This window comes from Candidatus Bathyarchaeota archaeon, assembly GCA_030739585.1.
Classification (GTDB): domain Archaea; phylum Thermoproteota; class Bathyarchaeia; order TCS64; family TCS64.
In genome coordinates this window covers 57,672-114,798 of sequence record JASLYX010000004.1, presented here as the reverse complement: position 1 = coordinate 114,798, position 57,127 = coordinate 57,672, and the positions used below count along the sequence as shown (strand labels likewise).

The following is a 57,127-nucleotide window of genomic DNA, read 5'->3' as shown; positions in this document are numbered from 1 at the left end:
AGTACCGTGCCGACCCGATGATGGTGCCCCCCGTACCCGGTGCGAGTACGAGGTGAGTGATCTCCCCGTTGGTCTGGTTCCAGAACTCTGGTCCTGTGGTTTCTACGTGGGCCTTGATGTTGTCTCGGCTCCTATACTGGTCTCTAAACTCATACTTCCTGGGGTCCTCCATCCAGAGGTCTGCCACCATCTTAATGGCACCGTCCCTCTCCCCTCCAGGGCAATATCCTCCTGGTGTCACCATGTATTTGGAGACGCTCTCCTTGAGTATCTCTATCGTCTCCTCGTCAGTGACGCTGGGTACCACGATGAAAGTCTTTATTCCAAGATAGGAGCCGATCTTTCCGTAGGCTATCCCCAAGTTCCCCGAAGAAGCCTCTATCCACACCTTTTCCTCCAAGGGGTTTATCTCACCCCGCTCCAGCGGGCCGGTGAGCATGTAAGCTGCGGCCCTGTCCTTAACGGACAGGCTGAAGGGGTTCAGGTGCTCTAGTTTTGCGTATATCCTGTTGCCATTTACGGTGTCGAGGTGTGCTATTGGTGTGTTCCCTATACGTTCCTTAATATGGTTTATTCTGGACGCGTAGGTCTCAATTGTGCCCGGGACGACTAGTGATTCAAGTTGTATGATAAATAGACCCACCAGTTACGCTGACTTATTTCGTGTTTGAGGATAGATTTTGATGTGTGGAGATTTTAAATTGTTGCGAGAACGTTCAACAGGCAAATGAATGGCTATTAGAAGGGAATGGTATCGTTGATCTAAGACAAAGATATTCACCCATCTACTACACCGTGTATTTAGATAGTTTAGTGAAATGCAGAATGCTAATAAACTTTGCGGAAGAAAAAACTTGGACAAAAAAAAGTGTGGTTAATTGACTTTTATGCTTTTTGTGGATTCCCAGAGTCCGTGGATATTGCAGTATGAGATAGCGTTTAGTGAGCCACCTTTCTGGGTTTTGAAGGAGAAACTTACTCCGTGGTTCGTGTAGACTGGTCCCTTATTAGGGCCTTCAGCACTCTCTCCGTGGGCGTTGAACTCAAAGTTACCTACATCGTACGCCGATTTCTCCCCTTCAGGCACAAAATAAACCCTGATCCAGCGGATGTGGTGCTCCGTTGTGTTCGGATGTGCGACCTCTTTGCCTACGGTCACGGTGATATCCAATTTTTCACCTGCGCCGACTTCGTCGGGGCCATCTATAACGGGGACGTGTTTCTCGCCTTTCCAATCAGCAGTCTGAATCTTCTCCGATATTCGCTCAGCCATTTCTATTCTTGAAAAACTTGGGAACGGTGAAATAAAACCAAGTACATTTTCGGCACTCGTAACTGCTGACTGATTTAGTAAATCAAATTTGTGTTGATTTAATCTGTTACATACTTATCTATCTTGTAACGTTCCTCATCGTGCCACGTACTAGATTTATATAGGTGCCAAGGCGAGCCTCGCACCTTTGCCCAAAACACTGGCGTACCTATATATTCCAACCTTCATTCTCGATGTATGTTTCACCTTAGGATATAGAGAGTCGTGATCGAGTGTACTGTATACCTTAAGTTGTCCTAAAAGAGACGCAAAATTGAAAATTCTCTTAAATGTATTGGAGCCGGGCGAGGGATTCGAACCCCCGTAGATCCGCTCTGCAGGCGGACGCCTAAACCGCTCAGCCAACCCGGCGCGGATTGATCTACCCTTTCCCCGTAATTTTAACCTATCGTGTACCTGAACCCATTCGCGTCGACATCCATATGAATTATAAGCAGGAACCATTCCGATTATTCTGGCGTACGTTAAATGGCATCAGCTTTTGTGGTCATCAAGGTCGAGAATAGGGAGGTTGAGAAGGTCTACGCAGACTTAGTTGCCCTAAGTGAGGTCACCGAAGCCCACGTGATCGATGGCATCTACGAGGTATTCCTATTAGTTTCTACAGAGACAATGTCCGCCATCGAGGAACTGGTGCAGAAGCAGATTGAACAAATAGAGGGAGTCATCTCCACTTTGACCCTGATAATCCTAGATCCAGACTCTAAGAGTACCTCTGAGGAAATACCTTTCGCGACCGCCATCTAACCAACTCTAGCCATAATTATCAGCTTTTTTCCCAGACTCTTGAGGTTAAATATTGAGTTCATAGCGCTCTTGGATCTATAATCCTCCTTTCCTAATAGAAACGTGTATTGAGATATCTTTACTATAATCGGGGTCGAAAAAATATCATGGATTTAGCAAATGGCGGGCTCGGTGGGATTCGAACCCACGACCAATGGAGATATCACCCGTCTCCTTCCCTTTTTTGTTTCACTTTGGCATTTGATAAGAAACGAGTTCCCGCAAAGATTAGGGTGCTATGGGGATTTGGAACCTTATTTTTCCCAGCTTACAATATCGGCTACACTCTTTCCATTCTTATACTTAGGTATTTCATCAGATACTCCCAGAGGTGTTAATGAGATTACCGAAGGATTATAGTTCACTTGAAAGACGAGGAGGATGTTCAGGCGTTGCGATGCTTTTGGAGCAGAAGATTGCGGAGAAGACTAGACATATTGGTAACCCTATCAGCCACATTCATCTGGGGTATGAAATTGGGGAGGATTAGAGATTGTCTTCCGTTTTAGAATATAGATATGTTAGGTCGAATGATGTCCCGGGTGGTTTATTTATGGTCACTAAGGATGGTGAAAAGCCGTTCATTCCTTCTATGAGGGAGTGTAGATCGATTCCTCTTCATTATTCTGATAATGTAGTCGATATTGGAGCCTATATGGGACAGTATAGTATTCGCTGTGCCAGGTTTCCTGTATCAAAAGTGATCGCGTATGAGCCCACTCCTTCCTCGTATCAGATATGTACCAAGTTGAAGCTTCCTAATTTCAAGCCAATACACGCAGCTATAGTTGGAAACGATAGAGAAGAAGCTACATTACACGTCTCGTCGGGTATAGGGGTCACGAATAGCACCATTTTATCGTTCAGTAATAAGAAAGCGATTACTGTTCCCGCAGTAAAATATTCTGATGCGATCAAGGATGCTACCATCGTGAAGATTGATGTTGAGGGCGGGGAGTATAATTTTCATATTGAGGATAATTTTCCAGATTCTCTTAGAGCGTTAATTATTGATTTTCACCCTGTTAGCCAATATAGGTGGCTGGAGGAAGCGAAAGAGATCGTCCTTGCGATTGAGAGAGAGGGATTCACGCCTGTTATTTCTCCTGATTGGTCTAATGCGTGGGCGAGGGCGGGAAGTTGGATGAGAGAACGGGATTTGCCCGATGTGACTAACCCGATGCTTGAGGGGATCGTGTGCTGTGGATGTGGAGAGATAATCGATTCGATTGGGAAGTCTCTTTGCATTAACTGTTGGAAGAGATGGTCAAAGCGACACCGACGGGGGTATAATTTAGCACCATGAACACCGCGGGCGCTCTATGTGTGTGTATTAACACCCTTTATCAATGGTGGAAAAGGGTCCGAATGAGTGAAAAGCGGGCTCGGTGGGATTCGAACCCACGACCAACAGCTCCGCAAGCTGACGTCTTATCCTGACTAGACCACGAGCCCCACATATCAACCAGACACCAACTAAATAAATTTAGGTGCCCTAGCCCCCGCCCATCGGAGGCAGAATCGCGACTACATCTCCCTCAGCTAGAGGCGTGCTGAAGCCCTCCCGACTATGGACGCTCACCCCGTTCACCATGAAACTGAGATAATCTCTCTCCCGCCCCTCGTTATCGAAGACATACCTAAGGAAAAGTGGCCCATATTTTACTACTACAAACCCTATGAGATCCCCAAAATTGGAGCCCTCAGGGAGCATTATTTTCTCTCTCCGGGTTCCAGCTGCCTCCCGTAGCATCGCGTAATACCGTACCTCAACCTCCACAGGCGCCACTCAACTAATCCCCAGACCGCGCAGATTTATACGTTGCGAACCCGTGGGGGCATATGAATGGTCGAGATAGCTATCAAGATGCTGGGGGTCGCCAAGGACGCCGCGGGTAGGGTCCGGGAGACTATCACTATCCCCGAATGCGCTGATGTATACGAGGCAATCCGTACTCTCATCGACATCCACGGTCAGCCCCTGAAAGATGTCCTTCTCGATCCTGTTACTGAGACTCCACTAGCAACCCTCATCCTTCTCAATGGCATCGAGATAGGTAATCTCCAGGGCCTTGAAACCCCTCTCTACCACAACGACACCCTAGTCCTCCTCTCTGTCACCCACGGGGGTTAACCCGCACAGGATTTATATCCTGCACATTAGAAAGACCACCGGATGACCCAGCCCTGCACTAGATGCCGTGCAAACCCCAGTATCTACCACCGTCCCTACAGCGGAGAGCGTCTCTGCCGACTATGCTTCACCGTCACTATCAAGGAGAAGGTCCGGCATACAATTGCCCGTCACGACATGCTGGAATACGACTCCAGAATCACCCTCGGCCTCTCCGGTGGCAAGGACAGCATCGCTCTCCTCGAGATACTCCACACTCTCCAGCAGGCTCACCCCCGTTCCACACTAATAGCAATCAGCATTGATGAAGGCGTTGGGGGCTACAGGGACGAGGCCCTCCGGCTCGCCACCCAGGCCACCAAACGACTTGGAGTTGAACACCACCTTACCAGCTTCAAAAAACTGTTTGGCTACTCCATGGACGAGATCTCTGCGATCCAAAAAGAGTTTAACGCATGCACCTACTGCGGGGTCCTCCGCAGACGCGCCCTCAATACCGCTGCCCAGGATATTGACTCAGATCGCCTCGCCACCGCGCATAATCTAGATGACATGGCCCAGACCGCCCTCCTTAATATCCTCCGCGGGGATACTAACCGCCTCTCCCAGATCGACCCCGGGGGCCATAACCTCCCCGGATTTGTTCGCCGCATCAAACCTTTTGCCGAAATCCCAGAGAAAGAGTCCACCCTATACGCCTACCTCACGGGAATCCCGTTCCAGGCCATCCCTTGCCCTTACGCAGACGAGTCTATGCGTAACGATGCTCGGGACATCCTCAACCGTTTAGAATACAAACGTCCCGGAACCAAACATACCATTTATCGCACAGCACTCAAGATCTCCCCTAACTTCCAGACCAGAAAACCCCTTACCAATTGCTCCACCTGTGGTGAACCTAGCTCAGACCACCTTTGCCGGGCATGTCAACTCATTCAAGGACTAACGCTAGATCCCAGAAAACACACTTTTAATTTCCAAGCGCAGGGCTAGCGTTTGCTGAAGAAGAGCTCTACAATACGTTATACTCCAAACTCCCCGGCTCAGTGAATCTCACCTTCGCGGAAACTCCTTTTCTCTATAGACTCGCGTGCTATTGAAAACGCGAAAAAGAGGGACCTTCAAGATTTATTCCATTGAAAAAAATTTCCTATGACTCAAGATCAGTCACTGGTTCTACCTAGGTTTTCTTTGGAAACCAAAACCAGATCATTTCAGCCAAAAAAAATCACGGATAAAACCATTCCAGTTTATGCACCACCTATTAAAACCAACATCCACCCAGTATGCTCCGTAATAGGTATCCTTCATGGAAGAGACCCTAATCAAGAACGCTTTCATCGCCACTATGGACGGAGACGGGACAATCTACAGGGAGGGAAGCATTCTCCTCGAGGCAGACGTGATCACTGATTTAGGACCCACTGTTAATTCCCCCCGTGCCCCCGAGCATATCATCGATGCCCGCCATATGGTCGCTCTCCCCGGATTCGTCAACGCTCACAGCCACCTCCAACAGTATTTCCGTGGAATCTACGAGCTCATAGGCAACTTTTACGAGGTAAACCTCCCTCTAGAGGGCTACCGTCGACCCGAGGACATGGAATGGCTAGGACCCTCCTCCTGTGCCGAGTTCATACACGCCGGATGCACTACCGCTATGGTTGTCTATACCTATCCAAACGGATTCGCCAAAAACGTCAAAGAAGCCGGATTCAGGACCATCCTCGGCGCTGATATCGAGGAGGTCGATCTCGTTAAACTCATGGACGGAACCTACCAGTACCTCCCCGGTAAGGGAGAGGCCGCCTTCAAACGAGCCGTCGACCTCCACAGGAGATGGGAAGGAGAAGCTAGAGGTCGGATCACCACCATCGTCGCACCAAAGGCTGCGGACCTCGCCCTCCCCGAGACCTACCTCAAGTGCAAGGACTTGGCGGAGACTCACGACCTCATGATGACCACACACCTCAACCAGAGCTGGAGGGAAGTCACCCAAGTGAGGAGACTCTACGGCAAGACCCCCATCCAACACCTACAGACCCTCGGTGTTCTAAACGATAGGCTCACAGGTGCACACTGCACTTACTCCACAGGAAACGACATCAAACTCATAACCCAGTCGGGCATGGGCATCCTCCACTGTAGAGCCGTCACCAATCCCCTCCTTCAATGGCTAGACCTCGGTATACCCGTAGGCCTAGGCACCGATGACTATTTTCATGACATGCTACAGCTCCTCAGACAAAACCTTAGAGGCCAAAGAACCAGAGCTCGCCTCGCTGGGGGCTCCGAGGGGATGCTTGCAACTAACACTTTTACATCCCGCCCCAGCCCCCACCGTCTCCTAGAACTTGCAACCCGGGGCGGAGCTGAAACCCTGGGCATTGCCGACAAAGTAGGATCAATAGAACCCGGAAAGAAGGCAGATATCATCCTTTTCGATATGCTTAACCCTTTTCTTACACCCACCATGGATCCCCTAACCAGCGTTGCCCTCTATGCCACCAGCGACGACATCTCCACGGTCATCGTCGACGGTAAAATACTGAAACATGAAAAGAAACTCACCACCATTGACCAGAGAGAAGCATTAACTAAAGCCCAACGTCGAGTCGAAAAGATCATAGAACAATTTTTCACCGATCATCCAAAGCAGAGAAAGAACTGGGAGAAAAAAACACGTAAAAATTGACCGGAATTTTACATCAGGGAGGCGTCCACGAGATATATTTTGACGTCGTAAACTTTTGTTTCATTCGTTCCCCCATCCCGATCCGTACTATCTCAGGCAGAACTTCCCTTCTGAACCGGGGCGTTGGGCTCCCGATCTGGATCCCATTGCATGCAGAATCCATGTAAACGTGGAAGGTCTTCCCCCGATATCGATACGCACTAGTGTCTCCCCGCTTGTACACGGGTTTGGAATGGATCCTGAACGGGAACAGTTTGCACGCCATAGGTTTCATCCCCTGGAGACTACATATCCAACGCCCTACCGTAGGCCTCTGGAAGACACACCGATTTCCCCGCCCATTCCGAAGGAACACCCTCCCCACCCCGAACTCCAGCACCCCTGTTCCATAGGTCTGCGCTACCTTCGCGTACTCCTCGGTTTTCAAGGGCACCTTATATCCATTACAGCAGTTGCCGCAGGCCACACAGGACCAAGAGCGTACCTCGGTCCACGGGATGAGACCAGTATCCCCCATAATATGCAATCCCTTCACCAACGGATGGCTAAATACCTATCGCCAAATGCCACAGACCCAAAAGTCACCAGAGTCCCCTGCTGTGCTGTTTGAATTATTTCCCATTTTTATTTTACTCTTCAGGTTCATACATCAGGATGTAGACGTCCTGACGCTCCAGGAACAACTTTACCGTGAACTAGTGAAATGATAAAACATGATCATCGGCTCTAGAAAGAGAACCCACATGATAACCTCGACTCTATCTATAAACGCCTGCTTCAGTGGCTTAGCCTTAACCGTCTACTATAACATTTATCGTTTGTTGGACTAGGCAGGTATTTGGATACGGATAGCCATCATCCACGCATCCTCACCGTTCATGTAGTAACTGTAATTCCGCTTTATTTTCGTAAATCCGAGCTTTTCATATAGCACCAGTGCTGGCCCGTTCGAGATCCTGACCTCAAGATAGCATTCTGAAGCCTCATATGTCTCTTGGCCTTTTTCCATGGCCACCAGCATAATTCCCTTAGCGATCCCCTGACGCCTGTAGGGCTCCCTCACGGCAATAGAGACCACGTGGCAGAGACGGGCAGGCCTCAGACTCTTAAACTTGGATAGTCCCCTCTCAATACGACACATGATATATCCCTGGATCTGACCATCGGCCTCTGCCACGATAAAAGTTTCAGGGAAACGTCTGTAGAGATCCCTGTAAAAGAACTTGCTGTAATTCTCTGGGAGACACTCTACGTTGATGTCCATTACCCTGTTCAGGTCGTTGGGCCTAAATCCCCGGAGCATGAAGTTGTCACTCTCCAATTCAGACTTTCTTATGGTCGCGACCAAGGAGATTTAAAGACTGTGCCTAAAGAGACGGGATTAAGTAGGTTTTTTAGCTTCCCATCTAGAATATTAGTAAGCCATTACTAACGAATGGGAGATGCTACAAGGGGTTTGACCGCATATCGGATCTCCGAACCTGAGATTGAGAAAGCCATCGAGGGACGCTTCAACGTTCACGACAGCTACTTCTATCTGGGCACCCCCACCTATATTATCACCCCAATAGGCCCCCAGAACTCCATGAAGCCCCAGTTTAAGGCTCTTGTCGAGGGAATCCGTCCCCACGGATACCTACCTTGGCTCTCCAAAGATATGGATCGATTCAAGTTAGAGCTCAAGAGAATCAGTGAAAGGGGCCCTCAAAGCTATAGGAATAGCATTTTTCTATTCCTTGCTACCACCGCCACAGTTTTCCTCGACGGATACTTGAGGAGCAACAACCCCGTGCTAAACCAGATCTTGATGCCTGACACTCCAGTTTACATGAACGCCCTTATGTTTACAGTTGCCATTATCGCAATCTTCGGGCTCCACGAACTAGGCCACAAGATAGCCATGATCCTAATAGGCGTCGATGCATCCATGCCATACTTTATTCCAGCCCCACCGGGCATGGGGGGCACACTCGGTGCAGTCATCACCCAGAAGGGACCCCTCACCAACAGGGACGCCCTTTTCGACCTGGGCTTCAGCGGTCCCCTCATGGGATTTATAGTCACGATCATCGTCGCCATCGTGGGGATCAATCTCTCTTTCGTCGTCACCCTTGAAGAGGTAAATAGATGGAGTGTAATGTTCCCTGGGATCCGCTTTCAATCTCTCCCTTTTCCAATGTTCCTTGAATGGCTTTCCACGTTTCTAAAACCCGTATCCGAGGATATGACTATCATTCTCCACCCGGTAGGCTTCGCGGCGTGGGTCGGATCCCTAGTAACGTTCATTAATCTTATCCCATCTTGGCAGCTGGATGGTGGTCACATTAGCAGAGCCCTCCTCGGGAAGTCCAATCATAAAAAAATGTCTATAGCTGGTGTTTTCATCCTGATTCTATCGGGCTTCCTCGTCATGGCTGTTATGGTAACATTTTTCATGAAGTACACGGGGAACCGGGGGAACTCTCCCCTGGACGATATATCCCCGCTGAGCAACTCGAGGAAGCTACTGGTTTTTTTCTACCTTGGAATGATGATCACCACTCTTGTCGTTCTTGCCCCCCTTTGATGGCATGAATACAGACGAGGCTCCATGGGTCACCACTAGGGTACGTCGATTCCTCCTGCGATCCATGACCCTTTGGAAAGCGGCGTTCGCCGTTCTCTCCATCTTGAAACCAAGAGGATCCGCCAAATAAGTAGGGAGAGCTGAGACAAGAATTATTTCGTTATTTCCCCGAAGAGTGGATTTAATAGCGTACACCGCTCTTGCCCCAAGCTCATATCTTCGCCTCAGCTCAGACAAGGTATCAACCTGAGCCAATGACTCCAGCCCAGCAGCTCCAAGCCCCTGGGTGCACTCAGCCAAGAAGATGATAGTGGCGCCCTTCTTCACCAGTGAAGCGATCCCCTGGAGAGCCCAGACGGCATTGAATAGATTGAAATCATATAGATCTCCACCAGCACTCACAATGATGATATCGGCATCAGCTTCACTGGAAAGTTGAATGAGGTCCCCCGACCTCTCCACAGCCGTCTTCCAGGACTGCTCAATTCCGCCAGCCACAGCTGAGACGATCCTCCCCCAGCCATCGGTGACCAAGTTCAATGCAACGTCTAAATCTGCCATCTTGCAGGCCTCCATCTGATCCAAATGAGCAAGATTTCCCTCGAAAATCCCTAAGGTGACACTACCATGGAATGAGATCTCCCGATGGCGGGTGAGTCCCTCACGGGAGGCAAGTGCCGGCATTACTGTGCTCTGAGCTCCCTTCATCCCTGAAAAGTGATCGGGCCTCAAATCTCCCACTGCTATTCTGAGATCTGCTTCCAAGAAAGGTTGGGCCAATGATACCTGTGTCCTTGATGAGGTGACCCCAACTTTGTTGATGTCAACTGAGTTTATTGAATGCTCATGGATAGCGACATTTCCAAGGGGCTCAGCTCTCTGAAGGGCCCCAAGCAGATCAAGATTGCCATGTTCTCTAAGGCCATTCCCTATGATCAGAGACACGTTTTCCCTTGACATACCGTTCTGTTCTAATGTCCAAACGATAGCTGAAGCCGCAACGGACGCTGCGTGGGGGGCCATTGTACCATCGAGGGCAATAGCAGCACTCTTTTTGCCATTTACGAGATCCTGTATATTTTCTGTTCCGATCAGATTATCCAACGCTGACGTTATAGTTTCGAATGGATTCTCCGGCAGCTTCAATTCGGCTGGCTCGATGGTCCCCATGAGATATCTCAGGGGCACACTAACATGGACCTCAGTTTTGCCATAAGGGAGCCAAATCTCAACCATCTTGTCCAACCTAGACTATTTTCAGTTACATTTAATTCAATTGTCTATGCTAGGGTCAATTTTTGGGAGCTTTTCTTCGCTTCTCTTTACCAAGAGGTTCGTGACCCGTTGGACCCGCTCCTCAACTTCGGTCTTACTCTTCCCGCTGGATGAGACCCAGAGTCTGATCCCGGACTCGCCATAAGGCTTCACCATAGATTTTATGTAGACCCCAGGAACGTCCTGCATCACCTCATCTATGATGGGAGCCAAGGTTGACTCGTCCCTAAGGGGGAGATAGATGACATCCTCAGTGAATACCCCCTCGACCCTCCCCTTCAGCAACGTCAGTAGCTGGTTGTCGAAAATCCACATGAGCTCCCCTGGGACGCCTGGGAGGCTAATTATCTGAGCGCCCTCAATATCTAGGATGACACCGGGGGCACCGCCAACTCTATTATCTAGGGGTTGGGCGCCCTTGGGCAATACCGCCATCTTCCTTCGTGGCTCTGTGATCTCCCCCGTCTCGATCATCCCTCTCTGATGCATGTCTGTGTACTGTCGCGTGACGATCTTGAGGGCCTTATCATTCACCTCTACAGGTAGCTCAAAAGCCATAGCTACTCCAGCGAGAGTCTTATCGTCATGGGTGGGGCCAAGGCCTCCCGTTGTAAATATGAGGTTTGCGCCGGCTGAGAGCATCCGCCTAACGGCTTTAGAGATTACTTTAGTATCGTCTCTTATTGTCATCTTCTCGGAAACTTGGAAGTTAAGGGCCTTGAGTTGGTTAATGAGCCACTGGCTGTTAGTGTCTAGGACGATGCCATCGAGAATCTCATTACCTATCACGAGTATACCTATCTGGGTGTTCAAGGGCGATCGTATACTGAACGAGGAGCCGACGCATAAACTTTAGGTCTTGAATAATTCTGTCACATATTTCAGGCACAGAGGAGCTTCAACTGGCTTGACTCCCCTATCATTGGGAACTCTTAAATCATTAAAAGGAGTGAAGAAACCGTTTCATGAGGCGTTCTCTTTGGTTTGTACTGTTGTAGTAGATGGTTTCTTCGGGGATGGAGGCAAAGGGAAGTTGGTTTCATATTTGACTGTCGCAGATGAGGTCGCAGTTTGCGCACGAGGAGGCGTTGGTCCTAACGCGGGTCATACTGTCGTATCTGATGGAGTCACTTTCAAGCTTAGAATGGTCCCTTGTGGATTTGTGAATAACGAAACGAGACTCCTTATAGGGGCGGGAGTAGTGGTGAATCCTGAAATCGTGATCAAAGAGGTGAAAGAGCTAGGAATTGAGGATCGGTTTGGTATTGATCCCCAGTGCGCCATTATCGAGGCAAAGCACATTGTGGCTGATGGGAAAGGACATTTAAAGGATACCATCGGGACCACGGGCACAGGGACGGGCCCATGTAACGCCGATCGAGCTCTGAGAGTGGCAAAGATAGCAAAGGAGATACCAGAATTACAAGAATATCTTAGTGATGTATCCTTGGAGATCAACGAGGCCCTTGACTGTGGTGCCAATGTCCTACTCGAGGGAACCCAAGGAACCTACATCAGCCTCTACCACGGCACATATCCGTTCGTGACTAGCAACGACGTCTGTGCCTCAGCAATTTGTTCGGATGTCGGAGTTGGACCCACTAAGGTCGACGAGGTGATCCTGGTTTTAAAGGCATATGTCACGAGGGTGGGGGAGGGTTTCCTACCTGGAGAAATAAGCCACGAGGAAGCCAAGAATAGAGGATGGGACGAGTACGGAACTGTGACGGGGAGACAGAGAAGGGCTGCACCCTTCAACTTCGAACTTGCTAGGAGGGCAATAATACTCAACGGGGCTACACAGATCGCCTTGACAAAGCTCGACATCCTTTTCCCTGAGTGTAAGGGATCATCGGACTATGATACGCTGAATGGGGAAGCGATGCATTTCGTCGAGTATGTTGAAAAAGAGCTTTGCCTCCCGGTCACGTTCATTGGTACCGGTCCAGGTGTCTGGGAGATTATAGACAGGCGCAAATAATTAGCGCCTGAACCATCCTTTCTTGTTTGATTGTGCCGCAAACTCATTGGCGAGCTCCTTGATGAGTTCTTCCTGCTTTTGAGTAAGCTTCACAGGTATAGTGACTGTCACGTGGACCAACTGATCCCCTTTCCCAAAACGGCTAGGCATACCTTCCTTCCTCATTCTAAGAATGGTCCCGCTCTGGGTTCCCGGGGGTACTTTGAGCGATTTATCACCAGTCAGGGAGGGAACTTTGATGGATGTCCCGAGGGCAGCGTCGGGAAAGTTGATCTCTGCCTCGAAAATGATGTCCTTTCCTCGCCGGATGAGATGGGGGTGGGGCTTTAGCTGGATCATTACATATAGGTCTCCAGTAGGTCCCCCAAAGGGCCCATCCTCTCCTTGACCCCGCAAAATAAGCTGGGTGCCGCTATCGATCCCCGGTGGGACCTTAACGTTGAGGCGATTCTTCTTAGGCTCTAAGCCATTCCCACCGCAGGTTGTACAGGGGGTCTCCGGGACCTGCCCTCTCCCTTTACATTTTTCACATGGAACCACCCGGATCATCTGTCCAAAGAGAGACTGGGTTCTTCGCTCTATTCTGCCTCGTCCGTTACATCCCTTGCACGTGGAAATATCAGTCCCTGGCTCCGCTCCATTTCCTCCACATAAACCACATGTCTGTAACCTGTCGAGAACTATCTCTACCTCTGTTCCGAACGATGCCTGCTCTAGGGTGACCTCAATCCTAGTCTGAAGGTCGCTGCCCTTACTGGGACCTGCTTGGGCCTGCTGGAAGTTGAATCCGACGCCGCTGAAGATACGACCCAGGACATCGGAGCCAAAACCAGAAAAGATGTCCCTGAAGTTTGCTCCCCTGAAGATGTCCTCAGTCGAGTACCGTCCGCTGATGCCTGCGTGACCAAAGGTGTCGTATTGCTGTCTCTTCTCAGCGTCACTGAGGACGGCATAGGCTTCAGAGAACTCCTTGAACTTCTCTTCTGCTTCGGGATCCTTATTTCTATCGGGGTGATATTTGAAAGCGAGCTTTCTGAATGCCTTCTTTATTTCATTGGCTGAGGCTCCTCGTTTTATCCCAAGAACCTCGTAATAATCCTTCTTACTTGCCAAAAGTATGCACCGAGACGGTTGTCAAAGCCTTTGAATAGTCAAAGCCTAAAAAAGGTTTAGACGAGAAAACGAGGGCAAACAATCATCAAACATCTAGGATCTGCCCAAGCAGGTCAAAGTGAAAAATCCTGTATCCTTGCGAAAAATGAAAAGAAAGAATACTATATAGTGCTGTAGGGATGCCACTTTTTCTGGATCTCAAGGATCTTCTTCATCCCATTCCTCTCGAGGAGCGCAATGATTTCCTTTAGAGGAGTACTATCCGCGATTTTATCCTCCTGATTAGCTAGTCTAAGCAGGAATCTCGCCATGACCATCACGCCCTCCTGCAGATTGCGGGGATCCACCTTGTCCATCATATCCGCGGTGGTATGGCCCCAACCTCGTCCCACGATGAGCCGAGCCGGTGATGGCTCAGATCCCATTGTGATCGTGGGGACACCCTGCATGTAGAAGGGCCAGTGGTCCGATGCCGCTGAGGTCCCAGTGGAAACGGTCATAGGGTAGCCAATCTCATCCGCGAACTCCTCTAGTTTCTTTTTCAGGCTTACGGGTTGGAACAGGGTGAGTGCGGCATGCTGGGTCCCGTCCTTATCTGCTAGACCGCCGAGCTCAAGGTTGAGCATTATGGAGATGTCTTTAATCTCATCAATATGCTTATGGACGTAATTAGTAGCACCAGTAACCCCTATCTCCTCACAGGAGAAGCAGATAAAGCGGATGCTCCTTTTGAATACCCCCGCATACCGTTTCAAGACCCTGGCAAGATCCATGATCACCACGGTTCCAGAGAGGTTGTCCATAGCCCCTTGGGCTATGTCGTGGCCGTCAAAGTGGCCCCCTATAACTATCCATTCGTCTTTTTTAGATGATCCCTCAAGTTCACAGACCACATTTGCCGACTCCGTGTCTGGTATAATACTGCTTTGATTGGTGAGTCTAGCCCTCAGAGGCCTGTCTTTAGCCAGTCTCTTCATGTGAGAGCCGTGCTCAAGGCTGATCCCGATGCCTGGTATCTCCCCTGCCAGCCTGTAAGCGGGTCTCACACTGCCGGTAGGGGGGAGCTGGCCTTGGTTGTGGTTCATGAATATGAATCCCACGGCCCCGCTATCAACGGCGTATCCGTACTTTGTTCTTCGGTGAACCCGTATCCCCGTGGGGCTCGTGGCGCTGGAGCAGAGCACTATTTTTCCCTCAACTTCTGAGGGATCAACGGCCTTGAACTCCTCCGGACTTCCTGTGCCTAGGTCTATGATCTCTGCATCTACTTTCCCTCCGGGGGACATCGCGAGGGAGATCACTGGGAACTCTCTGTCATATGGTTCGGTTATCACGAGACTGGCTGGACCCCTCTTCCATCCATAGTACGCGAAGGTATCCGCATGGGCGTTCCCATATCCGTAATCCCTGAGCTTAGCTACTATGAATTCAATGGCCTTTTTCTCGCTCTCGGTTCCTGCGAACCTACTCCCAAGCTCGTCAGCCATGTAGTAATAAGTTTCTCGCATCTTGCTGCTTTGCCATATATCCCCAATGACTTCGCGTTCTATTTCAACTAGTTTTTCGTCCAACATGAGGAACGGGATCATAATCGATAGGATGAAGGTTTAACGATTATGATAGACTGAAAGAAGAGTAGGATACGCGGCCCTAAGGTACCTCTTTCTTGTTTTCCTCATCAACTACCTTGTATTCGGCATCAACTGTCTTGGGTCCCTGGTTGTCTCCCTGATGAGGTGCCTGCTGAGCCGAGTCGGCCTGATCCTGCTGCTGGGCTTGCTGCTCGGCTGCTTGCTGGTAAACGGAAGCCCCTGCTTCTTGAATCATTTTTCGGAGCTCTTCGGTCCTAGTGTTGATCTCGACGGTAGTCCCGCTCTCCATTGCCTGCTGTAGAGCTTCTTTCGCTGTTTGGATCCCCGACTTGACTTCATCATTGAGCTTGTCTCCGAGCTCAGAAAGGGTTTTCTCCGTGGTGTAGATGAGAGAGTCCGCGGTGTTCTTTGCCTCAACCTCTTCTTTGGTCGCTTTGTCTTGCTCAGCGAACTGATCTGCCTCATCGATCATCCTATCTTTTTCGGTCTGGCTCAGCTTTGTGGATGCTGTGATGGCGATGCTCATTTCCTTCCCTGTGCCCAGATCCTTTGCAGTCACGTCGAGGACTCCGTCAGCGTTAATGTCGAAGGTTACCTCAACTTGGGGGACCCCTCGGGGTGCGGGTGGGATCCCTGTGAGGTCGAACCGGCCCAAGCTGATATTGTCCTTAGCCATGGACCTCTCTCCCTGTAGAACGTGGATAGTAACAGCAGTCTGGAAGTCGGCGGCCGTACTGAAAGTCTGTGTCTGCTTCACTGGGATGGTCGTATTTCTCTCTATGACCCGGGTCATGACGCTCCCCAGAGTCTCGACACCTAGGCTAAGAGGAGTGACGTCCAGGAGGACGATGTCGCTAATCTCGCCAGAAAGGACAGCACCTTGGATTGCAGCCCCCATTGCTACACACTCCATAGGGTCTAGCCCTCTCTCCGGCTTCTTACCCACCACATCCTCAATGAATTGTTGGACCAGTGGCATCTTGGTCTGGCCCCCGAAGACGATGATCTTGTCTATCTGCTGCGATGAAAGCTTAGCATCCCTGATGGTCTGGAGAATGGGCCCTCGTATCTTCTCGACGATGGGCCTCGTGAGCTGCTCCAGCTTGGCCCTGTTGAGGGTTACTTGAAGATTGAGGGGCTGACCGTTTTTCATTGCGATGTAGGGGAGCTCGATGTCCGTGGTCAGGATATTAGAGAGCTCTATCTTAGCTTTTTCCGAGGCCTCCTTAACCCTAGCCATGGCACTCAGGTCGCCGGTAAGATCAATACCGGTCTCAGCCTTGAACTCGCCAATAACATAGTCCATAACCGCCTTATCTAGGTCAGCGCCCCCAGTCTGGGTGTCGCCGCTAGTGGAGAGCACCTCAAAGACCCCACCCCCGAAATCCATAACCGTCGTGTCGTTAGTGCCCCCTCCGAAGCTGAAGACTAGAATCTTTTGCTCTTGATCGATCTTATCGATGCCATAGGCGAGGGCTGCGGCGGTGGGCTCGTTCACAACTCTAGTGACTTTAAGGCCGGCAATCTCACCAGCGTCGATTGTGGCTTGGCGCTGGTTATCATTAAAGTGGGCTGGTACTGTGATCACAGCCTTTGCGATCTTCTCCCCCAGATAGGTCTCTGCGTCCCTCAGAATCTTTTGGAGTATAAACCCGCTAATCTGCTGAGGGGTGTACTCCTTCCCGTGGAGGGTTATTTTCTTTTTGGTACCCATGAGGCGCTTCGCCTCCCTTACTGTGCCCTCGGCATTGGTGACCGCCTGCCTCCTAGCAGGCTCCCCAACTAGGAGTTGCCCCTCCTTTGTCAACGCCACTACTGAAGGGAACATCTTTCCCGCCACGGTAGGGCCCTCTGCACTGGGTATGATGGTGGGCTTGCCACCCATCACCACAGCAGCGGCTGAGTTGGTAGTTCCTAGGTCTATTCCGATTATCTTTTCACGTTTTGTTTCACTCATCTTCCTTCTCCTCTTCAACGTCATTAGAGCCTGAGTTTTTCGCCACTTTCACCATGCTTGCCCTGAGCACTCTACCCTTGAACTTGTAGCCCTTCCGGAACTCCTCAACTACATAGCCGTTCTCGACCTCGTCGGTCTTCACCTCAAGCACCGCTTCGTGGAGATTTGGGTCGAAAGGCCGCCCATAAGCATCAATGGGCGCGAGACCCTCAGTGTCGAGGAGTTTCCATAACTTCCCCCTGACCATTCCGACCCCATTAACTATGTCTACCTTTGAGGTTTCAGCGACGGAGATTGCGAGGTCTAGTTCGTCCAGGATCGTAAGGAGTTCAATAACCATATGCCCTTTAGCCTTCTCCTTAGCCTCGTCGATTCTTTTCTGGGTTCTCTTCTGGAGGTTTTCAAGGTCTGCTCTGGAGTACTGTAACTGGCTCAGGTATCTTTCCGATGTCTTCCTCTCGTCCTCTAGACTGATCTCTAACTTAGATATCCGCTCCTCTAGTATCTTTGTTTTGGATTTCCTCGGAGACATTATAACACTCGGCTCAATTTTTCGCTCTGAGAATCGGGATTGCTATTTATTTCTCTTCCGGATTTTTATACCACGGGGAGCCCTAGAGTAAAACGTCTTTTTGAGGAGGCTAGATACCATGAGCGAAGGAATGAATATTATAGTCTGTATTAAGCAGGTTCCTGAGACGATGGAAGTAGATTTCGATAAGGAACTGGGGAGACTTAAGAGGGAAGGAGTTGCTTCTGTCGTAAATCCATTTGACGAGTACGCTATTGAGGAAGGAATAAGACTTAAGGAGAAATTCGGGGGCACAGTCAGGGTACTTTCCATGGGTCCACCCCAGGCGGAATCTGCATTGAGATCTGCCATAGCCATGGGTGCAGACGAGGCCTACTTGGCCACCGATATGGCTTTTGCCGGGGCAGATACGTGGGCTACGAGCTACACGTTGGGGCTCAGCATTGAGTGTATGGCTCCTTACGACCTTGTTATTTGCGGATTGAAGACCATTGACGGGGATACGGGCCAAGTGGGACCTGAGTTGGCTCACTGCCTCGGAATCCCGCATGTCTGCTATGTAAATGAGATCCTCAAAATAGACGGGGGGAATATCAGGCTAAAGAGGGTCCTCGACGATAGGATTGAGATACTTGGAGCCTCCCTCCCAATAGTCGTCTCGGTCAGTAAATCCATCAATCAACCGAGATTGGCGACCCTCCGGGGTAGACTAAAAGCGAAGAAAGCTGAGATCCAGATACTTACCTCAAATGATCTCGAAGCGGACCCCTTGAAATTAGGTCTCAAAGGGTCCCCGACTCGGGTTACTAAGATATCCACTCCTGCCCGGCTAACTGCTGGGAAGATAGTCGATGGATCTCCAGAGGAGCTGGCGAAGAGCGTCTTCCAGAAACTCGTGGAATATAAGGTGATCTAGATGAGCGAGCAACCCATATCTGTCGACAAAGGAAAATGCATCAACTGCACGCTTTGTGAGAACACTTGCGCCTTCGGGTCCCTCGTAATGGAAGAAGGTTACCCTCGTATTTTGGACGATTGCAGACTCTGCGGCGAGTGCGTAACGGCATGTCCTACCAAAGCGATCACTATCGAAAAGGAAGGGGTATCCGTAAACTTTTCGGATCATAGCGGCATCTTAGTCTTCGCAGAGCAGTGGAAGGGAAAGGTTCACCCGGTAGTATACGAGCTATTCGGAAAAGGAAGAGAATTAGCTAACCAGCTCGAGGAAAAACTCTCCGCGGTCATCATCGGAAACGAACTTGATGAGGCATTATCTGAGCTGAAATTGAGAGGAGCTGACAAGATCTTTGTTTTCGATCATCCAGGACTTGAGGACTTTAGGGACGATCCCTACTCTGCAATCCTCGAAAATCTAGTGAAAGAGGAGAAACCCAGCATCTTCCTCATCGGAGCGACCTCCATAGGCCGTTCCTTGGGCCCTAAAGTAGCGGCGTGCCTCGAAACAGGACTCACTGCGGACTGCACTAGCCTTGACATCGACCCTGAGAGCCGTCTCCTTCTCCAGACCCGTCCAACATACGGGGGCAATATCATGGCCACTATAATCTGCACTAACACAAGACCCCAGATTGCCACAGTCAGGTACAAGGTAATGGAAGAGGCGGAAATAGTCCCTGCGAATGAATGCGAGATAATTAGAAGGAACGTTACAATCAGCGACCTTCCCGATCGTGTTAAGATACTCAAATCCAATCCGGTCAAGGACCAGGTGAGCATTATAGATGCCGAGATAATAGTCTCCGGAGGAAAAGGCCTGGGAGACCAAAGGGGTTTCGAGCTCATCCAAGAGTTGGCTGAAGCCCTAGGAGGAGCGGTTGGCGCCAGCAGGCCTACTGTGGACGAGGGATGGATAGATTATCCCCACCAAGTAGGTCTAAGCGGACGGACTGTCCGTCCAAGGATATACGTGGCATGCGGAATCTCTGGTGCCGTTCAACATCTAGCTGGCATGAAGACTTCGGATGTGATCATCGCAATAAATAAGGACCCCGAGGCCCCAATATTTAATGTCGCTTCGCTGGGAGCAGTTGGAGATCTATACGAGGTCATTCCCCGCCTCGTTAATATGATAAAAGAGAGAAAGAAGAATGGATGAGTATGGACTATTAACCCAACAGATAAAGAGGGAACTTGAGGAGATCGTAGGAGTCGAGAATGTCTTTAGCAGCTCAAAGGACCTAGAGAAACATGCGATAGACGAAAGCCTTGAGACCCCCCATCTTCCTCACGTAATTGTTAAGCCCGGTAGTACCAGAGAAGTATCCAACATAATGAAGATAGCCTCTAGGGGGCTGATTCCGGTTACCCCCCAGGGATCAAGGACGGGGCTCAGCGGAGGGTCTCACCCACTCCATGCTGGGATCGCCATGAGCCTAGAGAGAATGACGAATATTTTGGAAATCGACGAGGACAACCTCATGGCCGTCGTTGAGCCCGGGGTCCTTATTATGGACCTCCACGAGGAAACGGAGAAACTCGGCTTATTATATCCTCCAGATCCTGGCCAGGGATCTGGTACTCTTGGAGGAAACATCTCAACTAACGCGGGTGGGGTCCGGGGCATGAAGTACGGGGTGACCCGTGATTTCGTCCAAGGCCTCGAAGCGGTGCTTCCCAATGGGGAAGTAATAAACGTCGGCGGCAAGCTGGTCAAGAACTCAACGGCGTATAGCCTTCTGGATATCATAATAGGCTCTGAGGGGACTCTCGCCATCGTCACAAAGGCGATCCTCCGCCTAGTCCCCAAACCCCAGTACACCGCACTACTGTATGTGCCTTTCGAGTCAACTAAAGACGCTGCTAGGACTGTCTCTGAGATCGTACGAAGAAAGGTAGTCCCCTTCGCCCTTGAATACATCCCTCGCCACGCGATCTTAATAGCCGAAAAGTACCTGGATAGGCCTCTCCCGGATAACAGCCATCCTGCATACCTACTTATCGGGATAGAGGGCAACAGCAAGGCTGAGGTCGAAGAAAACCTTGAGACGGCCGGAGAGGTCTGTTTAGAGATGGGGGGAGTTGATGCCTTCGTCGCGGACACCGCTCAGAAGCAGGATCAGCTTTGGGAGGCAAGGAAGTGCCTATTCGATGCCTACAAGGCATACTGGGAGATAGATGAGGTCGACGCCTGCGTCCCCCGGAACCGAATCCCCGACTATATTGAGGGTGCCGAAAGAGTTGCGCAGGAAAAAGGCGTTATAATCACCAATATTGGGCACGCTGGAGACGGTAACGTACACAGTCTCATAGCTATGGAAAAGCACTCCAGCGAAGACTGGCATACAACCTTGGATGCTATCATCGGAGATCTGATTGACATTGCCTTGAATCTCGGAGGTACCATCTCAGGAGAGCATGGTCTAGGTTTGGCAAAGAAACGTTATCTTGCTAGGCAAGTGGGAGAGACCCAGGTTGAGTTGATGAGGGCCATTAAGAGGGGTTTTGATCCCCATAATATCCTGAACCCAGGGAAGGTCTTCGATATTGTCTGATAACTTGGTTTCATTTAAGCATGTGAATCCCGCTCGACAGGCACAACTCTTTCAACGCCTGGATCTGGTCTGGAGTAAAATGCAGGAGATGTTGTTCCTCCAGAGAACGCTCACTGAGAACAAGATAGAAAAGGGGACATGGCACATTTTCGAGTTATTCAACTATATAGGGGAATCTTTCTCATGGACTCCTTCATAGAGTTCGCCACCATCAGGGATATTGTAGTTTGAAAATACTGGGTCTAACAAACCTTAGAACACATTTAATATTCTAACAGTCAACCCTGTAAACGAGTCCACATGCTGTACTCCACTCTCGTCAAGTTCTACATGAGACTTGAAGCCACTACCAAGAGGCTGGAGATGACGGACATCCTAGCTGAACTCTTCGTAGCAGCCGAACCAGATGATCTTGAGCGTCTGATCTATTTGACTCAAGGGAAGATCCACCCAGATTGGACGGGAGAGCCAGAGATCGGGATGGCAGAGAAGATGGTTGTGGCAACCATCGCAAGGGCATCTGGACTGAGCAAAGCCAAAGTAGAATCTATACTTTCCAAGATCGGAGACGTTGGCTTGGCGGCTGAGATGATACTCAAAGATAAGCGACAGGTGATGTTTGGCCAAAAATCGCCTTCAGTCTTCGATGTATACAACGTATTTGACCAGATTGCCAAGGAATCTGGAAAAGGAAGTAGCAGCAGGAAAATAGGTCGTCTTGTGAAAGTGATGATGAGTACCTCGCCTCTCGGAGCTCGCTATCTTGCCAGAACCGTGGTGGGCACCCTTAGGCTTGGCGTCGGAGACATGACGATACTCGATGCCTTGTCCTTGGCCTTCACGGGTTCCTCGGAGAACAGAGGGCAGTTAGAGCGAGCGTATAATCTAACCAGCGACCTCGGTGCTGTCGCTAGGACTCTTGCGGAGGAAGGGCTGGAGAGTGTATCCGATGCCCAAATTGTCCTTGGAAAGCCCATCCGAATGATGCTTGCTCAAAGGCTCTCAACTCCAGAGGAGATCCTCGAGAAGTTGGAGAACTTCTCCGCAGAGTACAAGCTGGATGGAGAGAGGTTTCAGATCCACAAGGACGGTGACTCCGTCCAGATCTTCTCCCGAAGACTGGAGAACATCACGTTGATGTATCCGGATGCAGTAGAGATGGTCTCATCTCATGTAAAGGTTGAACACGCAGTACTTGAGGGGGAGGCGGTCGCAATAGACGCTGATTCGGGGGAGATCAAATCGTTTCAGACCCTAATGCGGCGGAGGAGGAAACACCGCATTGAAGAGATGGCAGAGAAGTTCCCAATCGCAGTGTTTCTCTTTGAGTGTCTCTATGTAGACGGGGAGGACCTGACCCTTGAGCCTTACATGCGTAGGCGGGAGATGCTTCAAGATATCGTCGATGAGACCGAGCGTTTCAAGTTGGTAAGGGCGCTCCAGACCTCTGAGATCTCACAGTTCGTGGACTTCTTCGAAGAGGCTATCTCTTTTGGCACAGAGGGGCTAGTAGTGAAATCAACGTCTGAGGACTCGATCTACCGAGCGGGGGCCCGCTCCTGGCTTTGGGTGAAGCTCAAGGCGAGTTATCAGAGCAAGATGGTGGAGCCAGTCGACCTCGTCGTAGTAGGGTCGTTCCGCGGTCGAGGCAGGCGTGCGGGGAGATATGGTGCTTTGCTAATGGCGTCCTATGATCCGGAGGAGGACATGTTTCGGACGGTTTGCAAGGTAGGCTCAGGCTTCACGGATGAAGATCTTTCAAACTTCCCAGAGCTGCTGGATGGAGACCGAGTCGAAGAAAAACCTGGAAATGTGGACTCTATGATTGATGCAGAAGTCTGGTTTAGGCCAACTGTTGTAATGGAGCTCCTGGGTGATGAGATCACCTTGAGCCCCATTCACACTTCCGCTTTCGAGCAACTAAGGAAAGAATCTGGGCTCGCCATAAGGTTCCCCAGATTTCTGCGCCTGAGGGATGATAAGGCTCCCCAGGACGCCACGACAGTTGATGAGATCGTGGACATGTACAGGGCTCAATTGAGGACTCCTTAGGAAAAATAACCGATGATTGACGAAATATTGGACAAAATAGACTACACCAAATAAGTCATTGAAGAGAGGAACAAGATAAACTCGGTCGTAAGAAATGAAGGCGATCTAGCTTACTTTCTAAAAGAGGAGCTTGAACCTATTAGGCTAATGCTGTGAAACACACAATGTAGAGCCTGATAGACCCACCATCTAAAGGAGAGAATGATGAGTGAAAGAACAGGATGAACCTGAACCTCAACGAGCACGCCTTACTGTGCCCATTGAGGAGAGCTGGGATATAGGGCTCTACGTTTCATGGTAGAGGAGGTTAACTTGTAGGGTCAAAAATCATATCCTATGAAGGGAAGATAACATCTATCCTCAACCTGTTGAGAGTTGTTTTCAACTTTTGATATACCCCCTAGAGGGAACTATCCTTTGCGCGCACCTTTATCACAGGGAGGAAGGGTCCCTCAGAATGACTAATTTGTCCAACTTTGCTTCTGATTGTTTCAGAGATATTTACGCGCATTACTGTAAAGTTCACTGATTATTGAAATCTTAAAAAGCATGGAATAGATCGATGATGCAAGGCGTCCGATATGAGCGAGGAAGTCTCGTTTAAAGATTTTAAGAAGTTAAATATACGGATAGGAACGGTCTCCGATACTGAGAGAGTCTCAGGTTCTGATAAACTCTACAAGATACAGGTGGATTTGGGAGACGAGACGCGACAAATTATCACTGGTCTAGTGGATCACTACGAACTGGATGAACTCCAAGGAAAGGTGATCACGGTGGTAACTAACCTAAAGCCTGCAAAAATCTTTGGGCATTGGTCCTATGGCATGCTCCTCGCAGCAGAGAATGATGACCATTTAGCGTTGCTAACAGTCGACCGGGACATTACCAACGGTGCAAAAGTAACTTGAGTTAAGGTCCCCATAGTTACTTGTTGCAAGATTGTATACACCCCGGGGCTTTTTCAATTTCTTGAATGGATTATATTTTTATTGAATGAAAAGATAGATATAGCAACTGAGAATTACTATGGTTGAACGTCTGTTAGGTGAGAGGTATGAAAGCGTTCGTCCTTATCAACACTGAACTTGGGCAGGAAGCTATTGTAGTGAAATCTTTGAGCCACATCCAAGGTATCCCTGATGTTCAGGCTCTCTACGGGATCTATGATGTCATAGCGGAAGTTGAAGCTGATTCCATGGACAAGGTCAAGGAAATCGTCTTCAACAACATCAGGAGGTTAGAGAACGTCAAGACCACCATCACCCTGATCGCCTACGGTGAAGGGATCAAGAGAAGCTAAACCAGAACCTCTCCGAACCGTACTGATGATCTATATCCCCCCGAGATTAATAGGACAAATTGGAGTATCATTTACCGTGGAGGTCAATAGGAGCAAGTATCTAACTGTGAATTCCCCTTCGACTCATCTTTGAAATCCCAGAGATAGTTGAAATAACTCATGAACTAGTTCTTCAGACAAGCCCCCTGTTTAAAGAATGACTTGGATTTTATATCTGTTAATCGCACGCGCAAACGGGTCTTGTAACTGATCCATTTCAGATGAGGTACGACGCTAGTTTCTAGAGATTTACCTATGATGGAAGTGAGCCCTTGAAAGAAGGTAAGGTCTATCTCTCAAATTCGCTCTTATCAATAGGTGTCACAGTGTATTCGACTTCACGTATGCCCCTTAGAACCTTGACCCGGGAGATAAAGTCCAGGACTTTCTCGTATTCGTTTCTGACCATAAAGATCTCGACACAGTAACCCGTACCGACATGGAGATGCATGTTGCCGAAGATGCTATCCTCATACTCATGTCTGAGATCCATTAAGGTGGAGTTCAATGCGTGCTGCTTCCTATCAAATATCACTGTGATTGTGGATACTATCTGCCCTTGCTTCATTTTCACGAGGGCAAACTTCGAAAGGGTATCTCTAACCGCCATCCTGATAGCTTCTGAACGGCTCGAATAACCCGTGTTTTTCACAAATAGGTCAAGTCGAACTAATAGATCGTGGCTTAGTGATACGCTTATAACAGTCAATTCACTCATATTAAAATAAGTCCTGGATTTTATTAAATATTATTAAAAACAACCCCCTTTATAGCGTTAAATTCATAAGGGTCAATGTTCTCAGTCAGCAGAATAGGGGGATAAGAGGCATATCAGAAAACGGTCACAACCATATCCCCAAGCCCTCTTCCAACCAAGTTCACGTTCACAAACACTCAAATGAGGGTTGGGAGGCTCTCGCAATTTCCGTTATCACCATGGTTCTGGGACTCGGCTTAAACTATTCCCGGGGTCAATCTCTCGTCTCCGATCTGTTATTGGTCTCCACGATGATACTCTCTGGATATACCATCGCAGAATTGGGTGTAAGGCGCTTAATTGAGGGGCGAATCAACATCAACTTATTGATTACAATCGCGTCGATAGGCGCGTTCGTCATAGGGCATCTCGAGGAGGCCGCAGCAGTGGTTTTTTTGTTCAATATTGCAGAGAGGCTGGAGGATTATGCTGCAGATCGTGCGCGTCACTCCATCGAATCCCTGATGGATCTGAAACCTGAGAACGCGACCATTAGGCGGGATGGAGAGGAGGTTTCTGTCTCCATCCAAGAGGTCTCTCCCGGGGAAGTATTTGTCCTAAGACCTGGAGACAGAGTCCCCCTTGATGGTGTGGTCATTGAAGGAGCTTCTAGCATCAACCAGGCAACTATAACTGGCGAGTCTGCACCAATTTCTAAAGTTGAAGGGGCGGACGTTTTTGCAGGCACCATCAATATTGATGGGTTCCTTGTGGTGCGAGTCAGCAAGATGGCTGATGAGACTTTTCTCGCCAGGATACTAAAACTAGTGAGGGAGGCAGAAGAGAGCCGTTCCCCGACAGAAGCGTTTGTGGATCGTTTCGCTAGATTCTATACGCCGGCGGTGATTATACTCGCAATCCTTGTGGCAACTATCCCTCCAATAATCCTACAGGAACCATTTAGTGATTGGATCTATCGTGCCCTTGTGGTGCTCGTAGTGGCTTGTCCCTGTGCTCTCTCCATCTCAACTCCTGTGGCCATGGTCTCTGCCATTACAAGCGCTAGCAGGAATGGTATACTTGTCAAGGGAAGCACATTTCTAGAGAGAATGAACGATGTAAAAGCCATTGCTTTCGACAAGACGGGAACATTGACTCAAGGTGAGTTGGAGGTTACAGATATCATTTCATTTGACCTCACCGAGGAAGAGATATTGAGGCTGGCTGTCTCTCTCGAAGTAAAGGCCGAACATCCAATAGCAAAAGCGATCCTAGCTAAAGCCGAGGCTGCGGGAGTCAAACCAGTAAAGACCACTGACTTCAAAGCTTACGTTGGACGTGGAGTAAAAGTGTGCATCGACGGGAAGACATTTTGCATCGGTAATCTCCGCCTCCTTAAGGAACTGGGTATCGTTCCCCTTGAAGGCATCGTTGAGAAACTCGAGGCGAAAGGGAAAACTGTGGTACTTGTCTCTGAGGATGACTATACTATAGGTGTTATCGCCCTAATGGATAAGATTAGAGATGAGGCACCGCAGACAATCGCGGAATTGAGAACGCGTGGCCTGGAGGTCCAAATGCTCACAGGGGATAACGCCCTTACTGCTAAAGCAATAGCCGAGAAACTGGATATGGGAGGTTATATGTCTCATCTTCTCCCCGATGAAAAGCTTGAAGCCATCGAGAATTTGAGGTCCAAATATGGGCAGGTGGCGATGGTTGGTGACGGCGTGAACGACGCTCCGGCTCTTGCTGCTGCAGACGTCGGGATCGCTATGGGGGCAATCGGGAGTGATGTGGCTTTGGAGACGGCTGATATTGCCTTAATGGAAGACGACCTAATGCGTATTATTTATCTCGTCCGTTTGAGCCAGGCCACGATGGGTCGCATCAAGGAGAACATTGCGGCTTCAATAATCGTCAAACTTATGGTGGCTGTCCTAGCTATCCCTGGATGGATCACTCTCTGGATAGCCGTAGCAGTGGGCGACATGGGGCTCAGCCTAGCTGTTATCCTAAATGCTATGAGGTTAGGTAGGATCAAGGCCCGGGAAGAAAATATTTATTGAACTAGGTCATTTTGAGGCAGTCTAAATCCTTAACAATTTAATCCACTGAATTATAGTGATTTCAACCGGTTCAGTGCAGATCACTATTCTATTTGCAACTTTTTTCGTAAGTTCCTTCTCTTTAGTTGGAATTCTGGCGCTCTCACTTTAAGAAGAGACCCTTCACAAGATAATGTTTTTCATAATAGCCTCAGCCGGCACGATCCTTGGGGTTGCACTTTTCAACCTCCTCCCAGAGGCCGTGAAATACATCGAAGGATCAATAGTTTTCGTTTACGTTGCTGGGGGATTTGTGGCGTTCTACCTTTTAGAGCGGTTCATTTATTGGTATCACGGGCATGGTTATCGCGGCGAATTCAGCGAGACAAGGGTAAGGGCATATACTAAGTGATTCGCTTATCTGAATGTCCTTGGGTACGCTATCTACAATTTCCTTGATGACGTGATCATTGCTGTGAGCTTCAATGTGGGTTTCTCATGGGTCTCGCGACCACGATTGCGGTGATCTTCCACGAGCTTCCCCCGGAGATAGGTGACTACGGCTTCCTTATCTATGCAGGGTTTGAAAAGATCAGGCCCTTACTCCTGAACTTCGTGGCCGCCCTATCTCTCGTAGCTGGCGGGATCTTCGCCTATTTCTTCCTTGAGATGGTTGAAACCTTCAGTGGAACCCTCATAGTTTTTTCAGCTGGGGCTTTTTTTGTATCTATCAGCCTCGGAGCTCATACCAGAGCTGAAGAAGGAGCAACATTTCTGGAAGTTGCTTACACAGTTCGCGATATTCCTTTTTGGCTTTGGCGTAAACTGGTATCTAGGTATAACTTTTCGTCATCAGTAGGCGTGCAAGTGCAGATACTACTCAAGAAATCGTAAACTCTCAACCATTATTACTGCGCCTACTTGTATTCTAAAATCAATAAATCAAAATTTGAATTCTATGGAAGCTCTTGTCCAAGAGCATCATAAATAAGAGGGTATATTTTTGGAAGTAAATCACACGCGTGAGGCCAGAGGTTCTCTTAGAGTCCCATGATAAACTGGATCATCATGACAAGCCAATTCTTCTCAAGCGTATGTTTTCAGATAATGAGTTGAACGTAATAGCGACGGACAAAACCCGTTAACTCGAGTTTTTCACAGTGGTACCTGGTAAAAAGAAAAATAAGTTTCTGTGCCGTCACTTTTTCTGGTTGGGGATCATGCATAGGAACTTTAGCTCCCGGTCCCCCGTGTTCTTGAACTGGTGAAGCTCATCGGGGGGAATATAAACGACGGTCCCCGCCTCAACCGCCTCGACTTCCTCTCCCCCGAGTATCGTGCCCGATCCCTCTAGGATGTACGCCTCGTGCTCCCATGGATGGGTGTGCTGGGGGGTCGAGCCCCCTGGCGTCACTGTAAACTGCCTCATCGAAAAGGTGGGGGCTCCTGTCTCCTCAGTGAGGAGCCACCTGATCTTCACCCCGTCTGCTGGAGCGGGAACCTCATCCTCCTTAACCTCCTCGTTCAGAAAAGTCTTCATGTCTAACCCTCCTTAGAAGATATAACTTAAGGTTAATGGTGATTATCTCGCAGCTCACACCAGTTAATGGCCCCACAGCAAATCAGATCAATCATAATATGACTACCTCAAAACCAGCCGGTTAAAGATGAGCCCTAGAAAAATGGTGTTGTCCATTGAGATGTGGGCTTCATATTCGCCTTCTTAGACTCTTTTAGAACCGTATCTTTACGGTCGACGAGGGTCATCCCCCGAGTATCTCTCTTTTGCTCTCAATCTCCACTACCATCTCCGTCTCCACCAAGCTGGGATCAACGACCGTAGCGAGTTCTGTTTTAGATATACGCGCGTGCCAGACCTTGAACTCCGCCACGGGCTTCCATTTCCGTGTTCATAGGGAGTTTGTTCTTTGGCAATTCGCGCGAAAAGGGCCGTTATTATACGGTCGCAAAATGAGTAATCCTAGGGCCTAGACTATTTCTTCCTATTCAGTGCTTAGGCAAACTGAAATGTATGCATTCCAATTGTTCTATATCAACCATGAATCTGAGGGACATCTATATCGCGGGCAGACGTCTCAGGCATCTGGTGAGACACACCCCCCTTCATTACTCCTGGTACCTCAGCAAGGCTTGCGGTGGGCGGGTGATGCTCAAGCTCGAGAACTTGCAGTATACTGGCTCCTTCAAGGTGAGAGGTGCCTTCAACAAGCTCCTTCAGCTCTCAATTGGGGATATGCCGTACGGAATAATCGCCGCATCCTCTGGCAATCATGCTCAGGGTCTAGGCTACGTCTGCAACCACCTAGGCGTCGAAGCCACCATCATAGTCCCCTTACATACCCCTAGAGTAAAGATCGAGGCGATAAGGAAATACGGAGTCGATCTCATTCTTCACGGGGAGGAATATATGGAGGCCGAGAGACTCGCTAGGAAAATGGGACTAGAGCAGAAAAAACCCTTTATCTCTGGATATAACGACCCCCAGATCATTGAGGGCCAGGGAACTCTAGGGCTGGAGATGCTCGAGTCAACTCTGGACTTCGATATCGTTCTCGTTCCGGTGGGAGGAGGGGGGCTAATCTCAGGGGTAGGCGCGGCCGTTAAAGGCACGGATAAAAACATCGAGGTAGTTGGGGTACAGACCATGGCATCGCCAGTGATGTCTGAGAGCCTAAGAATGGGTAGCATCGTTGACATGCCACTCAGGGATTCCATTGCTGAGGGACTACATGGGGGAATCGAGGAGAGTTCTATCACATTCGAGATATGTAAAAAGCACGTAGACGGCTTCATCTTAGTCCGAGAGAAAACTATACTTAAGGCCATATCGAATCACCTACAATTTGACCATCAGGTGGTGGAGGGAGCCGGGGCCGTAGGAGCTGCAGCTATAATTGAGAATCCAGAACGATTCAAGGGGAAGAATGTTGGAGTTGTTGTTTCTGGCGGGAACATCGATGAAGGGCTGTTGAAACAGGCAGCAAATATAATGTAGAGGAGACGGAGGAAGTGAATTTCATTGAATAGGATAGTCGTAGACGCCGCCAAGTGCTCCGGATGTAGGGTCTGTGAACTAGTATGCTCATACCACCACGAGAAGAGGTTCAGCCCGAGCCTATCCCGGATAGACGTTGTCAAAATGGACAAATATGGCTTGGACTACCCCGTCTACTGTCGCCAGTGTAGTGAGTGCCCCCCTGCCGATGTATGCCCCGTGGGGGCCCTCAACAAGGGGGATAACGGGGCAATAATCCTTGACGTCGAAGTATGCATAAATTGTGGGGTATGCGCCAAGATCTGCATCTACAACGCTGTCAAGCTCGATGAAGCCTCAAGGCCACTAATCTGTGACCTATGCTGGGGCGACCCAGTCTGCGTGAAAAAATGCCCTACGGACGCATTAACTTATGAGGAGTCGATCCAGGTTACGGATCAGCCTGAGAGTGTCTTCAAGGAGCTCAGGGAAAGGTGGGGTATAGATGTCTAAATTTGGCGGATACACGGGGAAGGTTCTCAGGATCAATCTCACGAAAAGGATCTCAACGGTCACTGAACTAGAGAAAACTCTTGCCTGGGGCTTTTTGGGAGGCCGTGGATTTAACGTGAAGCGAATGTATGATGAAATCCCCACCGGGACAGATCCTCTAGGCCCAGAGAACAAACTATATTTCGCACCGGGCCCCTTGGTCGGGACTAGTTTCCCTACTGCAAGCCGCTTCAATATCTCAGGGAAATCCCCCCAGACAGGTATACTAGGGGACACCAACGCCGGGGGTCACTTAGCATCCGAGATAAAGTATGCAGGATACGACCAGATTATCCTAGAAGGGCGGAGCACGAATCCTATCTATATCCATATCCGCGATGACGATGTAGAATTCCCGGACGCGTCACATCTAAAGGGGAGAGGAGTCTATGAGACAGACGAAATCATCAAATCAGATCTCGGAGATAGACGTGTTCAGACTGCGATCATCGGTCCTGCCGCTGAAAATGGAGTGAGGTTCGCGGGTATTTTCGCGAACCTTATGCGAGCTGCAGCGAGGACAGGAATGGGCTCCGTAATGGCATCCAAGGGGGTCAAGGCCCTTGTGGTCAGGGGCACGGGCTCAGTCAGTGTCGCCAAGCCTAGGATGTTCGAGGAGCTCGTCGATTATATCAATGAACAGATCAAAGGCCACGAGCAATACCAGGGCAGGCGGAGTATGGGTACCACGAGGATCCTCCTTATGGCCAACGCCGGGGGTTTTCTCCCTACGAGGCATTATACAGCGGGGACATTCAAACACGCAGCCGAGGTGAGCGGAGAGAGGCTCGCGGAGGAGTTCAATGTCAAGGGAAGGGGGTGCTTCGCATGCACAATCCCTTGCAGCCGCTTTTACGTCGTAAAGAGTGGAGAACATGCAGGACTCTACGGCGAGGGACCTGAGTACGAGTCCCAGGGATCATTCACGTCGAGAATAGGGAACAGGAGCCTAGAAACAGCTCTCAAGGCGAACGACCTCTGCAACAGGCTGGGGTTGGACATCCTCACCACCGCTGAGAGCATCGCCTGGGTCATGGAACTCTACGAGAAAGAGATGCTTTCCAGTGAGGAGGCCGATGGTCTTGACCTTTCCTGGGGTAACGAAGAGACTATCCTCACCCTTATCAATAAGATCGCACTGCGCGAGGGTTTCGGAGACGTGCTGGCTGATGGAACCACAATGTCTGCGAGGAAGCTGGGTCGCGGAATAGACCTAACGATGCAGGTGAAGGGACTTGACATCATCATGGCTGATCCCCGAGGGCTCAAAGGATTCGGGCTAGGTTATGCCGTCTCGAGTAGGGGAGGCGACCATCTCAGGAGCGAACCATTCCTAGAACTGGTGGACGACCCAGCGATCGGCGAAAAGATGTTTGGGATCCCGGATGCGACCATGAGGCGAGCATATAGGGGGAAAGGCAAGCTCGTCTCCTACTTCGAGGACTGGAATGCAGTTATCGACTCCCTCCAGCCCTGTAAGAACATCATGCAGAACATGGAGATCCTCACATTCGATCTCTCCTCCAAAGTCATAGAGGCCACGACAGGGATTCAGTTGACCCCAACCGAGGTCCGTGGGGTCGGGGAGCGTATTGTCAACATCGAAAGGGCTTTTAACGTTAAAGAGGGGATGAGGCGGAAGGACGACACCCTCCCCCGGAGATTCAGGGAGGAACCCCTCATCGCGGGGGAGAGCAGGGGTACGGTGTTCGAGTTGGAGCCCATGCTCGACGAGTATTACGGGGAGAGAGGCTGGGATCTTAAGACCGGGATACCTACCTCAAAGACCTTAAGAAGATTAGGCCTGAATAGAGCGGCTAACGACCTTTCTAGGCTAAAATAAACGCAGTAGAATTCGAACCTCCTAATTGGGATCCAGTCGCCAGTCACCCGTCCAATTAGTGTTAATGGGGGAGGTGGGGTGGAAAAAGAGGGGCCTGTCAGACTTAGCCGCCCTCTCATAGACTATGGGGCACTTTTCGAGGTCGAGAGGCTTACCGCCCACTTTGGTAATCAGGGTTCGTCCTTTAGACCCAATTCTATTACAGACCTCTCCTGCTCGTCAGCTGCAGCCTCTAGGATCTAGAGTGACAGCGTGTCAAGGGAGTGGAATCACTCAGGGGGCACCTTTATAATATCGCTGAAACCGTCGTTCGCCAGCTAGGTGAATTTTATCCCCCTCTCGGGGTCTCCCACTCTACATCGGGCGTGGTCGGCGTGAGGATGTACATCTACACACAGCAGCGGTCTACCGCCTTGAGTCTCATATTAATATCTATTTGGGGGCCGACCATGATGTTATAATTTAACTAGTAGTAGATCAAAAGGCAATCATATTCGTCCGCCTCAACCTTAGCGTAGCTGCAATCCTTAGATAGCTCACGAATGATGCCTTTGGGTAGAAATAGATATGAAAATCCATATTCAATTTCAAATCTCAGCTTCGAGGATATATTATTCTTTCAGGGGATCATCTTCTGATTTCCTGAAAGAAGCCAGTTTACACTTCAATAGATTTATTAATGAATATTATTCAACCCATGCAACTAGTGGAAATATACCATGCTTATCTGCGAGATCTGCGGAATGGAAGCCATCGAGGCTCATAACTGTTCCAACTGCGAGTCCCAGTTCTGCAAAGAGTGTGGCGATGTAATGGGCAAATTATGCTACGATTGTCAAGGCTGGGAATCAGAGAGTCTTACCGAAGACTGGGAAGAAAACTGGAGTAGATCCTGGGAAGGAAACGAACCCCATTAGAATAACCGTTAATGTGCGTGTAAATGTCATTAAACCCTTGTATCTTACCTGGTTGTTTTTGATTGCATTTTTACCCAGTTTCCGGTGCTTATCCAACCTCACGCTCATTTTCCTTCGCTTGAAAACGAGTCTATTTTAAATCGTTCTTTTAGAATTAACCGTTTGTATTGAGTCTAGTTTATAGAGTTCGCGCGCTATAAACAGCTTTATAGAAACCAGATTCCTATCTTGATGGAGACTGAGACCAGATCATGGATATCAATCAAATTCTCCTCCACCTAGACACAGGAAAAACAGTTCTGTCCCTCATCAACGCTGTCGCGGATAGAGTCAACAAAGGTGGTATATCCACAGTCGTCATTGCCAGCATGAAAGGCAAACAGGTCATTAAGTTCAGCGAGGCGCTAAAGGGATCCGCTAAGGTCGTGAGCGTCACAGAGTTCGAGTACTCTAACTCCTTGAAAAAGGCAATGAAGAAGCTGAAGGTTGTGTTGGTGGAGAATGCTGATCTTCACATTCAGGATCACAGGGAGATGCGTGAAGCATTACAGGCCTGCAGTTCAGGTGTTAAGGCCGCTCTGGAGGCTGTAGTTATCGCTGCAGGGAAGGGCTTGGCCTCCGAGCCCGTCCTTGCCATCGGTGGGGGGAGACACGGACTTGACACAGCCCTCGTAGTAAGGCCCTCAACTCCAGAGGATTTGGTCGACACTGACCTAAAAGATGAGTTGGCAGTTCTCGAGGTCATAGCCCTCCCAACCTAAGTGACTGCCATGAAAATTATGATCGCGTTTTCCTCATGTGGAAAGGTTTTCTCTAAATTCACAGGGAAAAGCTTGGAGACAGTGCATGCCATCTAGGCCGCTCTTCCACGCGAGACGGGGCAATTGTTTAATATTTAGTTTTTTCGCCCTTTTTATGGACTCGAATCGATGATGATCGGTGAAGGAACCAGAGCTTTTCGTCGTCAAGGATCTCTAATCGCTCGATGTTAAACCAGCTGAGGTTATTATACCTTTGATAATCACATTCCCTAACCGTAGCGAATTTCTATTTTTGGAAGCATCCTAGATCTTTAATGATGCGCCTCCCCACAGAGATGGTATCGGCCTGAACTGGTCCTCCTCAGTGTTTTTTGCTAGCCTTTGGCGTTTCTGTGGGTCAATCAGTTTATAGTTGCAGCTTTCAATGGGATTGATCCTCTGCATTGATGTAACAATAACTTATTCGTCTTTACGATTGCCTTCTGTACTACACGAAAAGCCGTTAGTTCCCTCGTCGAGAGCGATCTAGGGGAGCAGGGTTAATATCTTTCTTCTTGTAGACTCGATAGGTATGGTCTCCATAGGTGGACTGTTTCGGATCGTGAGACCAGTGAACTCTATAATGATGGGATTCGCGGTGCTGGTAGGGGTGGCTATTGGCGAAAAGTCTCTGCTCCCGTCATCGGTCCAGGAGCTGGTCCTGGCATTCTTCGTTGGATTCTTCCTAAGTGGCAGTGCCATGGCTGTGAATGACTATTACGATAGGGAGATTGATGTGATAAACGAGCCTGGGCGTCCCATTCCTAGCTTGGCAGTGTCCCCGGGGGAGGCTTTGGTTGTCACCTTCGTTTTCAGCGTGTTAGGGCTGGGATTGGCAGGATTGACGAGCATGGGCAGTCTGCTGATTGCAGCACTAGCTTGGGTGGGAATGATGTTCTACTCTACATTGGGAAAGCGGACGGGACTCCCTGGGAATCTCATCGTGAGCGGGTGTATCTCTCTTCCTTTTGTTTACGGTGGTTTTATTGGAGGGGAGACTAGCCTAAGCCACTCCATGCTCTTTGCCCTTCTTGCATTTCTCACGAACACCGGGAGGGAGGTAACAAAGGGGGTTGTCGATATTGAGGGTGATAGGGCATCTGGAATCAGAACCGTGGCGGTTTTGAGAGGTCGGGATACTGCTGCGATTGTATCTGTTACTAGCTACGTTCTGGCGGTTCTAGTCTCAGTGGTCCCAGTCTACCTGCATCTGGTATCGTTCTGGTATATTCCATTCGTGGCGGCCACGGATCTAGGATTGATCTATCTTTCGATCTCATTACTAAGAGAGCCGAGTAGGGAAAATAGCAGAAAAGTTAAAAACTGGATCCTACCGTTGATGTTGTCCGGACTATTTGGCTTCCTGTTTGGAAGCTTTATTTGAGTCTGCCGTTTACCTGGATGAGAGAGCAATTCTCTCAACTTCTCTTTTCCTTCGGATGGAGAAAGCATTAGCGTTGTTGTTAGCGGCACCGATTAACTGGGTTGCTAGGACTTCTTCAAGTGTTAAGCGGTTGCTGAACGTGGCGTCCCTGATTCCTCTGGAGATGTATCTCAGGGCAAGGTCTATCCGGCGCTGGGGACTGATGTCCACAGCGAGGCGATAGACGACTCCCCCGTAGCCAATGCGTGTTGTGTCCTCATTAGGGGCGGAGTTCTCGACGGCCCTGACTAGGACTTCAACAGGGTTGCGCCCCGTCCTAATATTGATAATCTTGAATGCATTACGGACGACACTTATGAGGCGGGGCTTTCCGCCACCGCTACTGCCGGGACGCATCAGGGCATTGATGAGGCGTTCTACTATACTCATGTCGGATTTCCTAAATTTGCGGGCCGTATGCCTTCCACTAGAGTGTGGGAGAAAGATAGGCTCGATGTTTAGATACCGCACAAGTCCGATGTCTCTTACAGAGATATCATCAAATGTCCACTCACCAAATAGCTTCGGAGGCCCTGTTATCTGACTGCTCATGGAATCACATCTTCCGTTGAACCAGAAATGCATGACACGAAACCGAAATAAAAGGTTTACCAAGAATCGCCATCCCTTTAGCTGGAGTGTTGGGTATATGTTGAACATTCCGTGCGCGAGTGGCCTATTTTACTTTTAGTGGCGCCGTACTATTGACGACGTATAACATGAGCCTCTTGTTCCCAGCCATTTACTTATGTATGAGAGAGAGGAATTAGGGGTGGTTGTAGGGATCATTGTATCGGGACACTGGGTGCTTAGGTTCCTGATTGAGATATCCCTAGTCGTCTGACCTCTCAGAGGCTCCGCTATTTTCGTTCCATATCTATAAGGCTCGAGTAAAATATGGTGAGGGCATTATGTGTGCTTATACAGTTGTTTTTTCCAATTAACCCCCTGTGGACTCTCCTACGCATCAGCCCTCTTGTTTTTTTCAGAATCCACTATATTCGTCGTCAACCTATTTGATGAATAACGCCACTGGAGAACCATTGGGCCTTTTTAGAAGATTAAGTTCAGTGGGACAATCTTGGTATGACTCTACAATTAGTGAATCTAGCGCCCGTTTTCAAGCTGGGAGAGAATAGAATTAAAGCGATTAGCGCATGGGTTTACGGACTTTGCCTATTACCATGAGTTGCAGGGGTACGCCATTGACAGAGTTGACTTTGTATCTTACGCCAGGGATATCTCCCATAGATCTGGCTCTGGGCCCCCCGATGCCTTCAATGGTGACCTCATCATGCTCATCGACGTAGTTCAGGGCTCCATCTCCGGGGAGGAATGCGGTAGCGAGACGGCCGTTCTTTATGAGTTGGACTCTGACGCATTTACGGATGGCTGAGTTTGGCTGCTTGGACTCAATGCCCACCTTTTGGAGGACGATGCCCCTACCCATGGGGGCACCCTCTAGGAGACCCTTCTTATCGGTTCTCCGCTTAAGTCTAAGAACGTAGTCCTTGCTCTTGTAACGCATCTTGCGCCGGACTTTCTTGAGGCGTCTGCCTGCGTACATCCCGTTAGCCATGAAATCAGCTATGCCGTGCAGGGGGGCATCTTTAAACTTTGTGGAAAATCAGCTCACAGGCCAATATTGTCTATTTGATCTGTATTGTATAGCGCGCGTATTGAATATTTATTTTCATAATCAATAGCTGGGATGAATTTTGTCAAGCCATTACAGAGAGAATCCCTAGACCCGTGGTTCTGAGCCTTTATATCAAAGCACAGATAGAACGTCTATGGTGAACTAAATGGAGACAGGGGCCCCCATTAGGCTGATACTTATGATAGGCAGTAATATTTTTGGTGTATATGCGTTATATAGAATTGTCAGAGAGGTCTATTTTTTCATTAAGAACTATTCCTCCGATGAAGAGTATTAGCGGGACGGTCCCCTTGAGGCTATCTGCCTTTTTTATAGGTGAAGGCATCTAGCTATTCGATATATTGAAATCCAATATCACTGAACTCTCCCTGCTTGAAGCACTTAACACCGCAAGGGGTATAGAGGAGCAACTATCGACTAGGTACAGCCAGTTCGCTGAGTTGACAAAAAATGAGGTTGTTTGTTCCCTATTCACCCATCTCGCCCTAGAGTGTCAAAAGCACTCGGATATGCTTAAAGAGCTACCCTATCTCCTCGGCGAGGCCGTTGACCTGCCATACAGGGGGGATTTTACTCCTAGGAGGCTTCCTGAGATTAGCCCCGTAATCGATCAGCAATTAGCTGTCGAAACGACTTTTAAGATCGTCAAGGAGCACATCGCTGTTGAGGAGAGCGTGATGCGGTACTACGTCGAACTCTCACGTATTATCTCTAATGAAAAGGCGGTCGGGAGGATCCAAAGTCTCATCGAAGACGAGAGAAGTCATCATGAGATGCTCGGTAGGCTTACGAGCGAGCTTACGGTTCTATACGGAGAGCAACTGACTATGGACTATGATAATTAACACTGTGTGCGTCTTTATTGCCACTATAGACGGACAATCTGGAGCCCTAGGAATAACCCACGTTACCAGTTTTGTCTGACCTAGGCTTGTGCACACGTAGGATGAATTTAAGCAAATCTTAGCCTATCATATATCGAGGATGCTCCCTGTCATGCCTCACACATTTCTCGATCTGGTTAAAAGCGACATCAACCAAGGCGACTGCGGAAAAGATGTCCTCAGCTGCCTCGATGGGTCCGTAGAACAAAGTCCGCACCCAACGCCGTAGGCAACGAGTTGGCCACTGCAACTGCAGAGGTGACAGCGTCCCTCGAGTACCTTTTCTTGAGCCTCTTCCAAGAGGAGATAAAGTTGTGAGCTCCACATCCGACTGGATAACCGTAACAATTCTTGATGCTGTGGATGGCTTTCGCGGCTAAACCCACAGATGGGATATCAATAACCATTGTATCCACCAACATGTTCTTTGTCTCGGCGGCCTTAACCTTCAGTAGGAGCTTGTCAGGGAGTCCGCTCTTATCTGAGGATAGAAGCGTCTTGGTGCTGTAGAGGAGGCGTATCGCGCTGGAGCAGCCCCCCTCCTTGATCTTGTCATAGACAGAAGGTTCTGAGTGGGGTATAAGGGAGTTGAGGATTTCCCGGTCCATGAATCCCTGGTCGTTGGCGTATTGGAGAGACTTCACCTGACTCTCCTCGGAGAGGACATTCAAGACTATAGGCATCTCTGTAACCCCTGCGACGAAATCCATGTCTCTCTCGGCAACCAAGGAGCTTTCTGCTACGAGGTCTACCATAGCTGGTAGCCCGACTTATCCGTCTGCTCCGCCATCTTCATAATGCGGTCTCATCCTTTTTCTCGTCGAAGAGTCCGTTATGAGGATCCTGGATGATGCTATGTCTCTTGTAGAATATAGATCTAATCATCACGGTTGGGGTGATACCTGGGTTCCCACCAACTTTTACACCATGGATCTCAAACGTCTTCTACTCGACGGTATACTCAAAGAGAGACAATACGATCCCTCTATAGCTAAATGAAATCTTAAATAACATCGCGCGCGCAGAAAGATGAATAATGACCGAAGAAAACTGTCGGATTTAATAGTTCCACTACGGAAAGTCATGTCAAGATCTCCGAGGATCTGGAGGATTAACATCGGCCTTTTTGAATAACCTAAACCAGAACCCTGAACGTACAAAATACTGAGCTAGTAAGTGAAACAAAGCGACATTTTCCTGAACCACAGCGCTATCGTTAAGTATCATTAAGCCACGATCGAACTCTCGTATCCATTATGGCTGAAGAGAAGTTTATGAGGTTCTCGATAGACAAGGCCAAGGAAGGAATAGCGAACGGTCAAGAGCCGTTTGGGGCTTGCGTCATTAGGGACGGGAACATTATAGGTGTGGCCCACAACACAGCACTGCGGGACCACGATGTTACTGCTCACGCAGAGATAAATGCAATCAGGATGGCTTGTAAAGTCTTGAACACCCTAGATCTATCAGGTTGCGAGATCTATGCAACGTTCAAACCCTGCAGAATGTGTCAGGAGGCCTGCGAACGAGCTAAAATCTCCAAGATCTATTATGGAGCTGGGCCCGAAGACATCGGATCGAGCCCTGTAGAGGTTGGTATTCAGATAGAGGCGGGCTTCCTTAGAGATGAATGCCTCGAGATGCTCCAGAAGGCGCGCCAATAGCAACTCATCGCCGAAAATACTGATTCACTCAGATGGATTCTCCAAATGATTCATAAGGTATGTAGTCGGGTCAATCTATATTTATCATGATTCCCATTTTTGGAGCAGGTCTCGCTGGTCTGAGCGCGGCACGTAACCTTGGTGGCAACCACTTTGTTCTCGAAAAGGACACCCGAGTCGGAGGTCTCTGCAAGAGCGTGAATATCGATGGCTTCATCTTCGACTACGCCCCCCACATCCTCTTCACGAGAAACGATCACATACGGTCTCTTTTCGAGGATCAATTGAAAGGAAACCTCTTAAAACATACCCGGGAGGCATTCATCTATCTCCAAGGGCTTTTCGTAAGGTACCCCTTTGAGGTCAACCTTCACAATCTGCCTGAGGACGTCATCCGAGAATGCATTGATGGGATTACTAACAGAGATGTCAGTAAAGTGACTAACTTTGAGGAGTGGATCTACTCAACCTTCGGAGATGGCATCGCTAAGCATTACATGATTCCATATAATCAGAAGATCTGGAAGTACGACTTGTCAAAGATGAGCCTCAATTGGATCAGAGGGAGAGTTCCCTCACCTAGTATAGAGGAGATGAGGAAGGGGGCGGAGGGGGCTTTCAAGAGGGACTATGGTCCCAATGCTGAATTTATGTACCCTAAGCGCGGGGGAATCGGCGCATTAGCGAACACACTTGCCGATGGCGTCAATATCTCCCTGAGCTCAAAGGTGGTCGAGATCAGGCCCTCAGAAACAGAGGTCATGGTCCAATACCTAAAAAACGGTAGCCTAAAGGAGCTCTCAGCTGAAACGGTTCTGTCATCGATACCATTGCCGGACTTGGTCAACATGTTCCATGATCCGCCCGAAGATGTCGTCGAAGCCGCGAGATCCCTTGTCTACAATTCCCTAATTTGTGTGAACATTGGAGTTAGTACGCCGGGAATCATCGATAAACACTGGCTTTACTTCCCCGAGGACGATCTCATCTTTAATCGTATCAGCTTCCCCATGAACTTCTCAAAATACACCACACCCAGAGACTCAAGTAGTCTCCTCGTTGAGGTGACCCACAGAGAGACTAGCGTGGACCTTGATAGCATCCGGGACCTGGTCCTTAGGGATCTCATCAAGACGGGGATACTCGACGAGAAGGATGAAATAAAGGTATGCGATGTTTCCGCCTTTAAGTACGCTTACGTGATCTACGACCTTAACCACGCCAAGAACGTAGGAATTATACACGACTATCTGAAAAGATCCAACGTCGTCCCAATAGGAAGATTCGGGGAGTGGGAATATTTCAATATGGATAAAGCTTTATTATCAGGTAGGAATGCTGCTTTAAGAATCAGTGGATCTCCATGATATCTGTCATCATTCCCACCTACAACGAGGAAAAGAACATCGAGAGATGTCTTAAAGCGTTTGAGAAGCAGACAATTACACGGGAAGCTTTCGAGATCATTATTGTGGATGGTCAGAGCAGCGACAGAACCACGACTATCGCCAAGAATTTTGCTGACAGAGTCATCCAGCAAGTCAGCAAAGGAGTCGGAGGCGCAAGAAATGACGGTGTCCAGATCGCCAAAGGTGATATTATAGTTACCACCGACGCGGACTGTATACCTTACGCTGAATGGCTCCAAGTTATCCAGAATCAGTTTAAGGATGAGAAAGTAGTCGCGGTTACAGGATTCCTCAATCCCTTTGATTGCGAGGGGCTGAGGAAATACGAGGCTTTCATCTACAAGCTACTGTTCGGTATATCTAACCAACTACTAAGGGTGTTTTCAATTACAGGATATTATCACCTCTGCGGAGCCAATTCCGCGTTCGATAGGGATACATTCCTCGAGATCGGGGGTTACCAAGATCTCCCTTACTCAGATGATATAGAGATCTACAAGAGGCTAAAGCCTAGAGGGAAGATGGTCCTAGATACGAGGATGAAAGTGAACTACTCGATCCGAAGGATCAGGAAGATGAGTCTGTTGAGATACATTTACACGATCACTAAGAACGACTTTGTGACCATGGTAATGAACGCAAAACCGAAAGACGACAGCTACGCCAGACAGGCATATAGCTAAGGAGAAAGCAAAGTTTTCCTGTGTATAGATACATCTTTATAGATTCTACTTTGCGTAGTTGATGATGTTTAATTCGCATCTTTTTTTCAGATTTACGAGATTATGGGATTACGTTCATATACTATTACTGATTTTTCCCGTAATTTTTCTGATTTCCCCCGCGAATCTCTTCACATTTAAAGCCCTCATCGTTTTTGCCGCGAATTTATGCCTCACAGCATACGGGTATATGTATAACGATCTTCAGGATGCCGTGGATGATTATTGCGATCTCGAGAAAAGGAAAAGGAACCCAGTTGCTAGCGGAGAGATAACCCGAAATCAGAGCTACCTTGCTAATTTGGCTCTCTTAAGCTCAGGCTTAATCATGCTAGCGTATATAAATCCCGTCGCTTTGTTCCTTGGAATAGCTTTCTCCATTGTAGGATTTTTCTACTCTTGGAGGCCTTTGAGACTCAAGTCGACGCCCATCTGGGACGTTATCTCTCACGTCCTTTTCCTTGGGGTCCAGCAATTATTGGTTACCTACACGGCGTTCCGGTCCCTTGACCTGTTCGTAACGCCCTTCCTCATGATCATCATACCCTTCTCTCTGATGAACGAGGTAATTCACGAGCTAATTGACTTCAAGGTGGATGAGGAGACTGGGATCAGTAACACGGTGCAAATGTTAGGAGGATTTAACGTAAAGAATCTACTTATCGCATTGAGCATCCTAGTCATCTTAGGTACCCTCATCATTGTTCTAAGCCTTTCTGCGCAGTACAAGGTCGTCGGGTTTGTCATTTCGATATTGATCGTAGTTCCAGCCATTTACAGGATGAACGTGCGTATAGCAAGAATAGCTTAGGGGACATATCCCTCACAAGGAGCCAGACGGGGTACCAATATACGCGGGGCTAGACGCCAAATTTGTGGAGATGCTCACGGGAAAGAAGCACGCCTCTGCCAAGAGTTGCCTTGAGGGCGCAGGGCATATAATGAAGGAGGCGACTGCGATATTAGAGCCTCTCCTAGAGTCAGGGGCCTCGAAGTCGAAGGGCGTCATCGTCTTCGCGACGGTAGAGGGAGATCTCAATGACCTCGGAAAGAACATTGCCATCGCGATGCTGAAATCCGTAGGTTTAAGGGTAGTAGACCTTTGTGTAGATGTGACGGCGGCGGATATAGTTAGAGTAGCCGAGGAGGAAGAGGCTGACATCGTAGTACTCTCAGCTCTCCTGAGTGTTCTGGAGCCCCAAGTCGTGAAGACCATTAATACCTTGAAGAGATCTTAGTTAGGAGAGAAGACCAGGGTGCTCCTAGGAGGGAGGGCCCTCGAGGCTGGGATGGCTGATAGGATAAATGCCGACGCGTACGCACGGGACGCTTTTGATGGGATCGCGAAGGCTAGGGAGTTAATGAAGGGGGCTCAATAGTGTTGCTCCTTGGATCCTAGTACGTACACGGTAGACCCCTGTCCGCGCTGTGACATACAATGTTTTGAGATCGTTATCGCCCCATGCAAGATTCGAGGGAGCCTCTGGGAAGCTCAATATCCCCAGCTTCTTGCCGTCCTTGTCTAGGATCCAGATGCCCCCCGGACCCGTGCAATAGATATTACCTTGAGTGTCAACCTTCATTCCATCAGGGACTCCTTCACCGGGTCCTCGGAGCACCGCAAAAAGGCGGCCATTAGTGAGTGCGCCATTGTCCTTGACGTCAAAGGCCCGGATGTGACCCATGGAGGAGTCGTCTACATAGAGGATGGATTCATCGGGGGAGAAAGCAAGGCCGTTTGGACCCTCGAAGGTGGCGTCAAGCAGGGAGAGATCTCCGTTGGGCTCTATGCGGAAGATCCCGTTGAAGTCAAGCTCTTTGGAGAGCCCAGTTCTACGGAGGCCGTAAGCAGGGTCGGTGAAGTATACACCACCGTCTGACTTGACCACGATGTCGTTAGGGCTGTTGATCCTTCTTCCCTTATACTTTTCAGCCAAGGTGATCACCTCACCATCAGCCTCTGTTCGGGAGACACGGCAGGAGAGCTCACAGGCTAGTAGGCGACCCTGGAGGTCTAGGGTGAGGCCATTGGATGGGCCACTGGGATTTCGGAAAACTTCATGTTTTCCGGTTCCTGGGTTCCACTTGTAGATAGTGTCTGCGGGGATGTCGGAGAAGAGCAGGTGTCCTTCGGGTACCCAAATGGGGCCCTCCGTGAACTGGAAACTTTCCGCTATCTTTTCTATGGGCTCGTCGCCGATGATAGCACCGAGCGTTCCCTTGTCCCCCATCTCATCGATCATAGTTCAATCCTCCGTTGTCTACTCGATCGGGTTACATAAAACGTTGAACATTTTGTGCGGTTTCAAGGGTTGGATGACCTACCTTAGGGCTGTTGGGGATATCGTGGTTCTCAGCATTGGGTTAGTTTTGTGGCGCGTATAGTTTGATCAGTTGCAATTGGGCTTAGTAACGCTTTCTTCCCCGAGGTATCTTCTTCTTCCTAGGGGCCCAATAGTCGCAGGCAGTCCTCCTTGCTGCGAGGACTTTGCGATGTTTGGCGCAGTAGAATGTCTTCCGGGAGTATTTTCGGCATCCTTCACATGTCCTTTTTCTCGGGAATCCACGATATACTCCAGTTCGGCCGCGCGGCCTGCTTATGGTGTTATCCTCCGGTTTTTATTATTTGTTTGTTGGCGGGTTCTCTCGTAGAGAGTGACCGCAGTGGCTGCGCTAACATTTAGAGTGGTGATAGCACCGTACATGGGTATCCTCGCTAGGCTATGGCACTGGTTCTGGAGGGTGGAGTTAAGTCCCTGGTCTTCGCCGCCGAGGATGATGGCGACAGAGCCAGTGAGTCGAGTGTCATAGTACCTAGTGGTGGCGGTTGGGTCGATGCCAATAAGGGTGACCCCCTCTTGTCTAAGGAGCTTGGCCGCCCGGTAGAGGCTGTCCCTGATGAGGGGGACGTGGAGGGCGCCTCCCATGGAGGCTCGGAGGACCGCGGGAGTGAGGCCGACGCTCTCCTTTTTGGGGATAATGACGGTGTCGACTCCAGTGGCCTCAGCGGTCCTGAGGATGGAGCCCAAGTTCATAGGGTCCTGGACCCTGTCAAGGAGGAGGATGGTGACGTCTCCTTGGTTACTCATGAGGATGTCCTTAAGGGAGCGAACGGGGGGGAGCTGGATGAGCGTGATGATCCCCTGATGACGACCCGTCTGGGTGAGGGTATCAAGGCGCCTCTTGGGAACGATTTCTGTGGGGATGTCCCGCTTCCCGGCGATGAGGATGATCTCCTGTATCTTTGGGTGCTTTTCGGTGCCCCTGGCCACAAGGATCCTCTCTGGTTTAGTGATCTTGAGGGCTTCTTTAACGGGGTTACGTCCTTCAACTTGTAACATTGGGGAACTCGTGGTGGAAAGATGGTATCAGGGGTTATTAGGGGTGTCTGATCCGGTTGACATAGGCCCCGCCATCTTATTTTTTTTGTAGGAGTATATGGTGTTATGACGAGCGCGCGTCTTTTCGCGCGTCTAGGATCAGATTTCTTTATATCTGCTCATTAATTGGAACGTATGTGCCAAATTTTAAGGTGGGAACGAAATCCCCTGATTTCACGTTGAAGGACCAGGACGGCAATCCCGTGTCCTTGAGCGATTACAAGGGAAAAAGCAACGTGGTACTGTTTTTCTACCCAAAGGATTTCTCGCCCGGGTGCACGGCAGAGGCCCGCGGCTTTAGAGACGTCTATGAAGACATCATAGACTTAGATGCCGTAGTAATCGGGGTCAGCGGTGACAGCGTTAAGTCCCATAAGAGATGGGTGGACAGGCACATGCTTCCTTTCACTCTATTGAGCGACCCAAAACGGAAGATACAGTTTTTGTATGGCGCAACCAAGGCATTCGGGCTCCTCCCTGGGCGCTACACCTTCGTCATTGATAAGGGCGGCGTCATCAGGCACATTTTCACGAGCGAGATCAACATGAAAAAGCACATAGCGGTGTCGCTAAAGGCCCTGAGGGAGATCACGGAGTGATCTTTCAAACGCGTATGCACTAGCATTCTGTTGTTCATATCAGTCCGGTGGAACTGGGTTTGTCGCTTTGGCTCTCCACTAATGTTGAATAAAAAGAGTCAATCGGTCTCGTCGGAGTAATTGCCACCAAGCAAGATGTTTGTCTGCTGCCAAGTTGTGAACCCGTCCCTTAAGGCCTTAGAAAATATCCAGTAATCGGGATCACTGAACCCTCCTGAGAATGTCCTCAGGTGTGAGCACTCGGTTAATCAAGTCTGAGATGCTTCGCTCGAGTCGTTCAATCATGAAATCAAAAAGACCGTGAGAGAGGTTTCAACCAGAAGCGACTCTATGAATTATTATTAATATGGTGGGTGGATTTTACCTCATCTCCTAAGAATCTATTTGCGCTATTTTTTCTGGGATGTCAAACGTTCCTCGCCCTGGCAACACGATTGGCGATTAGAGCGGCAATGGCCCCGGCTGCAACCCCCCCATCGATGTTGACGACCGCTATCCCAAGGGAGCAAGCCTGAAGCATGGCCATAAGAGCACTGACCCCCTTCCCGCCATATCCATAGCCGATGGACGTCGGAACACCGATTATGGGAACATCCACAAGCCCAGAGACCACCGTAGGGAGGGCTCCCTCCCTGCCGGCGATGACCACCATCACGTCCACGTCCCTCATTATCATCTCCCGTAAGGAAGGAAACAGCCTGTGTAGGCCAGCAACACCAGCGTCATAGGAGGAAAAGACCTCGCAGCCCAACTCCTCTGCCATAACCTTCACCTCCTCGGCGATAGGGATGTCAGATGTGCCCGCGGTCATCACGCCTATGCGCCCTCCAGAATCCTCCACGGTGAAGCCACGCTTTTTAAGGACCGCCATCCTAGCCTTCTCGTTCAAGCAAAGGGTCGCTCCCTCAGGAACAACCCCCCTTATAGCATCCAGTTGCTCGTTGCTTCCCCGGCTGACTATTACCCGTTCCTTGCTCTCCAACATCTTCAGGGAGATCCTAATCACGTCCTCCGTGGTCTTTCCCTCTGCGAGGATGATCTCTGGAAATCCCTTTCGAGTATCCCTTCCAACATCTAGCTTTGCGATGTCCTCTATCTCAATGATGGCTGACGTCTTCATCATCCTCTCTGCTTCATCCACAGAGATCTCGTTCCTAGCTAGCCTTCTCAGAACATCTCTAATTGTGTTTCACCCCGTTTTCTTCCTTTATGAATAGGGTTAGATATCACCTTTACCCCTTATACCCCTGATCTATTTGTCAACTAACATGCGGGTACTTGTCATAGACTGCCAATTAGCTGGTATCGCAGGGGACATGTTGGTCGGGTCCCTCCTGGACCTTGGGGTGGACATCCCCAGGTTTATTGAGGTCATGGAGGACTCAGCAAAATACCTAGAAGGCTGTGACTGCTTGGTCGTCGAGGTAGAAGATGTAGTACGAAGGGGATTCCGGGCAAAGAAACTCCATGTCAAGGCGAAGGAGACGGGACATCATCATTTAATGGGCTCCAAGCTGAGAGACGCCATTCTAAACATCGCCGATGATTTTAAGCTCTCGGAGAACGGCAAAGTCCTGGCCACGAGAACTATCGATAGCTTAATCGGAGCGGAGGCGAAGGTCCACGGGGAGACCCCAAGTGAGGTTCATCTCCACGAGGCTGGCTCCATTGATACTGTCGTCGATATCATTGGCACCGTCTACGCTTTAGACGAGCTGGGGCTAACGAAGGACACCAAGATATACTCAACCCCGGTGGCTGTGGGGGGCGGTATCTTCAAGTTCTCTCACGGTAACGTCCAGAGCCCTGCTCCTGCCACCCTCGAGATTTTGAGAGCGAAGGGTTTCCCGTTGGTTGGCGGGCCAATAGATTTCGAACTGACAACTCCCACGGGGGCTGCATTGCTCGTAAACATCGTCGACGAGGTTACTCCGTTCTATCCCCCTATAAAGCCGACAAGGATAGGCTACGGATCTGGGACGAAAGACTTTGAATCCATGCCTAATATCGTGCGTCTAACCCTGGGAGAGCCCACTAGATCCAGCCTCATGGTAGACGAAATCTACGTCTTGGAGACCAATCTAGATGATGCTACAGGTGAAGTAATCGGATATACCATCGACAGGATGTTGCAGGGAGGAGCCAGGGATATCAGCGTCATCCCAATGACCACTAAGAAAAACCGGCCGGGGCACATTCTTAAAGTGATCACTGATAGAGAGAACGTACACCCTCTCACTATGCTGCTGATGGAGGAGACGGGCACATTGGGCGTCAGAATGTACCCCAGCAAGAGGCATATCCTCACTAGAGACGTGACTTCTATGGAGGTTAAGCTGAAGGGGCTAGAGGGGATAGTACAGGTGAAGGTTTCGAGGAACCGCGAGGGGAGGGTTATCCAGGTCAAGCCCGAGTTCGAGGATGTCAGGTCTTTAGCCGAGAAAACGGGTAGGACCCTGCGAGAGATAATGAGTCTTGTCACAGATCAGGCGAGGCGAGAGATAGCTTCCCATTAGGGAACTGTTGAATGCGATGGACGCGCGTCCATCAACTTCCAATGTTTTCGGCGGTCACCAGCATGCTTCCCGTCCTGTAACCTTCCATGTCAAAAGTGATGAAGTTGAAGCCCAATAACTTTAGTTCTTTGACGACCGTATTCATGACCCCAACGTCAAAAAGAAGATGCCTTTCGTCCCGTCCCACCTCTATCCTCGCCAATCCATCGTGGTCCCGGACCCGGATTTGCCTGACGCCAAATTTCTCTTTGATGAGCTGCTCCGCCGACCCGACCCGGGAAAGCTTTTCCATCGTGATATTGACCCCGAAGGGAATTCTGGACGCTAGACAGGCTAATGAAGGCTTATCGTGAACCGATAGCCCCATACTCTTTGCTAGGGCCCGAATCTCATCCTTCGTGAATTCCGCCTCTACCCAAGGGCTAAAAACGTTCTTCCCCTCCTTCACTGCGTCAAACCCAGGTCTGTGACCACCTAGATCGCTAAAGTTCGTCCCCTCAAAGACAGTGGTGAAACCGATCTCACGAGCGAATGACTGGGAAGAGGTCAGCAATTCAGTTTTACAGAAGAAACACCGATTCTCTGGATTGCTTACAAAGTCCTGCTGTGAGAACTCGTCGGTTTCGATTATATGGTGTCTAATGCCGATCTCCTTGGCCACACTCTTTGCGTCCTCCAATTCCGCAGATAGGTACGTCGGAGAATTAGCGGTCACTGCCACGACCTTATCTCCTAGGATATCATGGCATACGGCAGCCAGAGTTGAACTGTCCACGCCTCCGGAGAAAGCAACTACGACCCCACCCGCCCCCTTTTCATCTATTAAACGCTTTAGAACTTCATATTTTCCAAAGTAATCTTCCACAGTCATTTTATTTATAGGCCCCCGTGCTTTCGTAAATACCAATCATCAATTAATTTAAAGGCTTGTTAACCTCATCGTCATAACACGCATAAGCGCGTGATAATGATCGGATATTTTAGTTTTCACTTATACCCTAAAGGGTAATAACGCACACAGCCCATCTTTCCTCAACCTTGTAAGATTTCAATAGCCATTAGCAAAATATTCTGAGTTCGATAAAAAACGACACTTCAATCAGTTTTTAACGTGGATAGAGATAGTTTCTCTGTTAGATATGGTGAAAGCATCGGTCTTAGAGGATGTGGGGCGGCTTGCAGTCCACGATTATCCCCGACCAGATGTCGGAGAAGGCACTATGCTAATTGATATGGAACTCTGTGGAGTTTGCGGCACCGACATACACCTCTACGGGGGGAATATGAAGGTCCCATTCCCCGTGATCCCCGGCCACGAATTTGTTGGGAGGATCAAGGAGATAGGGGAGGGTGCCGAGAAAATGGAGGCAAAAGGGAAGTACCTCGCAGAGGACGATCTCGTAGCAGTGGTCCCTGGCACTAACCTATTCTGTGGAACCTGCTATTTCTGCCGCTTATTGCCCCACAAACCCACCTATTGTACCAACAGAAGGGTAATGGGAGTCAACCTAAGTAGTGGCGAACCACCACATCTACTTGGGGGTTGGGCCGAGGAGGTTTTCGTCGACGCCGCCCACTACTTTGTCTATAAGATCCCCGATGGCGTCCCCGCAGAGGTTGCTGTCCTGACGGAGCCTATGGCGGTCTCTTCGAGAGCCATAGAGAGGGCTTACTCCCCTGGAATTCAAACATCCATCAAGGGATTCAGGTCGGACGACAGCGTCGTGGTACAGGGGGCGGGACCCATTGGGCTCCTAGCTATTGCAACCGCCCGTATCGCCGGGGCCGGAAGGATCATAGCCGTCGATATGGTCGACGATCGCTTGGAGATCGCCGAGAAGCTAGGGGCGGATTACGTCATCGATATGAGGAGCTTTACGGACCGCGGATCAAGGGTCGCGGAGGTCAAGCGCCTTACCAGCGGCATTGGGGCCGACGTAGTCATTGAGTGCGCTGGGGTCCCCGCAGCCTTCGCCGAGGGAATCGAACTGACAAGAAGGGGTGGCCGATTCGTTGAGGTGGGTCACTATACCGACCCGGGGAACGTTGAAATAAACCCCCACACTATCTGTATGAAGGACGTGGACATCCTGGGGAGCTGGGCTTATCCCCCCGCCCAGTTCGACACAGCCCTCCAGTTCTTGGAGAGGGGAATGGACGATCTCCCTCTGACCGAGATCATCACCCATAAGTTCAGAGTCACCAACGCCGCGAGATCCATCGAGACGGTGAGGAGTCGGAAGGGTATCAAGATGGTCATCACGCCCTAGACCAAGATTCATACCTCTACATTTCAGTAATATTCGTTCACCGCCTGGCTCAGGGGGAACCCTTCACGATATCAACTGAAAGGATTAGGGGGATTGTACATGTATTCAGATAATATACCGTGTCCCGACATGTATATAGAAAGGCAGTTAGCTTCGATCTTGATGGCTTATCGATCTTATATGTCCACCAAGAATATTGAAATATATAACGTTTAGGCGATGAACTTAGCTGATGAGGAAGAAAGTAAGTATTTTTAATGAGGTCCTTGGCCCCGTAATGCACGGGCCTTCAAGCTCCCACACAGCGGCGTCATATTTCATCGGCAGACTCATTAGGGATCTACTCAATGACAAACCTGAGACCGTCATCATCTCATTCGCGGAGGGGGGCTCCTACGCAGAGGTTTACTCTCAGCAAGGTAGCGATCTGGGTTTTGCCACTGGGTTGATGGGGTGGCCGATTACCGACGAAAGATTCTTCGACGCGCTCCAGCTAGCCCGAGATTCTGGGTTATCGATAGCTTTCACAGTTGAGATTCTGGAGGAGGACGATCATCCTAACGCTATTTGGATACAGGGCGTCTCCCAGGGGGGTCAGGAGATCTTTGTGAACGCGAGGTCTACCGGAGGAGGTGCTGTGGAACTGCTGAATCTAAACGGCTGGGAGGTTAACATCACGGGGGACGCCCATAACTTAATAGTTGAGACAGAAAGCAGTGCGGCCTTAAAGATTAAAGAAATACTGTCCTACAATGACCAGATATTAATAGAGCCCTCAATTAAGGAGCGCGATGGGATGGCCCTTATTAGGACTCAACTTTTCAGGCAGCTCAATGAAAACGCGTTGGATGAAATCAACAAAACCGATGGGATAAAATCTATCTGGAAGACTAGCTCTATAAAGTTCCCCAAACCCGGAGATCCCCTATATCTGAGTGGAAAAACCCTAGACGAGTATGCCAAGAAAGAGGGATGTTCGTTGGGAGAAGCAGCCCTCCACTACGAGGCAGCCCTACTAGGCATCACACAAGAAGAGGCTATCGACGAAATGTGGCGGCGATATGAGATCATGGCTCAAGCCGTGGAGCAGGGCCTTAGGGGTAACATCAGAGGGATGCAACTGCTAGAGCCCAGCGCACAGAGGATCTACGAGCTAGAAACAAGAGGGGACCTAGCTACAGGCGGCCTGCATACAAAAGCTGCAGCAAGAGCACTAGCTGCGATGCACGTCAACAGCAGCATGGGGGTCGTTTGCGCGGCGCCTACGGGGGGAGCTGCCGGAACAATTCCCGGTACTATCACGACACTGGTCGATGAGCGAGGCCTGAATAAGATCCAGACCGTGAATGCTCTCTTCGCTGCCGGAGCAATAGGACTTGTGCTAGCAATGAGGGGGACCTTTGCTGCTGAGGTCGCGGGATGCCAAGTGGAAATCGGGGCCGCAGGGGCAATGTCCTCCGCCGCGGTTGTGGAGGTGGCTGGGGGCTCTGTCCGGCAAGCATTGGATGCTGCGGCCATCGCGTTCCAGAACACCATGGGGTCCCCCTGCGATCTGGTTCAGGGCATGGTGGAGATTCCGTGCCACACCAGAAACGCGTTAGCCGCATCATCCGCCTTCGTCTGCGCCGACCTCATTCTCGGAGGATATAGTAACCCTATTCCCTTAGACGAGACTATCGACGCAGTGATGAAAGTGGGGAGGATGCTCCCAAGAGAGCTCAGATGTACAGCTCTTGGGGGACTTGCGATAACCCCATCAGCCCTCGCAATGAAAAGGTTGAGATAATCCGGGTCTCAGCTATGCCTCGGTCCCTTTTATCCACTTGTTTCTTTGAACAAAAAAAGAATTAAAAAACGTTCTAGGGAAAAACAGCGGGGATGTATTTTTCTATCTTCTCGTCGTCGAGCTCCCAGCCTATACCTGGCCCCGTGGGGACGTCGATCCAGCCGTCTTTGAGTACCAGAGGTTTCTTGATGAGGAGGTCGTGGAGCATAATCTCGGTGAACTCCACTATGGGCTGGGCGTTCTTTAGTGCGCACCCGAGGATCACCTTCGCTGCCACCCTCAGCCCCAGACCGTACTCGGTGCCGACTACAATCTCCTTACCCGCAGACTCGGTCACCGAAGCCCACTTTTTTACTCCTAAGATCCCCCCGGCTTTGGAACACTTGGGGTTAATGAGATCCGCTGCTTCATGCTTCAGGATCTTGAAGACCTGGTAGAGGCTGTAAGCGCTCTCGTCGGCCTCAACGGGAATATCCACCGCCTTCACGACTCTGGCCATGCCATCCAGGTCCCATGTGGGGGTAGGTTGCTCAATGAGTTCTAGGCCTACGTCGTACTTGTTGGCGAGGTCGCAAAACCTGATGGCCTGCTGTACTGTGTAGGCTCCATTTACATCGGCCCTAAGGCTGATGTCATCGCCTAGGGCATCCCTGATAGCTCTGAGGCACTTGGCGTCGTTTTCATAGTCCGAGCCGACCTTGGCCTTGATACCCCTTATCCCCTGTTCATAATACTCCAGGCTGTGCTCAGCCATCTTCTCGGGGGTATTTCGAGGGACTTCGATGGAGGCAAGGACCTTGTTCCGGTAGAGTCCACCTAGGAGGGTGGAAACGTTGCAGTTTAGCGATTTGCCAACAAGGTCGTAGAGGGCGAGGTCAATGGCCGATACGGAGCCCCTGTTAGCTCCCCTTGATTTTCTCCCTCTGATGGTGTCTATGGTTCGCTCCAGATTAAAGGGATCCAGCCCTATGAGGTGGGGGACAAACATTTTGTCGATGATAAACTTAACCGCCTCGAGGGGCTCTTTACCGTCCGTAGGTGCCTCCCCAACCCCGGTAATACCCTCATCTGTGTGGATCTTTACTATTACGTAATCCAATAGCTTATGGCCGTCAGTATTTCTAAGTGGGTTTCTTACCAAAGGATCCCCGGTGTAGAACTTTTTTGGCCTATTTTTTCCCCCTGTCTTGTCTTCCCCATCCCTATAGAAGCCAACGGGCATTCTCACGGGGATGGTCTCAATTTCTGTTATCTTCATAGATTTCTCCTTCCTGATTTGTATATTCAACTAATTCAAGTTCATCCATATATGGACTCCCGCGAAGCTGAGGCGAGAGCGCTCGCCAAGGGATCACGGTTCATATATTTCTCGACCTTCTTTGGGTCCAACTCGAGTCCCAACCCTGGGCCTGTGGGAACGTCAAGATAACCGTCCTTGAGCTTCAGGCGTTCGGAAAGCAGTGTTTCGTGGATCATTATCTCCGTGAACTCTATAACGGGGTGGATGGTCTTTGTAGATCCTCCTAGATGCAACTTCGCGGCGATCTGGGAACCCACCCCCCACTCTGTCCCGATGACTGTTGCGAGGCCAGCTGACTCAGCTACGGCAGCCCATTTCTTGACCCCATAGAATCCCCCTGCCTTAGCGATCTTGGCGTTGATTACGTCTGCAGCTCCCTTCTTGATGATCCTCATAACATCAAAGAGGCTGAAGGCGCTCTCGTCGGCCTCGATGGGGATGTCCACAGTCTTGGTTATCCTAGCCATCCCGTCTAGGTCCCATTTCTTGGTAGGCTGTTCAAGGAGCTCCAAATCCACGTCGAATTTCTGGGTTAGCTTGCACATCTTGATGGCCTCCTTGGGGGTGTAGGCTTGGTTGGCATCCGCCCTGATGCTTATCTTGTCTCCCATAGCATCCCGCATAGCCTTTAGGGAGAGGGCATCCCGGAGGGGGTCAGACCCAACCTTAGCCTTGAAGCCTCGGACCCCTTGCTCGTAATACTCCAGGCTGTGTTCAGCCATCTTTTCGGGGACACCCCGCGGCACCTCCGTAGAGAGAAGTATTTTGTCTTGGTGACAGCCCCCTAGGAGATTGCAGACAGATGTGTTCATCGCCTTCCCTAGAAGATCATGTAAAGCGAGATCAATCCCAGAGGTGGCCAGAACGTTGTGCCATCCTCCTGTCCTGGTGACTATATGGAGGATCTGCTCTCTGTCAAAGGGATCCATTCCAATGATACGGGGCCCCATGTAGTTGTCTATGATGATCTTTACAGACTCCCAGGGCTCCCCAAAAAATCCCACGTCTGGAGCCGCTGCACCTATGCCTGTAATATCTTCATCTGTGTGGATCTTGACTATAATATTATCGAGGAGGAGGGCGTCGTTGGGCGCCGTTCTGCGGCTCCCCGAGAGTGTTTTTCCTGTGTAATATTTATCGGGGGCGTTGACTCCCCTGACTTTGCACATACCATCCTTGAAGAATCCCACGGGAATGCTTACGGGGATGGTCTCAACTTTTGTTATCTCCAAAGTACTGATCAAAAAAGCTACGTATTTTCAAAAGATAAAACGTTTTCTTATGAAGATCTAGGCTTCACATATTTAGCGGAAAATTATTTGCATAAAAACAACTGGAATTAAAAAAATAAAATAAAAAGGAAAGGATTTGTGTTTAAAACCCGATTGTCGCCAGGGCGTCCAGGATAATTTGCACGAACTTTATACCGAAAGCCATATGGAAACCAAGCTCACCAGCCCAGTAGGGGCCTAGCGAGGCCAGAAGAAAGTATCTCCCTAGCGTTGTGAGGTTTCCATAGATCCCAGTTTGTTCTTTACTATAAGTGAAGTAAAGTATTGCAGTTACTGTTGCGACCAAGACTATTAGCGCATTTATCGTTCCAACCAAGCTAGACCCAGAAACTAAACTGGATGCTGTAGCTGAAATCTGGCCGATAATCTGAGCGCTCATGACTCCCGTCAACATCGCTCCCATAGAGATACCCATCATAGTAACTGTCGGGATGCGCGCTAACCACTTGTAACGCTGGTCAAACACACCCACGAACATTATTCCGATGAGTATTGGTATGATGAGTAAAATCTTTGACCCATCAAGGATGGGGACGATTGCCTTTTGCATCACGTTGTTGATGTTGACGAGTACGCCGTTCGCAGCGCCACCAGCTACCGATGCAACGGTCGCTATTTTGAAGAGTGGGTTGTCTTTGTAGGTCCATGAAGCCACCATGAGCCATAGGGTCACAGCGATCCATGCTGTCAATGCATCTGCCATTTAGCTTGTGCCTCCTTTATTTTTCTTCGAACCAAAGTAAGAAATATTGCCTATCACGATGAAGGCAGCGGTTGCCAGATATGCCAGAGTCTTTGCATCGGATATACGTGCACCATTGCCGGGTACTTTGCCGATGTACTCAAGCTCAGCGCCACCGGTGCTCCCCTCGATTATACCGAGGATACCGTTATTCGGATAGTATGTACCCGAGAGTACTGTTCCACCAGTTAGCGTGTATGAGACGAGTGGGATGTTGTATTTGGTATACCATTGTCTTACTGGCGCCTCAACCCAAGTTTGGGATGGGGAACCTGTGATTACAAGGCCTATGTCATTGGAATCATGTAGGTTGTTCATGATAGGTAGACTACTCAGAGATGTTCCGTCAAAGTCCTTTCCGAAGGTTGCATGGAAGTCCTCGGCCATGAGCGAAAGCGCCCCCTCACCTCCAGGGAGGAAGCCCATTTGAGCCCAGTCTTTGCCATAGGTCTTTCCCACCGCCTCCGGGGATTTTGCGACCAAGTCGGAGATGTATGCATGGAGTAGTGGCGTATCCTCGCCTAGAGCAACCATCACAAATTTGACATTATTTTTCAATAATATTCTCATTAGTGCTACGTGCCCTACTTCAGCTTCAGCCAATGCTCCCATGCCCCAATTATCCTCCCAGACAACAATCTTGTTAGATGGTACGTCTTGTATTGCATCCACTGCATCGTGTGTCCACTGTGTAGTGGATATAGGTAAATTCAGTGGTATCAAAAGAGGTATGAATATTAGGACCAGTATTACAGCAC

General features: G+C 49.6%; 61 protein-coding genes and 2 tRNA genes (2 of these 63 only partly in view). 35 read left to right on the top strand and 28 right to left on the bottom strand.

The genetic code is table 11. From position 1 onward, the window contains the following. The 3 genes from QGG23_05245 to QGG23_05235 form a co-directional block, all read right to left on the bottom strand. Window positions 1–643 carry the 5' portion of a pyridoxal-phosphate dependent enzyme gene (locus QGG23_05245; protein MDP6048832.1) on the bottom strand. The gene continues 332 nt to the left of window position 1, outside the view, so the window shows 643 of its 975 coding nt (coding positions 1–643); the start codon lies at window positions 641–643; the stop codon falls past the left edge of the window. Window positions 644–874: 231 nt separating this feature from the next. Next, a complete protein-coding gene (locus QGG23_05240; protein ID MDP6048831.1) occupies window positions 875–1,273 on the bottom strand; it encodes a class II SORL domain-containing protein in 399 nt (132 codons plus the stop codon). Between the two features lie 335 nt (window positions 1,274–1,608). Further along, window positions 1,609–1,684, bottom strand: a tRNA-Cys gene (locus tag QGG23_05235). A 117-nt stretch (window positions 1,685–1,801) separates the two neighbouring features. Between QGG23_05235 and QGG23_05230 the strand changes: the two genes are divergently transcribed. Further along, a complete protein-coding gene (locus tag QGG23_05230) occupies window positions 1,802–2,080 on the top strand; it encodes an Lrp/AsnC ligand binding domain-containing protein (protein ID MDP6048830.1) in 279 nt (92 codons plus the stop codon). Between the two features lie 592 nt (window positions 2,081–2,672). Continuing rightward, a complete protein-coding gene (locus QGG23_05225) occupies window positions 2,673–3,425 on the top strand; it encodes an FkbM family methyltransferase (GenBank protein ID MDP6048829.1) in 753 nt (250 codons plus the stop codon). Window positions 3,426–3,499: 74 nt separating this feature from the next. Here the strand turns inward: QGG23_05225 and QGG23_05220 are convergent. Together QGG23_05220 and QGG23_05215 are read right to left on the bottom strand one after the other, a co-directional pair. Beyond that, a tRNA-Arg gene (locus QGG23_05220) sits at window positions 3,500–3,574 on the bottom strand. 40 nt (window positions 3,575–3,614) lie between these two features. Then, window positions 3,615–3,908 carry a MoaD family protein gene (locus tag QGG23_05215; protein ID MDP6048828.1) on the bottom strand — a complete coding sequence of 98 codons (294 nt, stop codon included), beginning with the start codon at window positions 3,906–3,908 and terminating at the stop codon, window positions 3,615–3,617. 57 nt (window positions 3,909–3,965) lie between these two features. On the opposite strand from QGG23_05215, the gene QGG23_05210 reads away from it, so the two are divergent. From QGG23_05210 to QGG23_05200, 3 genes are all read left to right on the top strand, one after another. Then, window positions 3,966–4,253, top strand: a complete 288-nt coding sequence (locus QGG23_05210) for a hypothetical protein (GenBank protein ID MDP6048827.1) — start codon at window positions 3,966–3,968, stop codon at window positions 4,251–4,253. A gap of 42 nt (window positions 4,254–4,295) precedes the next feature. Next, window positions 4,296–5,246, top strand: coding sequence for a TIGR00269 family protein (locus QGG23_05205; protein MDP6048826.1), 951 nt, complete (start codon window positions 4,296–4,298; stop codon window positions 5,244–5,246). 316 nt (window positions 5,247–5,562) lie between these two features. Then, on the top strand, window positions 5,563–6,948 hold the full coding sequence (locus tag QGG23_05200; GenBank protein ID MDP6048825.1) for an amidohydrolase family protein: 1,386 nt from the start codon (window positions 5,563–5,565) through the stop codon (window positions 6,946–6,948). Between the two features lie 13 nt (window positions 6,949–6,961). Here the strand turns inward: QGG23_05200 and QGG23_05195 are convergent, their stop codons facing one another. Both QGG23_05195 and QGG23_05190 read right to left on the bottom strand, forming a co-directional pair. Continuing rightward, window positions 6,962–7,465 (bottom strand): YkgJ family cysteine cluster protein, encoded by a 504-nt coding sequence (locus tag QGG23_05195; protein MDP6048824.1) that lies wholly within the window; start codon window positions 7,463–7,465, stop codon window positions 6,962–6,964. 309 nt (window positions 7,466–7,774) lie between these two features. After that, window positions 7,775–8,269, bottom strand: a complete 495-nt coding sequence (locus QGG23_05190) for an N-acetyltransferase (protein ID MDP6048823.1) — start codon at window positions 8,267–8,269, stop codon at window positions 7,775–7,777. 135 nt (window positions 8,270–8,404) lie between these two features. Between QGG23_05190 and QGG23_05185 the strand changes: the two genes are divergently transcribed. Beyond that, entirely contained in the window at window positions 8,405–9,514 is a 1,110-nt protein-coding gene (locus QGG23_05185; GenBank protein ID MDP6048822.1) for a site-2 protease family protein, read from the top strand. Here the strand turns inward: QGG23_05185 and QGG23_05180 are convergent. Next, window positions 9,452–10,750: a lactate racemase domain-containing protein gene (locus QGG23_05180; protein ID MDP6048821.1), complete on the bottom strand. Its 1,299-nt coding sequence runs from the start codon at window positions 10,748–10,750 to the stop codon at window positions 9,452–9,454. The two genes, QGG23_05185 and QGG23_05180, sit on opposite strands and share 63 nt — an antisense overlap. A 36-nt stretch (window positions 10,751–10,786) precedes the next feature. Continuing rightward, window positions 10,787–11,602, bottom strand: a complete 816-nt coding sequence (locus QGG23_05175; protein ID MDP6048820.1) for a molybdopterin-binding protein — start codon at window positions 11,600–11,602, stop codon at window positions 10,787–10,789. A 166-nt stretch (window positions 11,603–11,768) separates the two neighbouring features. Between QGG23_05175 and QGG23_05170 the strand changes: the two genes are divergently transcribed. Next, a complete protein-coding gene (locus tag QGG23_05170; GenBank protein MDP6048819.1) occupies window positions 11,769–12,770 on the top strand; it encodes an adenylosuccinate synthetase in 1,002 nt (333 codons plus the stop codon). Here the strand turns inward: QGG23_05170 and dnaJ are convergent, their stop codons facing one another. The 4 genes from dnaJ to QGG23_05150 form a co-directional block, all read right to left on the bottom strand. After that, complete coding sequence (gene dnaJ, locus QGG23_05165; protein MDP6048818.1) at window positions 12,771–13,883, bottom strand: molecular chaperone DnaJ; 1,113 nt, start codon at window positions 13,881–13,883, stop codon at window positions 12,771–12,773. Between the two features lie 161 nt (window positions 13,884–14,044). Beyond that, window positions 14,045–15,457: a M20/M25/M40 family metallo-hydrolase gene (locus QGG23_05160; protein MDP6048817.1), complete on the bottom strand. Its 1,413-nt coding sequence runs from the start codon at window positions 15,455–15,457 to the stop codon at window positions 14,045–14,047. Window positions 15,458–15,533: 76 nt separating this feature from the next. After that, window positions 15,534–17,432 carry a molecular chaperone DnaK gene (gene dnaK, locus QGG23_05155; GenBank protein MDP6048816.1) on the bottom strand — a complete coding sequence of 633 codons (1,899 nt, stop codon included), beginning with the start codon at window positions 17,430–17,432 and terminating at the stop codon, window positions 15,534–15,536. Continuing rightward, window positions 17,425–17,964, bottom strand: coding sequence for a nucleotide exchange factor GrpE (locus QGG23_05150; protein MDP6048815.1), 540 nt, complete (start codon window positions 17,962–17,964; stop codon window positions 17,425–17,427). The genes dnaK and QGG23_05150 overlap by 8 nt, the downstream gene beginning before the upstream one ends. Window positions 17,965–18,082: 118 nt before the next feature. Here QGG23_05150 and QGG23_05145 point away from each other — a divergent pair, with 118 nt between their 5' ends. From QGG23_05145 to QGG23_05120, 6 genes are all read left to right on the top strand, one after another. Further along, window positions 18,083–18,880: an electron transfer flavoprotein subunit beta/FixA family protein gene (locus QGG23_05145; GenBank protein ID MDP6048814.1), complete on the top strand. Its 798-nt coding sequence runs from the start codon at window positions 18,083–18,085 to the stop codon at window positions 18,878–18,880. Further along, window positions 18,881–20,080, top strand: a complete 1,200-nt coding sequence (locus tag QGG23_05140; GenBank protein ID MDP6048813.1) for an electron transfer flavoprotein subunit alpha — start codon at window positions 18,881–18,883, stop codon at window positions 20,078–20,080. It begins immediately after the preceding gene. Continuing rightward, the gene (locus tag QGG23_05135; protein ID MDP6048812.1) at window positions 20,073–21,476 is read left to right on the top strand and encodes an FAD-binding oxidoreductase; all 1,404 of its coding nucleotides are present in this window, start codon (window positions 20,073–20,075) and stop codon (window positions 21,474–21,476) included. The genes QGG23_05140 and QGG23_05135 overlap by 8 nt, the downstream gene beginning before the upstream one ends. A gap of 300 nt (window positions 21,477–21,776) precedes the next feature. Continuing rightward, window positions 21,777–23,528: an ATP-dependent DNA ligase gene (locus QGG23_05130; protein MDP6048811.1), complete on the top strand. Its 1,752-nt coding sequence runs from the start codon at window positions 21,777–21,779 to the stop codon at window positions 23,526–23,528. 581 nt (window positions 23,529–24,109) lie between these two features. Continuing rightward, window positions 24,110–24,439 carry a methionine--tRNA ligase subunit beta gene (gene metG / locus QGG23_05125; protein ID MDP6048810.1) on the top strand — a complete coding sequence of 110 codons (330 nt, stop codon included), beginning with the start codon at window positions 24,110–24,112 and terminating at the stop codon, window positions 24,437–24,439. Between the two features lie 146 nt (window positions 24,440–24,585). Beyond that, a complete protein-coding gene (locus QGG23_05120) occupies window positions 24,586–24,831 on the top strand; it encodes an Lrp/AsnC ligand binding domain-containing protein (GenBank protein MDP6048809.1) in 246 nt (81 codons plus the stop codon). Between the two features lie 328 nt (window positions 24,832–25,159). Here QGG23_05120 and QGG23_05115 read toward each other — a convergent pair whose 3' ends face one another. Next, the gene (locus tag QGG23_05115; protein MDP6048808.1) at window positions 25,160–25,579 is read right to left on the bottom strand and encodes a CopG family ribbon-helix-helix protein; all 420 of its coding nucleotides are present in this window, start codon (window positions 25,577–25,579) and stop codon (window positions 25,160–25,162) included. Window positions 25,580–25,806: 227 nt separating this feature from the next. Here QGG23_05115 and QGG23_05110 point away from each other — a divergent pair, with 227 nt between their 5' ends. From QGG23_05110 to QGG23_05100, 3 genes are all read left to right on the top strand, one after another. Then, on the top strand, window positions 25,807–27,636 hold the full coding sequence (locus QGG23_05110) for a cation-translocating P-type ATPase (protein MDP6048807.1): 1,830 nt from the start codon (window positions 25,807–25,809) through the stop codon (window positions 27,634–27,636). A gap of 172 nt (window positions 27,637–27,808) precedes the next feature. Further along, window positions 27,809–28,027 carry a hypothetical protein gene (locus tag QGG23_05105; protein ID MDP6048806.1) on the top strand — a complete coding sequence of 73 codons (219 nt, stop codon included), beginning with the start codon at window positions 27,809–27,811 and terminating at the stop codon, window positions 28,025–28,027. Between the two features lie 86 nt (window positions 28,028–28,113). Next, entirely contained in the window at window positions 28,114–28,509 is a 396-nt protein-coding gene (locus QGG23_05100) for a ZIP family metal transporter (protein ID MDP6048805.1), read from the top strand. Window positions 28,510–28,813: 304 nt separating this feature from the next. On the opposite strand, the gene QGG23_05095 is transcribed toward QGG23_05100, so the two are convergent. Further along, a complete protein-coding gene (locus QGG23_05095) occupies window positions 28,814–29,155 on the bottom strand; it encodes a cupin domain-containing protein (protein MDP6048804.1) in 342 nt (113 codons plus the stop codon). Window positions 29,156–29,378: 223 nt separating this feature from the next. Further along, on the bottom strand, window positions 29,379–29,507 hold the full coding sequence (locus QGG23_05090) for a hypothetical protein (GenBank protein MDP6048803.1): 129 nt from the start codon (window positions 29,505–29,507) through the stop codon (window positions 29,379–29,381). Window positions 29,508–29,674: 167 nt separating this feature from the next. On the opposite strand from QGG23_05090, the gene QGG23_05085 reads away from it, so the two are divergent. The 7 genes from QGG23_05085 to QGG23_05055 all read left to right on the top strand — a co-directional run bounded on the left by QGG23_05085 (window position 29,675) and on the right by QGG23_05055 (window position 36,106). Continuing rightward, window positions 29,675–30,631, top strand: coding sequence for a threonine/serine dehydratase (locus QGG23_05085; protein MDP6048802.1), 957 nt, complete (start codon window positions 29,675–29,677; stop codon window positions 30,629–30,631). A gap of 24 nt (window positions 30,632–30,655) precedes the next feature. Then, entirely contained in the window at window positions 30,656–31,123 is a 468-nt protein-coding gene (locus QGG23_05080; GenBank protein MDP6048801.1) for a 4Fe-4S dicluster domain-containing protein, read from the top strand. Beyond that, window positions 31,116–33,005, top strand: coding sequence for an aldehyde ferredoxin oxidoreductase family protein (locus QGG23_05075; protein ID MDP6048800.1), 1,890 nt, complete (start codon window positions 31,116–31,118; stop codon window positions 33,003–33,005). The genes QGG23_05080 and QGG23_05075 overlap by 8 nt, the downstream gene beginning before the upstream one ends. Before the next feature lie 78 nt (window positions 33,006–33,083). Further along, window positions 33,084–33,248, top strand: a complete 165-nt coding sequence (locus tag QGG23_05070; protein MDP6048799.1) for a hypothetical protein — start codon at window positions 33,084–33,086, stop codon at window positions 33,246–33,248. A gap of 476 nt (window positions 33,249–33,724) precedes the next feature. Next, window positions 33,725–33,922 carry a hypothetical protein gene (locus tag QGG23_05065; protein ID MDP6048798.1) on the top strand — a complete coding sequence of 66 codons (198 nt, stop codon included), beginning with the start codon at window positions 33,725–33,727 and terminating at the stop codon, window positions 33,920–33,922. 251 nt (window positions 33,923–34,173) lie between these two features. Continuing rightward, window positions 34,174–34,683: a hypothetical protein gene (locus QGG23_05060; GenBank protein MDP6048797.1), complete on the top strand. Its 510-nt coding sequence runs from the start codon at window positions 34,174–34,176 to the stop codon at window positions 34,681–34,683. Between the two features lie 601 nt (window positions 34,684–35,284). After that, complete coding sequence (locus QGG23_05055) at window positions 35,285–36,106, top strand: geranylgeranylglycerol-phosphate geranylgeranyltransferase (GenBank protein MDP6048796.1); 822 nt, start codon at window positions 35,285–35,287, stop codon at window positions 36,104–36,106. Between the two features lie 9 nt (window positions 36,107–36,115). Here QGG23_05055 and QGG23_05050 read toward each other — a convergent pair whose 3' ends face one another. Together QGG23_05050 and QGG23_05045 are read right to left on the bottom strand one after the other, a co-directional pair. Then, a complete protein-coding gene (locus QGG23_05050) occupies window positions 36,116–36,697 on the bottom strand; it encodes a 30S ribosomal protein S7 (GenBank protein MDP6048795.1) in 582 nt (193 codons plus the stop codon). 598 nt (window positions 36,698–37,295) lie between these two features. Next, a complete protein-coding gene (locus tag QGG23_05045) occupies window positions 37,296–37,724 on the bottom strand; it encodes a 30S ribosomal protein S12 (protein ID MDP6048794.1) in 429 nt (142 codons plus the stop codon). 422 nt (window positions 37,725–38,146) lie between these two features. Here QGG23_05045 and QGG23_05040 point away from each other — a divergent pair, with 422 nt between their 5' ends. Beyond that, on the top strand, window positions 38,147–38,650 hold the full coding sequence (locus tag QGG23_05040; GenBank protein ID MDP6048793.1) for a ferritin family protein: 504 nt from the start codon (window positions 38,147–38,149) through the stop codon (window positions 38,648–38,650). 118 nt (window positions 38,651–38,768) lie between these two features. Here the strand turns inward: QGG23_05040 and QGG23_05035 are convergent, their stop codons facing one another. Continuing rightward, window positions 38,769–38,897, bottom strand: a complete 129-nt coding sequence (locus QGG23_05035) for a hypothetical protein (protein ID MDP6048792.1) — start codon at window positions 38,895–38,897, stop codon at window positions 38,769–38,771. Further along, complete coding sequence (locus QGG23_05030) at window positions 38,869–39,444, bottom strand: hypothetical protein (GenBank protein ID MDP6048791.1); 576 nt, start codon at window positions 39,442–39,444, stop codon at window positions 38,869–38,871. Before QGG23_05030 ends, QGG23_05035 begins: the two co-directional genes overlap by 29 nt. A 79-nt stretch (window positions 39,445–39,523) precedes the next feature. On the opposite strand from QGG23_05030, the gene QGG23_05025 reads away from it, so the two are divergent. From QGG23_05025 to QGG23_04995, 7 genes are all read left to right on the top strand, one after another. Further along, window positions 39,524–39,688, top strand: coding sequence for a hypothetical protein (locus tag QGG23_05025; protein ID MDP6048790.1), 165 nt, complete (start codon window positions 39,524–39,526; stop codon window positions 39,686–39,688). A gap of 257 nt (window positions 39,689–39,945) precedes the next feature. Further along, the gene (locus tag QGG23_05020; protein ID MDP6048789.1) at window positions 39,946–40,353 is read left to right on the top strand and encodes a nucleoside deaminase; all 408 of its coding nucleotides are present in this window, start codon (window positions 39,946–39,948) and stop codon (window positions 40,351–40,353) included. 86 nt (window positions 40,354–40,439) lie between these two features. Then, on the top strand, window positions 40,440–41,720 hold the full coding sequence (locus QGG23_05015) for an FAD-dependent oxidoreductase (GenBank protein ID MDP6048788.1): 1,281 nt from the start codon (window positions 40,440–40,442) through the stop codon (window positions 41,718–41,720). After that, the gene (locus QGG23_05010; GenBank protein ID MDP6048787.1) at window positions 41,717–42,445 is read left to right on the top strand and encodes a glycosyltransferase; all 729 of its coding nucleotides are present in this window, start codon (window positions 41,717–41,719) and stop codon (window positions 42,443–42,445) included. The genes QGG23_05015 and QGG23_05010 overlap by 4 nt, the downstream gene beginning before the upstream one ends. Window positions 42,446–42,509: 64 nt before the next feature. Beyond that, on the top strand, window positions 42,510–43,295 hold the full coding sequence (locus tag QGG23_05005; GenBank protein MDP6048786.1) for a UbiA family prenyltransferase: 786 nt from the start codon (window positions 42,510–42,512) through the stop codon (window positions 43,293–43,295). Between the two features lie 70 nt (window positions 43,296–43,365). Beyond that, window positions 43,366–43,722 (top strand): cobalamin-dependent protein, encoded by a 357-nt coding sequence (locus QGG23_05000; GenBank protein MDP6048785.1) that lies wholly within the window; start codon window positions 43,366–43,368, stop codon window positions 43,720–43,722. Between the two features lie 18 nt (window positions 43,723–43,740). Next, window positions 43,741–43,863 carry a hypothetical protein gene (locus QGG23_04995; GenBank protein MDP6048784.1) on the top strand — a complete coding sequence of 41 codons (123 nt, stop codon included), beginning with the start codon at window positions 43,741–43,743 and terminating at the stop codon, window positions 43,861–43,863. Here QGG23_04995 and QGG23_04990 read toward each other — a convergent pair. Together QGG23_04990 and rlmB are read right to left on the bottom strand one after the other, a co-directional pair. Further along, on the bottom strand, window positions 43,843–44,727 hold the full coding sequence (locus QGG23_04990) for an SMP-30/gluconolactonase/LRE family protein (GenBank protein ID MDP6048783.1): 885 nt from the start codon (window positions 44,725–44,727) through the stop codon (window positions 43,843–43,845). The genes QGG23_04995 and QGG23_04990 overlap by 21 nt on opposite strands. Before the next feature lie 354 nt (window positions 44,728–45,081). Beyond that, complete coding sequence (gene rlmB, locus QGG23_04985) at window positions 45,082–45,825, bottom strand: 23S rRNA (guanosine(2251)-2'-O)-methyltransferase RlmB (GenBank protein MDP6048782.1); 744 nt, start codon at window positions 45,823–45,825, stop codon at window positions 45,082–45,084. 176 nt (window positions 45,826–46,001) lie between these two features. Between rlmB and QGG23_04980 the strand changes: the two genes are divergently transcribed. Continuing rightward, window positions 46,002–46,463, top strand: coding sequence for a peroxiredoxin (locus QGG23_04980; protein ID MDP6048781.1), 462 nt, complete (start codon window positions 46,002–46,004; stop codon window positions 46,461–46,463). Window positions 46,464–46,869: 406 nt separating this feature from the next. Here QGG23_04980 and larB read toward each other — a convergent pair whose 3' ends face one another. After that, window positions 46,870–47,604, bottom strand: coding sequence for a nickel pincer cofactor biosynthesis protein LarB (gene larB / locus QGG23_04975; GenBank protein ID MDP6048780.1), 735 nt, complete (start codon window positions 47,602–47,604; stop codon window positions 46,870–46,872). Window positions 47,605–47,731: 127 nt separating this feature from the next. On the opposite strand from larB, the gene larC reads away from it, so the two are divergent. After that, window positions 47,732–48,979 (top strand): nickel pincer cofactor biosynthesis protein LarC, encoded by a 1,248-nt coding sequence (gene larC / locus QGG23_04970; GenBank protein ID MDP6048779.1) that lies wholly within the window; start codon window positions 47,732–47,734, stop codon window positions 48,977–48,979. Window positions 48,980–49,010: 31 nt separating this feature from the next. Here the strand turns inward: larC and larE are convergent, their stop codons facing one another. Further along, window positions 49,011–49,850: an ATP-dependent sacrificial sulfur transferase LarE gene (larE, locus tag QGG23_04965; GenBank protein ID MDP6048778.1), complete on the bottom strand. Its 840-nt coding sequence runs from the start codon at window positions 49,848–49,850 to the stop codon at window positions 49,011–49,013. Window positions 49,851–50,118: 268 nt separating this feature from the next. Between larE and QGG23_04960 the strand changes: the two genes are divergently transcribed. Both QGG23_04960 and QGG23_04955 read left to right on the top strand, forming a co-directional pair. Beyond that, on the top strand, window positions 50,119–51,249 hold the full coding sequence (locus tag QGG23_04960; protein ID MDP6048777.1) for a zinc-binding dehydrogenase: 1,131 nt from the start codon (window positions 50,119–50,121) through the stop codon (window positions 51,247–51,249). Window positions 51,250–51,481: 232 nt separating this feature from the next. Further along, complete coding sequence (locus QGG23_04955; GenBank protein ID MDP6048776.1) at window positions 51,482–53,035, top strand: L-serine ammonia-lyase, iron-sulfur-dependent, subunit alpha; 1,554 nt, start codon at window positions 51,482–51,484, stop codon at window positions 53,033–53,035. A 73-nt stretch (window positions 53,036–53,108) separates the two neighbouring features. Here the strand turns inward: QGG23_04955 and QGG23_04950 are convergent, their stop codons facing one another. The 4 genes from QGG23_04950 to QGG23_04935 all read right to left on the bottom strand — a co-directional run. Then, window positions 53,109–54,293, bottom strand: a complete 1,185-nt coding sequence (locus QGG23_04950) for a mandelate racemase/muconate lactonizing enzyme family protein (protein ID MDP6048775.1) — start codon at window positions 54,291–54,293, stop codon at window positions 53,109–53,111. Between the two features lie 41 nt (window positions 54,294–54,334). Beyond that, window positions 54,335–55,567, bottom strand: a complete 1,233-nt coding sequence (locus QGG23_04945) for a mandelate racemase/muconate lactonizing enzyme family protein (protein MDP6048774.1) — start codon at window positions 55,565–55,567, stop codon at window positions 54,335–54,337. Between the two features lie 142 nt (window positions 55,568–55,709). Beyond that, window positions 55,710–56,330, bottom strand: a complete 621-nt coding sequence (locus QGG23_04940; GenBank protein MDP6048773.1) for a hypothetical protein — start codon at window positions 56,328–56,330, stop codon at window positions 55,710–55,712. Then, on the bottom strand, window positions 56,331–57,127 hold the 3' portion of the coding sequence (locus QGG23_04935; GenBank protein ID MDP6048772.1) for a hypothetical protein. The gene runs 73 nt beyond the window's last position; the window shows 797 of its 870 coding nt (coding positions 74–870); its start codon lies beyond the right edge, outside the window; it ends in the stop codon at window positions 56,331–56,333.

Bases quoted from the DNA above. Each gene is read 5' to 3' on its own strand.
- QGG23_05240 (MDP6048831.1), bottom strand. From the start codon at position 1,273: ATGGCTGAGCGAATATCGGAGAAGATTCAGACTGCTGATTGGAAAGGC.
- QGG23_05230 (MDP6048830.1), top strand. From the start codon at position 1,802: ATGGCATCAGCTTTTGTGGTCATCAAGGTCGAGAATAGGGAGGTTGAG.
- QGG23_05225 (MDP6048829.1), top strand. From the start codon at position 2,673: ATGGTCACTAAGGATGGTGAAAAGCCGTTCATTCCTTCTATGAGGGAG.
- QGG23_05210 (MDP6048827.1), top strand. From the start codon at position 3,966: ATGGTCGAGATAGCTATCAAGATGCTGGGGGTCGCCAAGGACGCCGCG.
- QGG23_05205 (MDP6048826.1), top strand. From the start codon at position 4,296: ATGACCCAGCCCTGCACTAGATGCCGTGCAAACCCCAGTATCTACCAC.
- QGG23_05200 (MDP6048825.1), top strand. From the start codon at position 5,563: ATGGAAGAGACCCTAATCAAGAACGCTTTCATCGCCACTATGGACGGA.
- QGG23_05195 (MDP6048824.1), bottom strand. From the start codon at position 7,465: ATGGGGGATACTGGTCTCATCCCGTGGACCGAGGTACGCTCTTGGTCC.
- QGG23_05180 (MDP6048821.1), bottom strand. From the start codon at position 10,750: ATGGTTGAGATTTGGCTCCCTTATGGCAAAACTGAGGTCCATGTTAGT.
- QGG23_05160 (MDP6048817.1), bottom strand. From the start codon at position 15,457: ATGTTGGACGAAAAACTAGTTGAAATAGAACGCGAAGTCATTGGGGAT.
- dnaK (MDP6048816.1), bottom strand. From the start codon at position 17,432: ATGAGTGAAACAAAACGTGAAAAGATAATCGGAATAGACCTAGGAACT.
- QGG23_05150 (MDP6048815.1), bottom strand. From the start codon at position 17,964: ATGTCTCCGAGGAAATCCAAAACAAAGATACTAGAGGAGCGGATATCT.
- QGG23_05145 (MDP6048814.1), top strand. From the start codon at position 18,083: ATGAGCGAAGGAATGAATATTATAGTCTGTATTAAGCAGGTTCCTGAG.
- QGG23_05140 (MDP6048813.1), top strand. From the start codon at position 18,881: ATGAGCGAGCAACCCATATCTGTCGACAAAGGAAAATGCATCAACTGC.
- QGG23_05135 (MDP6048812.1), top strand. From the start codon at position 20,073: ATGGATGAGTATGGACTATTAACCCAACAGATAAAGAGGGAACTTGAG.
- QGG23_05130 (MDP6048811.1), top strand. From the start codon at position 21,777: ATGCTGTACTCCACTCTCGTCAAGTTCTACATGAGACTTGAAGCCACT.
- metG (MDP6048810.1), top strand. From the start codon at position 24,110: ATGAGCGAGGAAGTCTCGTTTAAAGATTTTAAGAAGTTAAATATACGG.
- QGG23_05120 (MDP6048809.1), top strand. From the start codon at position 24,586: ATGAAAGCGTTCGTCCTTATCAACACTGAACTTGGGCAGGAAGCTATT.
- QGG23_05110 (MDP6048807.1), top strand. From the start codon at position 25,807: ATGGTTCTGGGACTCGGCTTAAACTATTCCCGGGGTCAATCTCTCGTC.
- QGG23_05105 (MDP6048806.1), top strand. From the start codon at position 27,809: ATGTTTTTCATAATAGCCTCAGCCGGCACGATCCTTGGGGTTGCACTT.
- QGG23_05100 (MDP6048805.1), top strand. From the start codon at position 28,114: ATGGGTCTCGCGACCACGATTGCGGTGATCTTCCACGAGCTTCCCCCG.
- QGG23_05095 (MDP6048804.1), bottom strand. From the start codon at position 29,155: ATGAAGACTTTTCTGAACGAGGAGGTTAAGGAGGATGAGGTTCCCGCT.
- QGG23_05085 (MDP6048802.1), top strand. From the start codon at position 29,675: ATGAATCTGAGGGACATCTATATCGCGGGCAGACGTCTCAGGCATCTG.
- QGG23_05075 (MDP6048800.1), top strand. From the start codon at position 31,116: ATGTCTAAATTTGGCGGATACACGGGGAAGGTTCTCAGGATCAATCTC.
- QGG23_05065 (MDP6048798.1), top strand. From the start codon at position 33,725: ATGCTTATCTGCGAGATCTGCGGAATGGAAGCCATCGAGGCTCATAAC.
- QGG23_05060 (MDP6048797.1), top strand. From the start codon at position 34,174: ATGGATATCAATCAAATTCTCCTCCACCTAGACACAGGAAAAACAGTT.
- QGG23_05050 (MDP6048795.1), bottom strand. From the start codon at position 36,697: ATGAGCAGTCAGATAACAGGGCCTCCGAAGCTATTTGGTGAGTGGACA.
- QGG23_05045 (MDP6048794.1), bottom strand. From the start codon at position 37,724: ATGGCTAACGGGATGTACGCAGGCAGACGCCTCAAGAAAGTCCGGCGC.
- QGG23_05030 (MDP6048791.1), bottom strand. From the start codon at position 39,444: ATGGTAGACCTCGTAGCAGAAAGCTCCTTGGTTGCCGAGAGAGACATG.
- QGG23_05025 (MDP6048790.1), top strand. From the start codon at position 39,524: ATGAGGATCCTGGATGATGCTATGTCTCTTGTAGAATATAGATCTAAT.
- QGG23_05020 (MDP6048789.1), top strand. From the start codon at position 39,946: ATGGCTGAAGAGAAGTTTATGAGGTTCTCGATAGACAAGGCCAAGGAA.
- QGG23_05015 (MDP6048788.1), top strand. From the start codon at position 40,440: ATGATTCCCATTTTTGGAGCAGGTCTCGCTGGTCTGAGCGCGGCACGT.
- QGG23_05010 (MDP6048787.1), top strand. From the start codon at position 41,717: ATGATATCTGTCATCATTCCCACCTACAACGAGGAAAAGAACATCGAG.
- QGG23_05005 (MDP6048786.1), top strand. From the start codon at position 42,510: ATGTTTAATTCGCATCTTTTTTTCAGATTTACGAGATTATGGGATTAC.
- QGG23_05000 (MDP6048785.1), top strand. From the start codon at position 43,366: ATGCTCACGGGAAAGAAGCACGCCTCTGCCAAGAGTTGCCTTGAGGGC.
- QGG23_04990 (MDP6048783.1), bottom strand. From the start codon at position 44,727: ATGATCGATGAGATGGGGGACAAGGGAACGCTCGGTGCTATCATCGGC.
- rlmB (MDP6048782.1), bottom strand. From the start codon at position 45,825: ATGTTACAAGTTGAAGGACGTAACCCCGTTAAAGAAGCCCTCAAGATC.
- larC (MDP6048779.1), top strand. From the start codon at position 47,732: ATGCGGGTACTTGTCATAGACTGCCAATTAGCTGGTATCGCAGGGGAC.
- larE (MDP6048778.1), bottom strand. From the start codon at position 49,850: ATGACTGTGGAAGATTACTTTGGAAAATATGAAGTTCTAAAGCGTTTA.
- QGG23_04960 (MDP6048777.1), top strand. From the start codon at position 50,119: ATGGTGAAAGCATCGGTCTTAGAGGATGTGGGGCGGCTTGCAGTCCAC.
- QGG23_04955 (MDP6048776.1), top strand. From the start codon at position 51,482: ATGAGGAAGAAAGTAAGTATTTTTAATGAGGTCCTTGGCCCCGTAATG.
- QGG23_04950 (MDP6048775.1), bottom strand. From the start codon at position 54,293: ATGAAGATAACAGAAATTGAGACCATCCCCGTGAGAATGCCCGTTGGC.
- QGG23_04940 (MDP6048773.1), bottom strand. From the start codon at position 56,330: ATGGCAGATGCATTGACAGCATGGATCGCTGTGACCCTATGGCTCATG.